Below are 57,671 nucleotides of genomic sequence, written 5' to 3'. Positions count from 1 at the left end.
TCTTTCTTTTTACCGTCTTTCACATAAAACTTAACGTTAACATCTTGATCTTTTACGCGCATTAACTCTTCTAGCTTCGAAGACTTAAGATATTTCTTTACGGTTGATGTCATATCTGCCGTTACCGAAGCATCTTCTGTCATAAAAACTTTTACATTTCTTAGTCCGCTAGCGATATCCATAAACTCCTTAGCCTCTGCGTCGTCGCTCATACCGCCTAATTTAGAAACTAGGTCGATCATACCTTTGTTTACTATTACAGACCCTACATTATCCATATTTTCATATTTGTCAAATACAGATTGTGAAAAACCCAATACGGGTAAAATTGCCATTAAAATTACTACTGCTACTTTTTTCATGATTGTTGTTTTTAGTGCCGCTACCCTATTTAGGTTTTGGCGATTGATGAATTGATGAATATTTGTTTTCAAAAAAGTACTGAAATTATGGGGTCAACACTTTTGAATACTATTTAGTTCCCCTTCTTTGCTGCTTTGCCTAATTGGTCACCACCAGGTAAATCCATTTTATCGGTCAATTTCGACACTGAACGTAAGTTTATATCTCCGGTCAAGGACAAAAGAACAGTTTCTAACTTTTTACCATTGATGTCTATATCAACATCTTTTAAACCAGTTACAAACATTAAAAGTTCTTTTACATGGTCGCTATCTTTACCTTCTTTTACGTAAAACTTTACATTAGAGCTACCATCACGTACTCTCATTAGTTCTTCAAAAGAAGAACTACTTAAACGATTGGTAACCCACTTATCTACATCATTAGAAATAGCTGCATCTTCAGTAGTTATCACCTTAAAGCTGGTTATGGAATTAACCAATTCAAAAAATTCTTTTGCTTCGGGATCATCTGAACTTACGCTCATTTTACCCAACATCTGAAACATTTTTGGCTGCATGGCAACAAAGGTTACCTTATCGTTATCTTCATACTTCTCAAAAATATCTTGAGCGTTGATTATTACAGGGGCTAACACCAAAAGCGTTAATACTAGTATCTTTTTCATTTTAATTTTTTTTCGTTAAAAATTTATTTGTTGTTTTTTCAAATTCCTCTAAATAATACAGTTGCTCTGTACCTTTATTAAAATTCATTGCTAATAAGGCCAAAGCCTCTTTTGCTGATTCTATTTCCTCTGGTGTATACTCATCTGCTAAAGTAACGGGAGGTGGTGTAGGCTGATAAAAATAAAGCCCGACCATAAAGACTGCTATCGCAGCAACGGATACCCATTTCAAATAATTTCTTATAGGTTTTAATGGCACCTGCTTTGTAAAGCGTTCTTCTTTTGCTTTTGTAAAGTAATTGAACAAAGGTGCATACTGCTCTAAATGAGGAGCAACTTCATCTTCTGAAAAATACTTTCTCAGCTTTTCTTCTTCAGCAACCGTAGTGGTCGCTTCAAAATACTTTTCTATTAATTTTTCTATATTATGCAATTCCATAATTATGCTTTTCCATTAATTTTTTCCTTACGGTTTTTCGTGCTCTGGACAAAGCAACACGTATGGCTGTGGGTTTCATATCCAGTAATTTCTCTATTTCTTCATATTCATATTGTTCTACATCTCGCAATTGTAATACCATTTTTTGCTGCTCTGGTAATTCTTCCATTATACGTTCTACCCAACTAATACTATCTTTTGCCTCTAATTCGCTTTGTAACGATGTATTAGCATCTGTATAATTAGTATGTACCAATTTCAAATTACCGGCCTGCTTAGATTTTAACCTATCCAAACAAAAGTTCTTTGTCATTGTCATTGCAAAAGCTTCTACATTGTTATAGCTATCCATTTTATTCTTCTTGGACCATAACTTTATTAAAATCTCTTGCGTTGCGTCTTCAGCTTCTTCTGTAGACACCAATAATCTTTTGGCCATACGGAATAACTTATCCTTAAAGGGTAACACAATATTTAAAAACTCCGTTTGTTTCATTTTGGTTTGGCTGTTCGTAAACTTTCTTATCGGTTTACAAAAAGAAGACGATGTACAACGATTTTTGTTACAATTAATTTTTATTTTAATGAGTTGTAAGTAAATTTAACATCCTTATACTAATTATATACGTACTTACTTAAACGTTTATTATCCGTGTACTAATGAGCATTATAACACCTTAATGTTCATGAACATAAATTATAATTTAAAAAGAAGCTATGAAAAAATTTTTCTTGTCCCTCCTATGTTTCGGATTTGTTGTTACCTCTTGTAATAATGATGATGATACTGTTATTGAAGAAGAAGTTGTTGAAACACCCGAAGAAGAAGTTCCTGTTGTTGTAGATATTGAAGTCCAGAATTTTTTCTGGCAAACTCTAAACCTTTATTATTTTTGGCAAGGTGATGTTCCAGATTTAGCAGATGATCGTTTTGATACACAGACTGCCTATGAAGAATATTTAACTGAAAACTCTGAGCCAGAAGCTTTTTTAGAAAACAAATTATTATTTTCTGAAGACAGATTCACTTTTTACAACGAAGATTATACTCAATTAGTAAACAGTTCTGCTGGTGTATCTAAAAGTAACGGACTACAATTTGGTTTAGGTCGTATTTCAGGTACAGACGATTTATTTGGCTTTGTGGAATATATTGTTAAAAATTCTAATGCATCTGGTCAAGATATAAAAAGAGGCGACCTGTTTATTGGTGTTGACGGACAGACCTTAACCGTAGATAATTATATTGATTTACTTTTTGGCAGTAATGATACCTACGCTCTAAATATGGCTGAAATTGTCGATGGCGGTATTAGCGCTAGTGACAGAAAGGTTACATTAACCAAATCTGAAGGCTTAGTTGAAGACCCTGTTCACGTGAGTAATGTCGTTACTTCTGGTGACAAAAAAATTGGCTATTTAATGTACAATCAATTTGTTTCTGGTTCTGAAGATGCCATGAATGCCGTATTTGCAGATTTTATTGCTCAAGGTGTTAACGATTTAGTATTAGATTTAAGATATAACCCAGGAGGTAGAGGTTCTACAGCTGCGGTACTTGCTAGTTTAATCAAGGGTACGAATACATCAGACTTACTTTATAAAACTGTGTATAACGCAAAATTACAAGCACAATTCGGTGACTCTTCAGAAAATTATTTTGTGAGTACTACAGGTGCTTTTGACGGAAATTCTGATGCACCCTTAAATACATTAAATTTAAATAGAGTTTATATCATTGCAGCAGAAGGTTCTGCTTCTGCTAGTGAGTTAGTAATGGTCGGTTTAGCACCATATATAAATGTTGTTCATATCGGCGGAACCACTGTTGGTAAAAATCAAGGATCAGTATTATTTGTTGATGATCCAGATGGTGGTAATGTTTATGATGCTGAGAGAGTTGATAATATTAACCCAAATGTACAATGGGGATTACAGCCTATTATCAGTCAAGTTGAAAATAGCGCTGGGTTTACCGATTATGTAGATGGTCTAGTACCTGATATTGAACTTGATGAAGATGTTACCAACCTAGGTATTCTTGGTAATGCCGACGAACCTTTATTTGCTAGAGCTATTCAAGAAATTACAGGTGTCAGTGGTAAAAGAAATTTCGATGTACTAATGCCTGCAAATGTAGTTTCTAGTTCTAAACTATATAATCCTAGAAATACTGTACTATTATTAAACAACAGTATACCTGTTTCTAAAATTCCTTTAGCTGAAAAGAAATAAATCTAAAACATTTCAGTTTCCCTATTTATGAAGAAGATATTAATATTATTAGTTGCTGCAATTGCATTCTCATGTTCTAAAGATGACGATTTATCTTTACCGAACACGGTAGACCCAGATGGCTCTGCAAATGTAGAAGTCCAAGATTTTATGTGGAAAGCCATGAACTTTTGGTATTTCTGGCAGGCAAATATAGATGATTTAGCAGACGACCGTTTTGAAAGTACCGAAGACGGCAAAGCTGCATATACTGCGTTTCTTGATTCTGAAGAAAATCCTGGGGCTTTCTTTGAAAACAAATTACAGTATATAGAAGATCGCTTTAGTTTTTATAATGAAGATTATAGAGAGCTTACTAATTCGCTCGCAGGCATATCTAAAAGTAATGGTCTAGAATTCGGACTGGTTCGTTTTCAAGATAGCGAAGATATTTTCGGCTTCGTTCGTTATATTGTTCCAAACTCAAATGCGTCAACAGTTGAAATTCAACGTGGTGATCTTTTTACTGGTGTTGATGGTCAAACATTGACCACATCTAACTATATCGATTTGCTTTTTGGTGAGAACGATACCTACATCTTGAATATGGCAAATTTTGACAATGGCAATATTACACCGAACGACGCGGAAGTTTCACTTACCAAACAAGAAGGTCTAGCTGAAAACCCGGTTTTTATAGCTAAATCTTTTACAATTGCAGGTGAAAATATTGGATACATCATGTACAACCAGTTTACAAATGAATATGATGATGATTTGTATTCAGCAGTTGAAGATTTGAAATCTGCTGGAATTACCAATCTTGTAATGGATTTACGTTACAACCCTGGTGGATCTGTAAACACAACGCGCTTATTAGCCAGTATGATTTATGGTACTAATACGTCTGATTTATTTTTAAGAAAGCGTTATAATGATAAACTACAAGAGCAATTTAATGACAGCCAATTAGAAATTAATTTTGCAGATAAAGTGAATGGCAATAGTATCAATTCTTTAGGGTTGACTAAATTATATGTATTGACTTCTTCTAGTTCTGCCTCTGCAAGTGAATTGTTGATTAACAGCCTAGAACCATATATGGACGTAATTCAAATTGGTGATGTAACTAGAGGGAAAAATGAGTTCTCTACTACCCTAGTTGATGACCGCGATAATTCTTACTTGTACACTCCATCAAGGGTAAACAATATTAATCCAGATAATCAATGGGCTATTCAACCCTTAATAGGTAGAAATGAAAATGCTGATGGTTTCTTTGACTTTACAAGCGGTTTACAGCCAGATTATGAATTAAAAGAAGATTATAGCAACCTTGGTATTTTAGGCGAGGAAAATGAGCCTTTGTTAGCGAAGGCAATTGAATTGATAACGGGTGCTACGGGTAAACGAGATTTTACAGTTAAATACCCTATCAATATTATTAGCAGCTCTAAAGAGAACAGCCTTATGAGCGATAAAATGGTAGATGATACGGTTTATGATTTGGAGTTCTAAAACATAGCTAATCATAAAAGAAAAAAAAGGACAGCCAATTGGCTGTCCTTTTTTTTTGATTACAAACTTAACTTAAAACCTAAGCGAACATTTCGTCCTTTAGTGGTATACGAAACTAACTCTGTATATTCTTCATTTAAAAGATTATCGATTGCCAAAAATGCAGTTAGATTACTACAAAACTGATGCCTCAATTGTAAGTTAGCCAAACTAAAACTATCTAAAGTTACGTTAGAAAATGTAGCAAAATCAGTATCAGTTCTATCTGATACATACTGATAAGAAAGTCCAACAAATGTTTTCTCTTTAATAGCATAACCTATAGTTGCATTGATTTTGCTTTTAGGTACTCTCAATGCTAATTCTTCTTTAGAATTGGTATACGTATAGTTAGCATCAAACGTTAGTCCTTTAGCTAGTTCTGAATTTAACCCTACTTCTACCCCATCAAAATGAGCGGTTTCAGCAGCGTTTCTATACTGACTTTCAAAAGTTGTAAAATCAATTGTAACATAATTAATTCTTTCTTCTTCGGTTCTATTAAAATAGACTGCATTAATAGTAAAAGCATCTGAAATTTTAAATTCAAATCCTCCTTCTAAAGTAGTATCCTCTTCTGGATCTAAATCAGGATTCGCCCCAAACGGACCATATAACTGCGATAAGTTAGGTGCAATGTATGATGTTGCATAGCTACCCATAAACTTTAAATACCCATCATTAATGCTAATTCTGTAAGATGGATTAATGTTATATATGAAATTAGAACCATAATCACTATGGTTATTTAATCGAACACCAGCATTTACGTTAATACCCTGCTCACCAACATACACCGCATTTAAATAAGGATCAACTGTATTACTATTGTATTCCTCGCTAAATAAAGTTTGATTGTCTATATAATTCACACCAACTATGGTATGAATGTTATCTGAGAACGTGTACTTATTAAAAACATCTAATACATAAGATTGTGAATCGTAAGTTGCAGGAAAACTAGATTCGAAAGACCTCGTAATCTGATTAAATGCCGTATTTACATTAATGCTCCCGTTTTCATACCCATATTTAGAACTTAATCCAAATCTAGATTGCTCACTTGTAAAATAGAAATCTGCATCTTCAATAGGGAAACCGTTATCAAAATCACTATTCAATTTATTATAGAAGGCCGATGCGTTTAGCTCAAAGTGTTCAGAGAATTCATATCCTACTTTTAAGTTACCATCTATTCTAGAAACTTCGTCTGATTCCGTACCTATTGCAGCGGATAATCCATCTGTAAATTGATGACCTCCAGATGCTAAAACAGATAATTTTCCATGCTTAGCTGTTAAGTTTACCGTATTTGAAATATCGGAAATATTATAATTCTGATCATCTTCCGTTTGGTTAGTTCCAAAACTTGATATAATATCAAGTGCAAGACCTTCTTTCTTCGCTTTCTTTGTAGTAATATTTATGACTGCCGTTGCTGCTGAATTTCCATAAAGTGTACTCGCTGCGCCTTTTAAAATTTCGATACTTTCAATTTGAGCAGCATTCAATAATCTTAAATCATACTCTGCACTTGTACCCGATGGATCTGATACTTGAATACCATCAATTATAACCAAAACTTGGCGGTTATTACCACCTCTAACAAAGGTAGAAAGGTTCTGACCAGCATAACTTCTGGTACCGTTAATTTCAATTCCGCTTTTTGTGTTGATAATCTCAGCAACCGAACGTCCCTGATTTTGTGCCAATTCTTTTTGAGAAATAGTAATTATGGTCTTACCCGAATTTTCACGCTTTAATTCAAAACGCGAATCACTAACGACAACCTCATCTAATTGTACCGTTTTTGTAGAATCTTGCTCTTGCTGTGCTCCTACCTTTACACATAATAATACAGTGACCGCAGGCCACAATAAATAATTTTTCATTCGTTTAAATTCATAAACGGGAGCGTAGTATGTCTGTACCCATACGCAAACCTTTATCCCGAAAGTTTAACAATGTTCGTTTGAATAAGGCAGGTCTCCTGACTTGTTTAATACTATTCTGCCTTCCCATGTTTTCCAAACCGGTTTGGATTCCAAAGTGACTTTGAAGAAAATAGTACCTCCTTAAAAAGAAGTATCAAACAAAATCTATTTGCCAATAGATAAGTTTGAAATAAACTTACAGTTGCGGGAACAGCTCTAGATTTTCACTAGATTCCCTTTTAATTTCATCACAAAAGCAATGAAAACCAAAATTCACGGCGAAAGTAAACATTTAGTTTAATCTTTCTAAGTAAACTTTTATAATACTACTTTTGAAAAATAGACGAACTACCACCATGTTTAAACGCTTACTTTTTATAAGTTACCTTCTTTTGTTATGCGGATGCAAGCAAGAGAAAAAAGATCCATTTTCGAATCAAACCTCTATTAGCAGTACATCCATCCGATATGCCAATGGTTTTGAAATTGAAACTCAGAGTAGTGGTATTACTATCATCAAGGTCTTAAAACCTTGGGCAAATGCCGAAACTACGCACACCTATGCTTTAGTCCCCAAAGAAATACAAGCAAGCGTAACCCTAAACAAAAATGAATATGATGCCATCATCTCAACACCTGTTGAAAATATCGTGGTAACCTCAACTACTCATATTCCTGCTTTGGAAGAGTTGGGAGTTTTAAATAATATTATTGGCTTTCCAGACACCAAATACATTTCATCTAAAGCTGCGCGAGAGAGAATCGATTCTGGAAAAATAAAAGAATTGGGCATCAATGAAAGTCTAAATACCGAAGCTGTTCTTGCACTGCAACCAGATCTTATTTTCGGCTTTGCCATTAACGATGGTAATAGTACCTACGAAACCATACAACGTGCTAATATATCTGTAGTTTATAATGGCGATTGGGTAGAAGAAACTCCTTTAGGTAAAGCCGAATGGATTAAGTTCTTCGCTCCTTTTTTCAATAAAACCAAAGAAGCTGATGCTGTTTTTAATAAAATTGAAGCATCTTACCTAGAAGCCAAAAAACTAGCTTCTGAGGCTAAAAACAAACCTACCGTTCTTAGTGGAGCCATGTTTAAAGATGTATGGTATTTACCTGGCGGAAAAAGCTGGGCAGCGAATTTTCTTGAAGATGCCAATGCTGATTACCTTTGGAGTGCTACGGATGAAAACGGAAGTCTTTCTTTAAGCTGGGAAAGCGTTCTTGATGTTGGGCAACATGCCGAGTATTGGATCGGACCTGCACAATTAGCTACTTACCAAGAAATGGAATCATCAAGTCTGCATTATACACAGTTTGATGCCTTTAAAAACAGAAAAATATTTACAACCGCAAATACAAAAGGTGAAACCGGGGGAACTTTATACTATGAACTGGGGCCGCAAAGACCAGACCTTGTTCTAAAAGATTTAATTCATATTTTGCACCCAGGGCTACTGCCTAACTACGAACCCTTCTTTTTTAAGCCATTACTTTAATTGTCAAAAAAATCAACATACAATTTACATTTCATAGCCTTACTGGTAGTATTGCTATTATGTTTTATTATAAATATTTGCTTAGGCTCTGTAAACATTTCATTTGTAGATACTCTAAAAGCGTTATTTGGAACAGCAACTAAAGACTCTTCTAGCTACTATATCATTTGGGAATATAGATTACCAAAAGCGATAACAGCTATATTGGTGGGTGGCGGACTCTCACTGAGCGGATTGTTGATGCAGACCTTATTTAGAAACCCCTTGGCAGGCCCATATGTACTTGGTATTAGTTCTGGTGCCAGTTTAGGTGCTGCTTTATTAATTATGGGAACTTCGCTATTTTCTGGCGCATTTACCTTTTCTACTTTCAATGACATTACACTTGCTATTGCATCTAGTCTTGGTAGTTTTCTAGTATTATCACTAGTTCTTGTAGTTGCAGCTAAAGTAAAAGATACAATGGCGCTATTAATTATCGGACTCATGTTTGGCAGTATAACAGCTGCTATTGTAAGCGTACTTTCATATTTCTCTAAAGCTGAAAAATTACAACAGTATATTTTTTGGTCTTTTGGTAGTTTAGGTAATTTATCTTGGGTGCAATTACTAATAGTCGGGCTATGTACTATAATAGGAATTTTTCTAAGCATCATCTCCATTAAACCTTTAAATGCTTTTTTGCTCGGCGAGAATTACGCTAAGAGCTTGGGTATTGGTTTACAAAAATCGCGGTACATTATCATAATAGCCACAGGGCTACTTGCTGGATCCATTACTGCCTTTGCTGGACCTATTGCCTTTGTAGGATTGGCCGTACCACACATCACCAAACAACTTTTACTCACTAGTGATCATAAAATTCAAATACCCGCTGTACTTTGTTGTGGTGCGATTTTAATGCTAGTATGCGATACCATTGCCCAATTACCAGGCTCAGTTAGTGTTTTACCGATTAATGCCATTACCAGTATATTAGGAGCACCAGTGGTAATATGGTTATTGGTACGAAAAAGAAAAATGATATTTTAATTGTAAAACAAGAGACATCGATTCTAATAATCTAAATAGCGTTTTAAAGATAGAAGACCTTTCCATTGGCTATGATAAAATGGTTATCGCTTCTGCTATATCATTTCAACTACAGAAAGGAGAACTTGCTGCTATTGTAGGCATCAATGGAATTGGTAAATCAACACTACTAAGAACCTTAGGTAGATTTCAACCCATAATTTCTGGATCAATAAAAATTGAAGGAAAAGAGTTATCAACTTATGACGATTTACAAATGGCTTCAAAAGTAAGTGTGGTACTTACAGAATCTATTGCTTCTAAAAATCTATCGGTTTATGAACTTTTAGCTTTGGGTAGACAACCTTATACAAATTGGTTAGGAAAATTAGCAAATCAAGATATTGCAATTATTAATAAAAGTATTGCTCTTTTAGAATTAGAACCTTTCTTAAATAAAAAATGTTATCAGCTTAGTGATGGTCAATTACAACGCGTACTTATTGCTCGTGCCCTAATTCAAGATACCGATATTATTCTACTTGATGAACCTACTACTCACTTGGATCTATATCACAAAGTTCAGATTTTAAAACTACTAAAATCTATAGCTCATGAAACGAACAAATCTATATTGTTTACAAGCCATGAAATCGAACTCGCTATTCAATTATGCGATAAAATGTTGATTTTAGATGGAACTAACAATGCTTTTGATCAACCTTGTAATCTGATAGCGAATAATAGTTTCGATACCCTATTCCCTGCTGATACTATTTCTTTTGACTCAAATACCGGCTCTTTTAGAATTAAGAAATAGCTATTTCGACATAAATAAGAATTTAGATATGGTATGTTAATTAAAATAGACCAGCTCTTTTAAACTTTACTATGCAATCAAGTATCTTTACCCGATTACGTTAGCACACCGATGAACGAAATTTATATTTATTTACTAATAGGAATCCTTTGTCTTGCCTTAGGATATTTTCTTGGTAACTATATTCAGCTTCTAAAGACAAAATCTCGTCAAAGCACTTTAGAAGAACGTGAACAGCAAATGCTAAATAACCTTTCCGTTTTTCAGGATAGATTAAAAGAAAGTGATAAATATAAACTACAACTACAATCTGAAAAAGAGCAACTAGGTAATCAAATCGTTAGATATCAAGCAGACCTAGAAAACTTGCAGCAAAAGAACAGTGAACAAAAAGAAGAAGTTGAAAAGCTTCAAGAAAAATTTACTAAAGAATTTGAGAACCTTGCCAATAAAATTCTTGAGGAAAAAAGTTTAAAATTTACTGAGCGCAACGAGAAGAACATCAAAAACATTCTTACTCCCTTAAATGAGAAAATATTACTTTTTGAAAAGAAGGTCGAAGAAAGTCAGAAAGAAAACATCAGTATACATTCTGCATTAAGAGAACAGTTACTAAATCTACAGACCCAGAATATAAAAATTACCCAAGAAGCAGAAAACTTGACCAAGGCTTTAAAAGGCGATAGTAAAATGCAAGGTAATTGGGGCGAACTTGTATTGGAACGTGTATTAGAAAAATCAGGATTAGAAAAAGATCGAGAATATACTGTTCAGCAGAGTTTTACACGTACAGATGGTAGCCGAGTATTACCAGATGTAATTATCAATCTACCCGATGGTAAAAAAATGATAGTTGATTCTAAGGTTTCATTAACCGATTATGAGCGTTATGTAAATGCTGAAGATGAATTCAGAGACAAATACTTAAAGGACCATATTAACTCCCTTAGAAGGCATGTAGACCAACTGTCTGCAAAGAAATATGAAGATCTGTATGAAATGGAGAGTCCGGATTTTGTATTGATGTTCGTTCCCATAGAACCGGCATTTGCCATAGCTATCAATCAAGACAATTCTTTATACAATAAAGCTTTTGAGCAAAACATAATAATTGTCACTCCTTCTACGCTTCTTGCTACCTTGCGTACTATTGATAGCATGTGGAATAATGAGAAGCAGCAACGAAATGCTATTGAAATTGCAAGGCAAGCGGGTGCTCTTTATGATAAATTTGAAGGTTTTGTTAGCGACCTAACGAAGGTTGGCAAAAAGATGGACGAAGCTAAAGGTGAATACCGTGGTGCGATGAACAAATTAGTCGATGGTCGTGGTAATATTATCACTAGCATTGAAAAGCTAAAAAAGATGGGTGCGAAAGCTAAAAAATCAATTCCCGAATCGCTTTTAAACAGAGCCATTGAAGATGATGATTTTGAAGAGGAACCGAAATTAAAACTATAATAAACAACCATTAATTTAATATTTAAACTAAACACATGAAAAAGATAGTATCATTATTTTTATTAGGAGTCCTAATTATTGGCGGACTATATTATGCCTTTATATACTTCGTGACTTTTAGCGAAGGAACTCGTTCAGGAGAACTTATAAAAATTAGCCATAAGGGCGTTATCGCCAAAACATGGGAAGGTGAAATTAGCCAAGGTATTTCTGGAGCTCAAATATTCTCTTTTTCTGTATTGGACAAAGACAAAGAGGTTATCGAAAAATTACAAGAGTATCAAGGTCAATATGTAAAAATAAGTTATGTTGAACGCTATACTACTTTCTTCTGGCTAGGTGATTCTAAATACTTTGTCACTAAAGTTCAAGCAGAAAAATCACCACATGTCAGAAACTAAGAAAGAAATTATCAAGTCTATGGAAAAGTTCAAAAGCGTACGAGAGTCTAGAGTTTCTATCACCCAATTAATGCTTCCTTCCCATTCTAATTTTGGAGGAAAAGTACATGGTGGACATATTCTGAACCTAATGGATCAAATTGCATTTGCATGCGCCTCTAAACATTCGCAACAGTACTGTGTAACAGCATCTGTTAATCGAGTAAATTTCTTGAACCCGATCGAAGTGGGTGAATTGGTTACTTTAAAAGCAAGTATTAATTATACAGGGCGTACCTCTATGGTAGTAGGTGTTCGTGTGGAGTCTGAGAATATTACATCAGGCACAAAGAAACATTGTAACTCATCTTACCTTACCATGGTAGCAAAGGGAACAGATGGTGAAAATGTTCCCATACCAGGATTAATAATTTCTGACGACCAAGGTGTTAGAAGATTTGCACGTAGCAAATACCGTAAACTAGAAGCTCAAGAAAGAGACACTAAATTTGAATCTAAATCTTTTAATTCTGAAGATTATTTAAAAGAGCTGAAATCTGAAAATATTAAGATTGAGATGAAGTAAGAAGCTTTGCCGCGCCAGCATCTAAAAACCAGACCAAGTCTTTTGTTTTAGGTGCTACGTGACTAGCCGGGTATTCTAAATACCCTTCTTCTCTCTCTATAATAATTTTGACCTTTTCTGCCTTGCTATCACCTGTTACCAAAAAAGCAACAGTTTTCGCGTTATTAATTATTCTACCCGTCAACGAAACTCGTCTTTGACCAGATTCTGGATGAATAGCAACTTCGCAATTATCCGGTGAAACCCAAAGATTAATTTCATGAGGAAAAATAGATGCAGTATGACCGTCATCGCCCATACCAAGAATTACTAAATCGAATTGAGGTAATCCTAATGCTTTTGGTAATTCTTTATCCAACAAATTGCCATAACGTTTGGCTTCTTCCTTAGGATCGTTTTCTCCTTTTATTCTATGAATGTTCTCCTCAGGTATAGCAACCTTAGAAATCAGGTGCTCAACAGTCATTTTATAGTTACTCTCATCATCCGTGGGTACTACACATCTTTCATCACCCCAATACAAATGAATGTTTTTCCAATCAACATCAGTAGAAAACTGTTCTGCTAATACATCAAATACAATTTTAGGCGTACTACCACCAGACAAGGCAATATGAAAAGCCTTCTGAGTATCTGATTTTTCAATCAAATATTTAGAAAACTCTTCAGCAACCTTTACTTTATTTTGATAAACTTTTACTTCCATCTTCTCTCAACACTTAAATTAATCTTCTACCCTACTAGCAAATTACACAGTAACCAGATTCGTCTGCTAAATTCTCGCTAGGGTTTCTCCATTCTCCAACACCTTCAATAAGCTCATTAGCATTCTCAGGTCCCCAAACTCCGGCTGCATAGCCATACATCTTTACATCCTTACCGTTTTTCCAGTAATCTAAAATAGGATCTACAAATGCCCAAGCTGCCTCAACCTCATCTGCTCTTGCATATAACGTCGCATCACCTTGCATCGCATCTAATAATAGACGCTCGTAAGCTTCCATTACGTGAGTTTCGGTTAAGCTAGAATAGTAGAAATCCATATTTGCTCGTTCTACTTCAAAACCTTGCCCAGGTACTTTTACTCCGAATTTTATCAAAATTCCTTCATCTGGCTGAATACGAATAACTAATTTATTATCCTTATTACTTATACCAGATTCTTTAAAAATTTGATGGTGCGGAGTTTTAAAATGTATAACTACCTCAGTAACTTTTGTAGGCATACGTTTTGCTGTTCTTACATAAAAAGGAACATCTGCCCAACGCCAGTTATCTACAAAGAATTTAACCGCCGCAAAGGTTTCGGTAGTTGAATTTTTATCAACGCCTTCCTCTTCACGATATCCTTTTACTTCTTGTCCGTCAATTTTAGAAGACACATATTGTGCTCTAATGGTATTTTCAAAAAGTGTCTTCTCATCATTCATAACCCGAAGTGACTTCAATGCTTTCAGTTTTTCATTACGAATTTCTTCTGCATCGGCACTCAACGGTGGCTCCATAACAATAAGAGCAACTATCTGTAATAAATGACTCTGAAACATATCTCTTAATGCGCCAGATTTATCATAATATCCACCTCTTTTTTCAACACCAACGCTTTCAGCGTTGGTAATTTCTACATGGTGAATATAATTTCTGTTCCAAAGTGGTTCAAAAATACTATTGGCAAAACGTGTTACTAATAAATTCTGTACGGTTTCTTTACCTAAATAATGATCTATTCTAAATATCTGATTTTCCTTGAAATAGGTATGTAAACCATCATTTAATTCTTTGGCAGACTCTAAACTGTATCCGAATGGCTTTTCAACAATAATTCTTCTCCAACCCGTAGATTCCTCATTCAAACCTTGATCAGATAAATTCTTTGCTATTGGCTCATATAAACTTGGCGGCGTAGATAAGTAAAACATATGATTACCTTCAGTACCATATTTTTGATCTAAATCTGAAATACGTTTTTCTAAACGTTCGTATGAAGTATCATAATCTGAACCTAAATCTTCGTAAAAAAGCTTATCTGCAAATTTTTGAATATAATCTGCATCAAATTCTTTACGCTCCTTTTCTAAATAAGGACTTTCTAAAACTACCTTACTTCTAAATTTTAAATCGCCCAAGTCACTTCTACTAACACCAAGAACTACAAAATTATCTGGGAGATCATTCCCTTTATATAAATTGAATATTGCTGGTATCAATTTTCTTGCCGTTAAATCTCCAGATGCCCCAAAGATTACGAGCATTTGATTTTCTGTCTTCTTCATTATAGGTTGATATTCTTAATTATTCAAATATCTTAAAAAGTAAGCCATTAACGGTCTTCTTTAAGAGGGAATTTAGAATTAAAGTCAATATTTTAAATTATTTTTGATAGACATTATGTTATCGCATTTTTTATTGTGCAGTATCATTCAGTGTAGTGTAATTTTAAAACATTCAATTTATGTATGATTTTGGTTTAGTAGGTCTTGGAGTAATGGGACAAAATTTTATCCTCAATGTAGCTGATAACGGATTTTCTGCCTTCGGATATGATTTAGATGATGAAAAGGTTGATGCTCTTAAAACTTTAGGTGGAGATGAAGAAAAAGTAAGCGCTTCGAGCAACATAAAAACCTTCGTTAAAAACTTAAAGCAACCACGCAAAATAATGCTTTTGGTACCTGCAGGTAAAATTGTAGATGGTGTTATAGAATCGCTTTTGCCACATATTGATAAAGGTGATATTATAATTGATGGAGGAAATTCTTTCTTTACAGATACCGACAGAAGAGAAGCCTATTTACAAGAGAAAGGTATTAACTTTTTCGGAGCAGGAGTTTCTGGTGGTGCTAAAGGTGCTCGTAAAGGTCCGAGTATTATGCCTGGTGGTTCAAAATCTGCATACGAACATATTAAACCAATTTTTGAAGCAGTATCTGCCAAATATAACGGCGAACCATGTGTTGCATATTTAGGACCTAAATCTGCCGGTAACTATGTAAAAATGGTTCACAATGGTATTGAATACGGTTTGATGCAGCTGACTTCTGAAATTTATGATGTTCTTAAAAAAGGTGGTGACTACAATAATGATGAATTGCACAGCACCTTCGCAAAATGGAACGATGGTAGATTGCAATCGTTCTTAGTTCAAATTACATCTGAAATATTCGAGCAAGAAGATGACTTAGTTAAAGGACGCCTGGTTGATCAAATTTTAGATAAAGCAAAACAAAAAGGAACCGGTAAATGGACAAGCCAAAATGCAATGGATTTAGGCATACCTGTACCTTCAATTGATGTTGCCGTTAGCATGCGCGAACTTTCTGCTTTAAAAGATGAAAGAATTAAAGCCGATGCTTTATACGACAGACCATCTGTAGCACATATGGATAAAGAAAAGTTGGAAGCCCTTACAGAAAAAGCTTTATACTTTTCATTTATAATTACATACTCTCAAGGGTTACATCAATTAGCCGATGCTTCTAGAGAATACGGATACGATTTAGATATTTCTGAAATCGCCAAAATATGGAGAGCTGGTTGTATTATACGGGCAGGTTTGTTGGCTGACATTACTGAAGCTTTTAAAGCTGAACCTAATTTACCTAACCTTTTACTTTCTCCGAATTTTGTAAGCAAAGTAAAAGAAACAGTTGATGCTGCTAGAGAATTGGTTGCTTTTGGTGCACAAAACGGAATTCCGTTACCTGGTCTATCAAATTCGCTTACATATTTTGACGCCTACACTTCTAGCAAATTACCTTTGAACTTAATTCAAGCGCAACGTGATTACTTTGGTTCTCACACTTACGAGCGTTTAGACCGTGAAGGTATTTTTCACACAGAATGGGAAGATTAAAAATCAACATTTGAAAAAATATAAAACTGTTTTAAATAGTATTTGCCTTTCACTGATTATGGCTACGACTATTATGTCGTGTAAAGAGGTTTCGAAAGAAGAAGTTCCGGTTGAAATTCTAGACAACCATACTCTTGACAGAAAGGCAAATGCTATTTTAATAGACTCTCTTGTTAGGCAAGTTTACGTACCAATATATTCTGATATTTATAACCAGACCAGAGATACTAGAACATTGCTTACCGCTACTTTAAGTATAAGAAACACCAGCTTAAAGGATAGTTTATTTGTAAGTAAAATTGATTACTACAATACACAAGGCGATTTAGTTAGAAGTTATATCGACACCCCTATTTATCTTACTCCAATGGAGTCTATTGATTATGTCATTGAACAACAAGATACTTCTGGTGGTAGTGGCGCTAATTTTTTGATTGATTGGTACTCGCAGAAACAACTGAATCCGTTGTTTCAAGCGGTTATGGTTGGCGGTTTAGGTGCACAAGCGTTTTCTTTTACTACAGAGGGTATTGAGATAATTGAGTAACTGTCTTATTTTCTTTAAATTACCAATAGCTAATTATAGTCTATAATTCATACTGCCTTTATGTATTCTATTTACGTTATCGAATTATCTAAAAAAGTGTTCACGGAGAATAGAAAATTTAGAGAAGCGAATCCGCAATTTAATGGCGTGTTAGAATGTCTTTATGTTGGCATGACAAGTAAAACTCCTAAAGAGCGCTTTGACCAACATAAAAACGGAACCTTGAGCAAAAAAGGACATAATATATCCTCAAAAATTGTACAGAAATACGGCTTATATCTACGCGGCAGTCTTTTTAATCATATTGATAAAATAAAATCAAGAACTGAAGCTTTAAAAATGGAAGAGCAATTAGCTCTTGAGCTTCGACGCAAAAAGTATGCGGTATGGTTTAACTGATACTCTTACTTAGGCAATGGCGTTACAGCATCTAAAAGTTTATCTTCCATTCCGTAATATTTCAAGGCAAAACCGAATGCGACAACAGATAGAATTATACCAATAAGAAAAACGGTATATGTCCACCTTAATAGTCTATACTTTTGTTGCAATACCTTACCCAAGTAATACAAATCCATACTCAACGAATCGTAAATTGATTCTTTACTCTTAATAATATCTCTCAATTTGGATTTAAAGTCATCCAATTCCATAGTATGAAAATTTCCGAAGAACAAAAAATTAGTATCCTTCTTCTTAATTTCTTCTTCTACTACATCGGTATTACTCACTTTTGGTCGTGTAGCTAAAACGGACATAATCATAGAAGCGATACTAAAAAGCACAAAAATTACTGTCGGATATATTAGATAAGAATTTGATGGAGAGTCTAGCTTAGGTATCAAATTAGCCAAAAGAAGCGATATTATAATCGCATTTACAGAAAGTAGAATATTAGCTTTAGTATCTGCAATATCACTTAGTTTAATATGATTTCTAAGTTCTATACGATATAAGGATTGAATAGCCCGTTGCGGACTCTCATCTTTTAATTTGGCTTTTAATATTTCTTTCTTTTCGGTTTTTTCTGCCTTTTGTAATCTAGAAATTAAAGCAAGGATGTTTTCTTCTTTTTGTTCCTGCCAATTTTCTTTCGCAAAATCTGTATAATACTTGTGCTGTATACGAAGTTTCTCCAAATAACTTAATCGCCATGTATCTAAATCAAGAATAGATTCGTTAAAATTTTCTAACTCCATTCTTAATAATTGAAGCATCTCTTCAAAATCTTCAGATGCATAAAACCATGTACCTACATCTTTTAAAATTTTTTCAGAATCATTTTTAGGTTCGTCATCTTGCCAAGTACTTTCTATTAGTTCAGCTATAGCCTTTATATCATGTGAAGAACAACTGTTGTCTTTTAAAAAGTCGGAAGCCAATCGAACGCTTTCATTAACATGGCTACTATAATCTACGGCAAAACCGGCATGAATAAACCAAACAGCAATTAGTACTTTATCGACGTTAACATCTAAATCGCTTGAAGCTTCAAGTATCTTTTTCGCCTTATCAATTGTTTTATTAGAATACCCCTGACTATGAAAAAGAAAGTTCTTGCTCATTTGATCTGCCATCAAATTTTTAATATATTTTTCAGCTTTTGCTGTTATAGACTCATTCATAATTTTGGGTTTAATTCTTAATATTTATCATTGCGCATTTTATTTATTACCACAATTAAAACACGCCATCTGCGCTTTGGTCATTTCGACATCTTCAGACCCTTTTAATTCTTCGGTCAATTCTTCACTTTTAATCAACTCTTGATGAAATAAAATTGCATAATCCTCTAGGTCATTTCGCCTAGTTTTAATTTTCGCAATTAGCTCTTTTCCATCTAACTCAAAAATTTCATTTGTCCATACTCTAAAAGATGACTCTATAGCTTCATCTGTTAACAATAACTGTAATTGTTTCGCTTCTTGTTCAAAAACTGATAGCGGAATATCTCTCATAAAATACACATCGAACGGAGATATTAAACCCGGTAAAAAATCAATTTCAGATTCAAAACTTTGCACCTCTGGAAGAAAAGCATTATTTGATATTAAAGTCGGCAACACACCCTCTAGATTAAAAAATGCATTATCTCTATCGCACGGTAAAGGAACAGCAATAATTGAGTCTCCGTTATTTTCAATAGCCCAGCCCCATTGTTTCGCATGACGATCCCAATCACCTATCAACAAATCAAATAGACGTGCCCTAACCAATGCATTTACATTTAAACTAACCTTGTTTGTGTTTTTAACTTTAAGCTCTTGTAAATCATCTGTATCTATTAACGAATCTACATTCTTAAGACCTAACCACGCTGCGTTTCCTTCTGTTTCATATTCTAAAAGAAATAACCGATTTCCATATTTATCATTATAATCTGAAAGTTGTTCTTGTTTTGGTAAGAACACCAACTCAGGCATGGTATTTAGAATATTTCCTTTTTTTGAAAGTTCAGAAACTACTAATGCAGCATAAGGATGTTGTGCAGAAATACCATCGACCACTATATTTTCTATCCCTAAAGTATGGGCTATTTTCGGTACTAATGGTGAAGGGTCTTTAGAAACACTACGCAACGTCATCAAGCTACCGTCATCTTTCTGTAGTTTTAGTGAATGCGTTTGTTTGCCTCCACCTTCTTCTAAAATATGTACATTATCATTTAAATATAAGATTGGAACTTTTACAGGTGTAGACCACGCTTTTCTATACTGCTCGCCCTGCATTACATTTTTAATTCTATTAGCTTCATACAAAGTGCTTGCTGCAACTAAAACAGAGTCATACTTTTTAAAATCTATATTATCGACATCAGAAAGCCCTACAATCTCACAAGTATCGAATGTTTTATCGGTACTAGATAATGACCAATATGTAAATGATGTAAATAGTACCACTAAAAAAATCACTATAAGTACAACTTTTTTCAACCTCAATCATTTTGCGTTAACGAAACAAGATTAGCAATAAAGGGCAAAATTGAATTATCTAATAAAATAATTTTTTAACCTTAAAAAGGGATGATGCAGATTATGAGGTATCTACGTTTATTCACATCAGCATATGTTAAAATTGTGATGATATCTCAATATAAATTGATTAAATTTAAGGGTCAAGCAATTATTTGAATTTAAAGTATGTTTTTATGAACGGATTAATAATGGATTACCCACTTACCACAAACACCATCTTAAAATATGCGAATAGTGCTTTTCCAGACAAAAAATTGATTTCATACTTACCTGATGGAAGCAGACATGAATATACCTACGGGAAATTATATAAGCGTTGTTGTCAGCTTGCTAATGCCTTAAAAAATAAATTAGGAATTACTAAAGGTGATATGGTCGGTACATTTGCTTGGAACCATTATCAACATGTAGAATTATATTACGGCATACCTGGTATAGGTGCTGTTTGCCATACCATCAATATAAGATTATCATCTCAGCAAACAGAATTCATTATCAATCATTCTGAAGACAAAGTAATCTTTGTTGATGCGACCTTAGTTCCTTTATTAGAAAAAATAGCCCCTAAACTAGAGACTGTAGAAAAATATATAATTATTAATGCCCCAAAAGGCTTTACCACTACCCTACCTAATACGATACATTACGAAGATTTAATAGGAGAACAATTAGATGCTATTGAATGGCCGACGATAAATGAAAATGATGCAAGCGGCATGTGCTACACAAGTGGCACTACAGGTATGCCAAAAGGAGTTTTATATAGCCACAGATCAACATACCTACACGCGATGACTATTCTATCACCAAATGCCGGTAATTACAGTAATAATGATATAATTTTATTAGTTGTGCCTCAATTTCATGTAATGGCATGGGGTTTTCCATATATGTGCTTGTTAACCGGTTCAGACATGGTTATGCCCTCATTACACCTGCGACCAGATGCCATTATTAGAATTCTTGAAAGTGAAAATATCAACAAAGCTAACGGAGTACCATCTATATGGAGAGGTGTGTATGAAGAAATGAAAAAGAATCCACCGAAAACAAAACTAGCCTTAGAAGAGTATTTAGTTGGCGGCTCGGCTTTATCTGGAAGTCTTATAGAAAATTTTGAAAAAGATTTCGGAATTAAAGGAGTTCAAGCATGGGGTATGACAGAAACCTCACCACTTGGTACCGCCAGCAGACTTCAAAGAAAACATGATAGCCTTAGCTATAAAGAGCAAATTAAAGTACGTGCAAAACAAGGAATTGAATTTCCAGGCATAGAAATGCGAATAATTGGTGATGACGGAAAAGTAGCTCCTCGTGATGGAAAAACAATGGGAGAATTACAAGTTAAAGGAGTCTGGGTTATTAAGTCTTATTTTAAGACTAATAGCCGCGATAACTTTACAGAAGATGGATGGTTTAGAACAGGCGATGTAAGCACAATCGATGCTAATGGGTACATGGAAATTACCGATCGCACCAAAGATTTAATAAAAAGTGGTGGTGAATGGATATCTAGCGTCGCACTAGAACTAGCGCTGATGTCGCATGCGAATATTAGAGAAGCTGCTGTAATTGCAATACCTGATGAAAAATGGTCTGAAAGACCTTTAGCAACATTAGTTTTAGCAGACCAAAATAAACATGTATCAACCGAAGAATTGAAAGAATTTTTATCAAAAGAATTTGCTAGTTATCAAATACCCGACAATTATGTTATCATCGATGAAGTACCAAAAACAAGCGTTGGTAAATTTGACAAGAAAGAGATTAGAAGATTATATGCAGAAGGGAAACTTTAAAATAAATCTAAGTTCCCCTTCTACTATATTATAAGTCTAATAATAAGACTATTTACTTAAGTACATTTTACGTCTAGCGTAAAGGTTGTAAAATTCATCGTCTTTTAGACTATCGATGAATAAGATGCTTTCACCTGTACTCTTCATCTCAGGACCCAAATTCTTATTTACATTCGGGAATTTGTTGAAAGAGAATACTGGTTGCTTAATTGCAAAGCCTTCTAATTGCGGATTGAATTTAAAATCTTTCACTTTCTTCTCGCCTAACATGACTTTAGTAGCATAATTTACATAAGGCTCCTTATAAGCTTTCGCTATAAAAGGCACTGTACGAGATGCTCTAGGGTTAGCTTCGATGATATAAACTACCTCGTCCTTAATTGCAAATTGAATATTTATAAGACCCACTGTATTTAATGCTAGCGCAATTTTTTTAGTGTGATCCTTAATTTGCTGCATTACCAATTCACCAAGATTAAATGGTGGTAGTGTTGCATTAGAATCTCCCGAGTGAATCCCACAAGGCTCTATATGTTCCATGATACCAATGATATACACATCTTCACCATCGCAAATAGCATCTGCTTCTGCCTCTATAGCACCATCTAAGTAATGATCTAATAGTAATTTGTTGTTTGGTATTTTTCTAAGAAGATTAACAACATGTTCTTCTAGTTCTTCTTTATTAATTACAATTTTCATTCCTTGCCCACCCAAAACATATGAAGGTCTAACTAGTAATGGAAAATCTAAAGTATCTGCTAACTCAGAAGCTTCATCTGCAGTTTCTGCAATACCATATTTTGGAAAAGGAATATTATTCTCTAATAGCATTTCTGAGAACCTACCTCTATCTTCTGCTAAATCTAAAGCATCAAAACTTGTTCCTATAATCTTTATACCATATTTAGATAACTTCTCGGCTAATTTTAAGGCTGTTTGCCCACCTAATTGAACTATTACTCCTTCAGGCTTTTCATGACGTATAATGTCATATATATGTTCCCAAAAAACTGGTTCAAAATAAAGTTTATCTGCTGTATCAAAATCTGTTGAAACCGTCTCAGGATTACAATTGATCATTATAGTTTCATAACCACATTCAGCTGCAGCTAAAACTCCGTGAACACAACAATAGTCAAATTCAATACCCTGCCCTATTCTATTAGGTCCGGATCCAAGAACTACAATCTTCTTCTTATCAGTAACTATACTATCATTTTCAACATAACGTGTACCGTCTGGCTTTTCTATTTCTGCTTCGAAAGTTGAATAGTAATATGGCGTCATCGCCTTAAACTCTGCCGCACAAGTATCAACAAGTTTATAAACTCTATTAATATTTAGCTCTGTACGCTTGGTATACACTTCACTTTCATAACAATCTAACATGTGTGCTATCTGTCTGTCTGCAAATCCTTTTTGTTTCGCTTCTAACAGTAAATCTTTTGACAGGGTAGCAATCGTATATTTTGTAATTTCTTTTTCTAAAGAATACAATTCCTCATACTGCTTTAAGAACCACATATCGATTTTAGTAATCTCATGAATACGACTTAGCGGAATGCCCAATTGTATTGCATCATAAATTACAAAAACTCGATCCCAACTAGGTATGGTCAGTTTACTTATTATTTGATCATAATCTTTATACCCTTTACCATCAGCACCTAAGCCATTTCGTTTAATCTCTAAAGACTGAGTTGCTTTATGCAATGCTTCTTGAAAAGAGCGACCAATACCCATAACTTCTCCTACAGACTTCATCTGCAGACCTAAAGTACGATCCGATCCTTCAAATTTATCAAAGTTCCATCGTGGTATTTTTACTATCACATAATCTAATGTTGGCTCAAATAAAGCCGATGTTGATTTAGTAATCTGATTATCTAATTCGTCTAAAGTGTAACCTATTGCCAATTTAGTTGCCACTTTTGCAATAGGATACCCGGTTGCTTTTGAAGCTAAAGCAGATGATCTTGATACTCTTGGATTGATTTCAATTGCTATAATATCTTCCTTTTCATCAGGACTAACAGCGAATTGCACATTACATCCACCTTCAAAATCTCCTATACTACGCATCATATGTATAGCCATATCACGCATTTTCTGATATGTTCTATCAGATAATGTCATTGCAGGTGCTACAGTTATAGAATCTCCGGTATGAATACCCATGGGATCCATATTCTCTATAGCACAGATAATAACAACATTATCGTTTTTATCTCTTAGAAGCTCTAATTCATATTCTTTCCACCCAATCAGGGCTTTATCGATCATTACCTCATGAATTGGAGAAATCTCTAAACCGTAACTTAATTGCTCGTCAAAATCTTCTGGCTTATAAACTATCGATGCTCCTGCACCACCAAGTGTATAAGAAGCTCGTATTACTAAAGGAAAACCAAACTCTTGAGCAATTTCTTTACCTTTTAAGAAAGAAGTTGCTGTAGCCTGTGGCGCCATACCAACACCTATCTTCAACATTAATTCTCTAAACTGTTCTCTATCTTCGGTAATATTAATAGCATCGATATCAACACCTATTAATTCTACACCGAAATCTTCCCAAATTCCTTTTTTATCAGCTTCTATACAAAGATTCAACGCCGTCTGACCTCCCATGGTTGGTAAAACTGCATCTATTTGAGGATGTGCTTTTAAAATCTCTACAATAGATTTCGTTGTTAATGGTTTTAAATAAACATGATCCGCCATTGTAGGATCTGTCATTATAGTTGCAGGGTTACTATTTATCAAAATAGTTTCAATACCATCTTCACGTAACGAACGTAAAGATTGACTACCTGCATAATCAAATTCACATGCTTGACCGATAACAATAGGACCTGATCCTATTAGTAAAATTGAGTTTAAATCTTTTCTTTTTGGCATTTTTGAGTTGAGTATTTTGGGAATTGGACAAAAAAAAGGTGCTACTTTCGGAAAAGTAACACCTATATATTATAAAAACTATACAATCATTATTTCTTATGTCTAGTTTCAGAGGAAACAGTCAATTTCTTTCTTCCTTTTGCTCTTCTTCTTGCAAGAACCTTTCTACCGTTTACGGAAGCCATACGCTCACGAAAACCATGTTTGTTCTTTCTCTTTCTTTTTGACGGCTGATATGTTCTTTTTTGTCCGGGCATCTCTTAAACCTTTTCTATTTAAATTGAATTATTCAGATTTCTCTGTGAAACTGGGCGCAAATATACAAAGAGTTTTTTCTTTAACAAGTGATATGAAAAAAATATTTTTATAAATCCGTACGTCACAAAACGAAGCTTTTGATTAATTTTGCCCGAATCGAAATTTAGCGCCGAAATCGCTTTATTTTAATAGGGTTACGATTAATTTCAAAATTACAATCAAACAATCATCAAGAAATAAAAACTTAAAATATGTTCAATAAAAATTTAAAATTAATCATTGCAGGACTCATAATTGCTTTTTCTGTCTACCAATTTATAGAAGGTAACATCGGAAATGGCATATTTTTAATCCTACTATCCTTAATTTTCATCTTTCTTTATTTTAGAAATGAAATTATTCTTTTGGCTTTTTTAAGAATGCGTAAGCAAGATTTAACCGGAACAAAGAATTGGTTAGATAAAATTAAAAATCCTGAAGGGGCACTAACCCTTAAACAACAAGGCTACTATAATTACCTACATGGTATTATATTTTCTCAAACCAATTTAACCCAAGCTGAGAAATACTTTAAAAAAGCACTAAAGCTTGGCTTAACAATGGATTATGATGTTGCTATGGCAAAATTAAGCCTAGCAGGTATTTCCATGCAAAAACGTCGCAAGAGAGAAGCTACCATGTTACTTAACGAAGCCAAGAAATTAGACAAAAACAATATGTTGACGGATCAAATTAAAATGATGCAACAACAAATGAAGAAAATCTAATCTTATTTAGTTTCTCTATAATATCCTTTATTAGGAATTTCTACAGTATACTTTTTACGAGAATTATTATTTAAATGCGCCTCTCTCAACCAAGGATTGTGGCGCTTTAATATTTTGTAGTTGATTTCATATTCTTGTGCAAAATCAGCGAAGTCGCTTACTGGTTTATCTATTTCTACCGTAAAGGTCGGTACCGCTTCGTACATATCTTCTTTCTCGATATGAAAACCATACTTTTCTGGATTAGAAAGGATTTCTTTAATCGCCATAATTCTAAATACATACCTACCTGTTTCACTACCAAGTAACAAATCCCAGTAATTATCGACTTGCTGAATACCCATATACTTATTGATTGCACCTGGTCCTGCGTTATAAGCAGCAGCAGTTAATGCCCAACTACCATATTTGTCTTTCCATCTGTTTAAGTACTTACAAGCAACCTCTGTAGACTTTTCTAAATGGTAACGCTCATCTACGTTTGAATTTACCTCTAAGCCATATTCTCTACCCGTTTCTCTCATTATCTGCCAAAAACCAGTTGCTCCTGCTGGCGAAACCACATTCGTCAATCCGCTTTCTGCTACAGCTAAATATTTAAAATCATCAGGAATTCCGTTTTTAGCCAAAATTGGCTCAATTACAGGAAAATACTTATTAGCTCTTTTAATAAGTAATACTGCGTTTGATTGCCAATACGTATTCACCAAAAATTCACGATCTATACGCTCCATAATTTCTGGATCTGCCTGAGGAACTACCTCTCCTGCAAAATTCAAATCAGCAGGTATATCTATAGATGAAATTTTATATGATTTAGATACATTTTTCTGAACGCTATCATTTGCAACTAACCTATCATTATTTATAATACCATCAGTATTTCCCACAGCAAATATCAATGTACCTGCTACAAATACCACACCCAACAACATCAATATATTCTTAATAGTTTTCATGAATTTTATATTTTAAATTATTTCTATCAACACTTTACTCTACCAAAGGTATATATAGAACTATCTTATTCCAAAATAATTGTTGGCAAGTTCTCGTTAAACCACTTTGCCCTATGTATTATCATGGTATGGGTTCCATTGGGCACATGTATACAATTACCACAATTTTCAATTGGGAACACAGGATCCTTCTCACCTTGTATATGCACCAATTTTTCACACGGCTCCTCTTGCTTCCAATTTACCAGCTCATTTATACTCCAATCTATATAGCTTTTATCTCTAACAGATAAATACTTTTCATATAACGAAAGGCGTTTCGTTACACTTTCGCCAAATGCATATTTAGCTAATAATTCTACATTGTTAACCAAACCAGTAGGTAGCAGTTTATGCACACTGGTATACCTCGCAAAAATCATACGTTTTGGCAACTCATATCTAGTTTTTACACTCGACACAATTATTACTTTTCTTACCTCAATATACTTAGACATTTCTTGAACTAGGAGTCCGCCTAACGAAACCCCCAACAATACCACATTTTCATGTTGTATTTTACTACACATGTTTTTTGCATAATCAACAAATGAAATGCCCCTTACGGGAATACTCCATTCTAAAAAATGAAGTTCGAAGCTTTCTTTGGGTAATTTTATATACTCAAAAATAGCAGGACTTGCTGCCATACCAGGCATACAATACACATGAATTACATTATCTGTCATAGTCACGAAGCGTAGTAAAAACTAGGAAATTAAGTATTTTTTAACTACTTTTGTAAGAGAATGTGAAAAACATATACAATTTGATATGTTATATTTTATACAGCATTCACTAATGATAAATTACGATATGAGAACATCGTAATTTTTTTGTCTAACAACAAAACTAAAATTTTCTATATGAACGATGTTATCATTAATGACAATTCTTTTCTGCGACAATTTGAAACTACTGTAGATGGTCATCTTGCCAGAATTGAATATTCTTCTCAAGAAAGAAAGATATTTCTTACCAAGCTAGTTGTTCCTGAGGAAATTACAGATGAAGATTTTAGAGAAAACTTCATAAAAGCTGTTTTAAGTATTATTCAAGATAGAAATCTTAGAGTCGTTCCAACTAGTCCTCATATCGCAGGATTTCTTCGAAAGAACAGAAGACAATACAAAGAAATGTTACCTATCGGTATTCGTATCTAATAAATTAAAAAGCCTTTCAAATGAAAGGCTTTTTTTATGCTTCTACTTTTTCGTTTACAAAATTAAACCGAACCAGACCGTCCTTATCAATTTCGGTCAACTTCACTTGATGCAAAGTATTTACCAATTCGGGATTCCAAGGTGATTTTACTTTAACGTAATTCTCAGTAAACCCATGAATATACCCTTCTTTATTCTCACCCTCGAACAACACAGTTAAATCATTACCCAACTGACTCTCATAGAACGCTCGTCTCTTCTTTACAGACAACCCGCGTAACATTTTACTCCTTTTACTTCTTACTTTATTAGGCACAACACCATCCATTGTAGCTGCAGGAGTATTATCTCTTTCCGAATACGTAAAAACATGCAAATAAGAAATATCTAAATCATTTAAAAAGTGATACGTTTCTAAAAAATGTTCTTCAGTCTCACCAGGAAAACCAACAATAACATCAACTCCAATACAGCAATTAGGCATTACCTCTCTAATCTTCGCTACACGTTCTTTATAAAGATTCGTCATATAACGACGCTTCATTAACTTAAGAAGATCATCACTACCACTCTGTAAGGGAATATGAAAATGAGGCACAAAAGTTTTACTTTGAGAAACAAACTCAATGGTTTCGTTCTTTAAAAGATTAGGTTCTATTGATGAAATTCGTAAACGATGAATACCATCAACATCATCTAAAGCCGTAACAAGATCTAAAAAAGTATGCTCATGCTTTTTATTACCAAACTCCCCTTTACCGTAATCCCCAATATTTACTCCCGTTAAAACAATCTCTTTAATGCCTTGCTCAGATATATCAGCCGCATTCTTTAAAACATTTTCCAAAGTATCGCTTCGAGAAATACCACGTGCTAAAGGAATTGTACAGTAGGTACATTTATAATCACAACCATCTTGAACTTTCAAGAAAGCTCTTGTTCTATCACCAATAGCATAACTACCTACATAAAAATCGGCATCTGCTATTTCACAAGAATGGACCTTACCATGATCATTTTTGGTTAAATCATTTATATAGTCGGTAATCTTGAATTTTTCTGTAGCTCCTAAAACCAAATCTACCCCATCAACATCAGCAAGTTCTTCTGGTTTTAATTGAGCATAGCAACCTACAGCGGCAACAAAAGCATCGGGATTTATCTTCTGTGCTTTTTTAACTATGGTCTTAAATTTTTTATCAGCGTTATCGGTTACAGAACATGTATTTATAACATACATATCTGCTTTCTCTGAAAAATCTACCCTATCGAATCCCTCGTCAGCAAAACTTCGGGCTATGGTAGATGTTTCTGAAAAGTTCAACTTACATCCTAAAGTGTAAAAAGCCACTTTCTTCTTCATCTAATAATCTCTTTGAGCGTGTAAAAATACCTAAACTTCAATTAGCTGTAACAAGCTAAGTAGTTGAATTTCAATTCTAAATACTTAGTACTTTCTCCATTTTTTTGTTACTTCAAATACATGGGTTAAAATATTGGCTTCAACTTCATCAAACTCTACCCCTCTTCTAGCCATCATTACTTTAGCCGCATCAAATGCTTTTGCAGGCTGATATGCCGTAAACCCAGATGCTCCACCCCAACTAAAACTGGGAACAAAATTTCTAGGAAAACCTGGAACATATATATTGGAATTTACCCCAATTACAGTACCCGTATTAAACATGGTATTAATAGCGGTCTTACTATGATCACCCATCATTAAGCCACAAAATTGTAATCCGGTTTGTTCGAAACTCTCCGTGGCATAATTCCACAAACGAACTTTCGCGTAATTATTTTTAAGGTTCGAGTTATTTGAATCTGCACCTATATTACACCATTCTCCTAACACGGCATTACCCAAATACCCTTCATGACCTTTACTTGAATATCCAAAAATAACCGAGTTACTAACTTCACCACACACTTTACTATAAGGACCAATAGTAGTTGCCCCATAGAGCTTACCGCCCATTTTTATTATAGCATTATTGCAAAGTGCCAAGCCACCACGTATTAAACTTCCTTCCCAAATTTCAGAATTCTTACCTAAATAAATAGGTCCGTCAGTAGCATTTAAAATACTAAACTCAACCTTTGCTCCTTCTTCAAGAAATATACGCTCTGGGTGAATTAGTTGGTTAGTACTTGATATGGGTTGACTTTTTCGACCCTTTGTAATGAAATCAAAATCGAACTGTAAGATATCTGCGTTTTTATCGAAAATATCCCAAGTATTATTGATTTGAACTATATCACCTTTATATTCAACTACATCTAAATTACTTAATTCATCTGCACTTTTAGAATTTGCAGCTAAATAAGCGATTATCAATGCGCCTGACATTAACCTTTCGCCCGACCGCAAAGCTTTAACCGCTTTTAGCAACTCGTTCGATGGCAATACCGAAGCGTCTATAAAAACATTAGAATCTTCTAAATTAACAGGGTATTTTACACTTAAATAGTCTTCAGTCAAAGATGTTACCGAAACTTTTAAAAATGCTTCCCAACGCTCTTTTAAGGTCATGATACCTACTCGAATTTCTGAAACAGGACGCGTAAAAGTGAAGGGTAAAAGATGATTCCTACGAGGACCATCAAAAAGAATAAAGTTCATACAAGATGATTTTTTTTCAAAATTAACAAATATCCGTAGAGCATCTATATTTAATAGACAACTTCCTTTATTTAAAAGTTAAATGCAAAAGAAACGCCTTCGAAAATTTCGAAGGCGTTATATTTAATAGAAAGAATAAAAATACTATTCTTCTTCTTTTTTCTCTTCTTTTGAAAATTTCTTGTACTTGTTCTTGAACTTATCGATACGACCAGCTGTATCCAATAATTTTGCTTTACCAGTGTAAAACGGGTGAGAAGTTCTTGAAATCTCCAATTTTACTAATGGATACTCAACACCTTCAACCTCTAAAGTCTCTTTAGTATCAGCTGTTGATTTTGTTAAAAATACTTCTTCGTTAGACATGTCCTTAAAGGCCACTATCCTATAATTTTCTGGGTGTAAATTTTTTTTCATTATAAAAACTTTAACGCACCCATTCCGACGGGCACTCATTTTAAGGCTGCAAAAATAGTGAAATTATACAAACGGACAACTTAGAAATCAAAAAAAATATTAAAATTAAATTTTATCACTTTTGTAACATTATATCTCGACAACGTACTAATATACAAAACAACCTATAATCACTATTTATCATGGAAGAAAATCAACCTAAAACAGGAAAATTTGCAAGAACGTACGGTATAGTACTAGGCACCCTTACTATCATTTTTGCCGTAATGCTTTATATTGCAGGTCTTCAATACGAACAAAGTCTTGCTTTATTTGCTGTGAACATAAGTATAATGGCAGGTGTTATTGTATTTGGAATTTATAAATTTCGAGAGGCTAATAACCATTTGTTAACTATAAGCGAGGCTATAAAGGTCGGCATTGGTATTGCCTTAATCGCTGCAATTATGGGTATCTTATATAAAATGATTTTTATCAATATAATTGAACCCGATTTTATGGCAAATTATATGGATGCTCAAAAAGCAGAAATGATTTCTCAAAATCCAGATATGACCCAAGACGAAATAGATACTGCCGTTAAAATGATGGAGAACTTTTCTGGACCATTTTTAAGCGCTGCACTTGCTCTTATTAGTGCATTATTTTTTGGATTAATAATTTCACTTATTGGTGGATTAATTCTGAAAAAAGAAGAAGCTGCTTATTAATACTAAGTAATTGTAGTATTTTTGGAGACAATACCAGAAGTAGCGCATGCAATTATCAATAGTAATTCCTTTACTTAACGAAGAAGAGTCACTTAAAGAACTTCATGATTGGATTGTATCTGTGATGCAAGCCAATCATTTTTCTTATGAAATACTATTTGTTGATGATGGCAGCACTGATGCCTCATGGAATATTATCACATCATTATCTGAGGAAAACCCTGCTGTTAAGGGAATTCATTTTTTACGCAACTTCGGTAAATCTCAAGCACTACATGCCGGTTTTAAAGCCGTAAGCGGCGATGTTATCATCACTATGGATGCCGATCTACAAGATAACCCAGAAGAAATTCCGGAGTTATATAATATGATAACCAATGAAGGCTACGAATTAGTATCTGGCTGGAAAAAGAAACGCTACGATTCTATCGTCTTTAAAAATACCCCTTCAAAATTATTTAACTGGGCAGCTAGAAGAACATCTGGTGTTTATTTACATGATTTCAACTGCGGGTTAAAAGCATACGCTAAAGAGGTTGTAAAGAACATTGAAGTATCGGGCGAAATGCACCGATATATTCCTGTACTTGCAAAAAATGCCGGTTTTTCTAAAATTGGAGAAAAGGTGGTTCAACACCAAGCTCGCAAATACGGTAAAACAAAATTCGGAATGGAACGTTTCATAAATGGCTTTCTAGATTTACTGACCATTTGGTTCGTATCTAGATTCGGTAAACGACCTATGCACTTATTCGGCGCATTGGGCGTTTTAATGTTTTTAATCGGATTCGGATTTGCTATCTATTTAGGTATAGATAAATTATTCATAAACAAGTTTGGAAGATTAATTACAGACCGACCACAATTTTATATTTCACTGATAGCCATGGTTATAGGAACACAGCTGTTCTTAGCAGGCTTTCTTGGCGAAATATTAATACGTTCTAAGAAAGAAGAAAAAAGATATATTGTCTCTGAAGAAATAAACACCGCACTTTTAGAATAGTAAAATTCTTACTAACTTAATTGCACATAAAACTATAAACCAAAATGGATAACATACTAGATACTGCTAAAACCTGGCTTACCGATTTTTTCGACCCAGCTGTAAAAAAAGAAATTGAACACCTTATCGCCAACGATAAAGAAGAACTGAATGACCGTTTCTATAAAAATATGGAATTCGGTACCGGTGGTATGAGAGGCGTTATGGGCGTGGGCACCAACCGTATTAACAAATATACATTGGGTAAAAGCACACAGGGACTTAGCAATTACCTTAATAAAGTATATAAAGACGAAGAAATTAAAGTAGTTATTGCTTTTGATTGCCGTCATAATAGTGATACACTAGCTAGAATTGTAGCTGAAGTATTTTCTGCAAACAATATTAAAGTATACCTTTTTTCAGATTTGCGTACTACTCCAGAACTTTCATTTGCAGTTAGACATTTAAATTGTCATGCAGGTATTGTTTTGACAGCATCTCATAACCCACCAGAATATAATGGGTATAAAGTATATTGGACAGATGGCGGACAAATTGTACCACCACAAGACGGAGCTATAGTTTCTGAAATTAATTCTCTTGCTTTTGAAGATATAAAGTTTGAAGCAAATGATAGCCTAATTCAAGTAATTGATAAGGAAGTCGATGAAGCTTTTATCTCACAGTCAGTAGCTGCAGGAAATTTCAATGCTGCCGGTAAAGATGATTTCAAAATTGTTTTCACATCACTACACGGTACTTCAATAACTGCTATACCAGAAGTATTGAAACGAGGCGGATATGAAAATGTGACTATTATTGAAGAACAAGCTAAACCTGACGGAAACTTCCCAACGGTGAAATCTCCGAATCCTGAAGAACCTGAAGCGCTTTCTATGGCTGTTAAAAAGGCTGAAGAAATTGGTGCTGATATGGTTGTAGGTACGGATCCTGATAGTGACCGTTTAGGTATTGCCGTTCGTAACCTTGATGGAGAAATGGAAATTGTCAACGGAAACCAAGCAATGGTTTTAATGACAAAATTTCTTCTTGAAAAGAGAAAAGAAAAAGGATTTAAAGGAAATGAGTTTATCGCTACCACAATTGTTTCTACACCTATGATGGAAGCTATGGCGAAAGCATATGGCGTTGAATTCAAAACTTCGCTTACCGGTTTTAAATGGATTGGTAAAATGATCAAAGACTTCCCAGAATCAGATTTTATTGGTGGTGGTGAAGAAAGCTTTGGTTATATGGTAGGTGATTTTGTTCGTGATAAAGATGCGGTTACCTCTACCCTATTGGCTTGTGAAATTGCTAGCCAGGCGAAAGCCAATGGCAGTTCTTTCTACAAAGACTTAATTCAATGTTATGTTGATTATGGCTTCTATAAAGAGCATTTAGTATCTATTACCAAAAAAGGTATTAGCGGTGCTGAAGAAATTAAGCAGATGTTGAAAGATTTCAAGGAAAATCCGGTAGAATCTGTCGCTGGTTCTAAAGTAAAGTGGATTGAAGATTACAACACTTCAATTGCTAAAAATGTATTGACTGGCGAAGAGAAAACTATTGATATTCCAAAATCTAACGTTTTAATTTACGAAACTGAAGATGGTACAAGAATAGCAGCAAGACCAAGTGGAACGGAACCTAAGGTGAAATTCTACATCAGTACAAATACGAAATTAGAAAAAACTGAAGATTATAAAAAAGTAGCAGCAGAACTTGACAATAAGGTCAAGAGTATTCTTGCTGAGCTTAATTTAGCTTAATGAATTATTTCAAAAAGATTCTTCGCTTTGCGAAGCCTTACAAGATATATGCTATTCTAAACATTATATCTAACATCTTTTATGCACTGTTTTCAACATTGGCGATGATTTCATTGTTTCCAATGTTGAATGTGCTATTTAATCAAACAGAAAAAATATACACCAAACCAAAATGGAAGGGTATTTCTGATTTAAGAGATTTTGTTACCGACTCTTTAAACTTTTATGTTACCGAACGAAGCGAGCATAGCGATCCAGGCGAAGTGCTTATGATAATGGTAGGATTAATAATTACTATGTTTCTTCTAAAGAATCTTTTTAATTACCTAGCAATGTACTTCATTACATTTCTTCGTAATGGTGTACTTAAAGATTTACGTAATGAGCTCTATGATAAAACTATAGAACTACCCATATCGTATTATTCTGAAAAAAGGAAAGGTGACACTATTGCCCGCATAACATCTGATGTATTAGAAATACAACATTCCTTTTTATCTATTTTAGAACTAATTGTAAGAGAACCACTTACAATCATTTTTACGATTATAGCCATGTTAGCTATTAGTCCGAAATTAACCTTATTTGTTTTTCTATTTCTTCCAGTTTCAGGATTTTTAATTTCGTTAATCGGTAAATCTTTAAAACGAAAATCTGACAAGGTTCAAAATGAACAAGGTTATTTCTTATCTATTTTAGAAGAAACTTTAGGCGGATTACGAGTAATCAAAGCATTCAATGCCGAATCCGTATTTGCTAAGAAATTTCAAGCTTCCACTAAAAGATTTTTTAATTTCTCAAATAGCTTACTCAACAGACAAAATTTAGCTTCACCAACAAGTGAATTTTTTGGTATTGCTGCTATCGGAGTCATTCTTTGGTATGGAGGTCAAATGGTACTTGTAGATAAAACACTTGAAGCTGAACTCTTTATAACTTATATGGCATTGTCATATCAAATATTAACGCCCGCTAAATCTATAAGCAAAGCCTCCTATAGCGTTAAAAAAGGTAATGCGGCAGCCGAACGTGTTATGGAGATTCTGGAAACCAAGAATCCGATTTCTGAAATTAAAAATCCTATTCAACAAGAAACTTTTAGCACAGCTGTTAACATCAACAATATTTCATTCAAATATGAAGATAATTATGTGTTGAAGAATTTCAATTTAACCGTTGAAAAAGGTAAAACAGTTGCCTTAGTCGGGCAATCTGGTAGTGGAAAAAGTACCATAGCCAATCTTGTTACTCGCTTTTACGACGTTAATGAAGGAGACATCAGTATTGACGGAAATAACATTAAAAACCTTAGTAAAAAATCGCTTCGTGGTTTATTAGGTTTGGTTACTCAAGATTCTATTTTATTTAACGACACTGTTAAAAACAACATCGGATTAGGAAAAGAAAATGCTACCCACGAAGAAATTATTGCAGCCGCTAAAATTGCAAATGCACATGATTTTATAATGGATTTACCTAAAGGCTACGAAACTAACATTGGTGATAGCGGTAATAAATTAAGTGGCGGACAAAAGCAACGCTTGTCTATTTCAAGAGCGGTTTTAAAGAATCCGCCGATAATGATATTAGACGAAGCTACATCTGCTTTAGATACTGAAAGCGAACGTCTGGTTCAAGATGCGCTTGAAAAAATGATGAAGAACAGAACGTCTATTGTCATTGCACACCGTCTTTCTACCATTCAGAATGCAGATACGATTGTAGTACTTCTAAAAGGCGAAATTGTTGAACAAGGTACTCATGCTGAACTTTTAGAGCTCAATGGTACTTATAAAAAATTAGTACAAATGCAATCGTTGGCATAAATTTATATTCCAAGTTATTCTTAAAGTTTACAAATTAAAAAAGCCATCTTTTCAGATGGCTTTCATTTTTTATAGATAATACGTTACTATCGAGCTACTTTAATATCTACAATCATGATTTGACCGTTGTTACTCTTCATTTTAATAGCTCCTTTATGTCCCGCTGCATTCTCAAATAAAACAATTGTCGGATAATCTTGTGGTCCCATTGCCTCATCTTCATTTTCAATTACTAAATCTATAAGCGAACTTTCATCAGCAATTGCATCAAATTCTTCAACAGTCATCTGATCAGCTGTATTTTCCATTTTAGTCGTTGTACCACCTTCTATTTGCTCATCTTGGAACAAATCATCAGGACTCATCCAAAATAAGAATCCGCGATTTGACGGACTCATATCATACCATGCTAAATCAATAGTTGGCGCTATTTCAGCATCAATTTCATCATAAGAATACAAATCGCCTGTGGTTGTAGAAAAAAAGCGTTTAGTATCTAATCCGTCTGTATCTACTTCAAATTCAACATTTTCATAAAGCATAAAACTAGCAAGTTCTGCAGTTTCCTCTTCGTTTTGCTCCATTACATCTTCATCGTCATCACTACATGAGATTACAGAAAATGTAGTTATAAAAAGGCACATCAATAAAAAGCTCTTCTTTAAAATCATAAAATTAAGTTTTGGTTTATTTTACAACGGATAGAATATATAATTATTAGGATACCTATTAAAAAATATCAAATACCTTAAGTAATGATTAAACCTTTCCCTAACTTAATGGTCTAAGTATAAACAAACCTCATTTCTAGGTGATTGAAGAGGAAACATTAGTATTAGATTTAAAAACTAAAAGCAAGCAAGCACAAGCTTTTGAGGTATTAGTAAATACCTACAAAGAACGTTTGTATTGGCAGATACGAAATATTGTATTAAGCCATGCCGATGCTGATGATGTTTTACAGAATACTTTTATAAAAATCTATAAAAATATAGACGGATTTAAAGGAGATAGCAAACTCTTTTCTTGGATGTACCGTATTGCAACTAACGAGGCGTTGAATTTCATAAAAAAACGAGCTAAACTGCAAGGGGTTTCCGATACGGATTATCAAGACAAATTGGTATCTAATTTAGAAGCAGATGTATATTTTGATGGAGATGAAATTCAACTGCAACTTCAAAAAGCTATTGCAACACTCCCTGAAAAACAAAAATTGGTTTTCAACATGAAGTACTTTCAGGAATTGAAATATGAAGAGATTTCAGAAATATTGAATACTTCGGTAGGCGGATTAAAAGCTTCTTATCATTTAGCAGTAAAAAAATTAGAACAGTATTTAAAAGAAGATTAAACCTTTTATACAATTGATTGTCAAACTAGTATCATGAACAAAAACAAAAATAATCCGTTTAAAACTCCAGAAGGCTATTTCGATAGCTTTCAAGATAAACTAATGGATAAATTATCTAAACCAGAAAGCCTACTCCCAAAAGATAGCGCGTTCAATGTACCCGATAATTATTTTGAATCGTTCAATGAGACCTTGAAAAAACAGTTAAATACTGAATCTAAGGTTATACCTCTTTTTTCTATAAAGAAAGTTTTTGCCGTAGCCGCATCTATTGCTGCAATAGCAGTAGTAGCTTTAAATTACGATTGGAATTCTTCTAACGAATTAAGTTTTGAAGACCTTGCAAATACTGATATCGAAGCTTATTTTGAAAATAATGATTTTGGTTTATCTCCGTATGAAATTGCGGAAGTATTACCAGTAACGAATACTGAATATTCAGATTTTTTAAGCTCACCTATTGAGAGCGATAACCTACTAGATTACTTAAATGAAAACGTAAGTGATTTTGATGAATTTAATATTGAAGACAATGAATAAACTTATAATAAGCATATTCTTATTTGTAACAACCCTTTCTTTCGGACAAAAAAATCATGATTGGGAAAAGATAAACACGTTAAAAGTAGCTTTCATTACTGAAAAACTTTCTCTAAGCACCAAAGAAGCTCAAGAATTCTGGCCTGTTTATAATGAGTATCAAGAAAAAAGAAATGTTTTACGCAAAAAAAGTCATAACAAGATCAGAGGTAAAATGAAAGATGCCGATGCGCTAACCGAAAAAGAGGCTGAAAACCTATTAGCCTTACATATACAAATTGAAGAAGAGGAAGAAGTATTGGATACTAACTTTCTCAAAAATGTAAGCAAAGTTATTTCAGCCAAAAAAACGCTTTTGCTATTACGTTCAGAAGATGAATTTAAACGACAGTTAATGAAACAATATCGCCAGAATAAAGGCGGCAAATAATTATTTGAAGGTTAGTTTAGAAATACGATTTTTACCAGCAGCATAAGCAACAGAATCGTTCTGAAAGCGTATGGTAAAAAAAGGCTCCTTTGATAGTTTTTTCCAAGTTTCACCCATATCTGATGAATACGAAATTCCTGTAAAACCAATAGCTACAAGTCCTGTTCCATTTGAACCAGGCACAAATTGTACACAACTTTTATAACCGGGTTCACTACCATCAGCTACCAAGCTCCAAGTTTTTCCACCATCTTTTGTTATTGCTTTGTTGGCTTTTGAAGTATCCGGATTGGTGTAGTCTCCGCCAATGGCAAAACCTAAATTTTCATCATAGAAATCAATGGAATAAATACCCTCAGTTGCCTCGGCATTTTTAATGGGAGTCTGATAAGTTTCCCAGGAATTCCCTTTATCCGAAGAAAACAGAATTCTTCCAGATGTGGTTGCCATCCAAATGTTATCACCTAATGTCTTGATATTTGTATTACTAGCCGCAAAAGCCCCCTCACCTTCTATACCTTCTGGTAATTGTGAACATGGTAGTTTAGACCACGTGTTTCCACCATCCGAAGTCATTATAACACTTAAGCATCCGTTGACAGAATCTCCTATTGCAATTCCGTCTTTATCATTCAAAAAGGTCATAGCATCATAAAACACGCCTTCTCCCTCCTCCTTATACACCAACTCCATTCGACCGTTATCTCCTGTTTTATATAACAGCGCTGGCGATTCTATAGAAAGCATAAAAAAATCGGTAGATGTATGTGCCACTGCTCTAAACGCCGGTACGCTCGTATGGTATTTTTCAATATTCGCACGCACTTTACCAGAAGTTAAATCTATAGTACCAAAAGTGCCTTTATTAGCAGCGAATGCTAAACTATTACCCATTAGCTCTATAGCTCGAATGCTTAAAGAATCTGAATACACTGTTTCTATATCCACCGTATTAAAAGTAGCTGGCGGCACACTTTCTGAACATGAAACCATTAAAACAATCAAAAGAAAAGTATAACGCATAGGATTATGGTATAAAGTTGATCAAAAATAAATGGAATCGCTTCTAAAACAATACCTTTGCAGCCATAATTTTTTGGAGGACTAAAGCCTATCTAATCGATAATCAATACAATGACGGCTTCAAATCTTCTGACCATGTAAAATAATATCACTTCTAATGAAATTACACAGAAATTTGGTGTTTGCCGTAATCGACGCATTAAACCTAATATTTAACGAAAATGAATACGCCGATAAGGTGGTTCAAAAAGTATTACGATACGACAAACGTTGGGGCGCTCGCGACCGTGGCTTTATTGCCGAGATTACCTATGAAATGGTACGTTACAAGCGTTTATATACTGAAATAGCAGAAGTTAAAGCTCCTTTTAGCAGACCAGACCTGTTTCGTATGTGGGCAGTTTGGGCTGTTTTAAAAGGTATTAGTTTACCTGATTGGAAACAGATAGAACCAACACCAGAAAGAAGAATTAAAGGTAAATTCGACGAGCTTTCTCAAATAAGAAAATATAGAGAAGCTGTGCCAGATTGGATCGATGAGCTTTGCGAAAAAGCTTTGGGTGAAAAATTATGGACCGAAGAGTTAGCTAAACTTAATGTACCTGCAGATGTTATTTTGCGTACAAACACATTAAAAACGAACAAAGAAGAATTACGTAAAGCACTTTTAGACGAGAATATAGTTGCTGAGCCTGTAAAAGGTCATCCTTCTGCTTTGAAATTGGTTGAGAGAGCAAATGTATTTGTTACTCAAGCTTTTAAAAACGGAATGTTCGAAGTTCAAGATGCTTCTTCTCAGTTAGTTGCCGAGTTTTTAGATGTTGAACCTGGGCAGCGCGTTGTTGATACATGTGCTGGTGCTGGTGGTAAATCTTTGCACTTAGCCGCTTTAATGGAAAACAAAGGTCAATTGATTTCTATGGATATTTACGGAAGTAAATTGAAAGAACTTAAAAGACGTGCTAGACGTAACGGTGCTCATAATATTGAAGTACGTGAAATAGATTCTTCTAAAGTTTATAAAAAACTTTATGGTAGCGCCGATAGAGTTCTTATCGATGCCCCTTGTACAGGATTGGGAGTTCTTAGAAGAAACCCTGATTCTAAATGGAAAATGCAACCAGAGTTTCTAGACAAGATTGTAAAAACACAACACGATATTATTAGAAGCTACAGTAAAATTGTGAAACCAGGCGGTAAAATGGTTTACGCTACCTGTTCTATCCTACCTCAAGAAAATAGCCATCAGGTTCAATCTTTCTTAAAATCTGAAGAAGGTAAAGACTTCACCTTGGTGAAAGACAAAAAAATATACGCTTCTAAAAGTGGATTTGACGGATTCTATATGGCTTTGCTAGAGAAGAAAATCTAATTCCTCTTTTTATATAACCTAAAAAGCCTTCCATTTCAATTGAACTGAAAGGCTTTTTTAATGGATAGTATTCAACAACCTAATCTTTCAATGTAGGGTACTCGATACCTAATTGCTCTAAATATGTATCGTATTTGGTTTCATCGTAATAGAACTTTTCTAATTCGGGTCTAAACTGATCTTGCTTGTCTTTATTTAAATAAATTGGCGGCATATCACTTTCAGAAATCATTGGTTGGTATTTGGTATCTTTTTGCTGCTCATTATTAAAATAGTCCCACGCGCCTTTCATTAAATCAGGCTTTAATAAAAAGTCTATTATCGTCATAGCTTCTACCTTTGCTCCTGCTACGACACCTTTATGTGCTATTGGCGTTGCCATTGCTATCGCATTACTCCAATGATGGCCTTGTAGACCAGGTATGTTACTTGGGTACCTCAACGTTACTGTAGGTACTTTCCAAGATACGTCACCAATATCGTCAGAACCACCACTAATTGGCTCAAGAACCGGGAGTCCTAATTCATCTAATTTTACAGGTAAACCTTCAATTTTTTCTGAATTTACTTCTGTTTGTACAGCTTTAGCTAATTTTTGATCAGCTTCTGACCATTCTGGCAGTCCAACCTCTTTTATATTAGCATACATGGTTTCTGCAATTACCTTATTATAATGTCTTGGCCATGCTGTACCCAAAACTTTAGAGGTCATGGTTGTACCTGTCATTAACGCTGCACCCTTAGCCATATCGTTTGCTATGGCGTACATCTCCATGATTCCCTCATATTTTATATCTCTAAAATAAAACCAGATAGCTGCTTTAGAAGGTACTACATTTGGCTGATCACCAGCATCGGTAAATATAGAATGTGAACGTTTTAGTGGATGTAGATGCTCTCTCTTATAATTCCAAGCGATATTCATCAACTCTGCAGCATCTAAAGCACTTTTTCCTCTCCATGGTGAACCGGCAGAATGTGCAGCTTCGCCGTCAAAAGAATATTCTACCGATATTAAACCCGTACCTCTTGTTGGTCCGTACGAGACTCCAAGATTATTACCCACATGGGTAAAAATGCACATATCAATATCGTCAAAACGACCATCTCTTACATACCATGCTTTTGCAGCCACAAGCTCTTCGGCTATACCTGGCCAAACTAGAAGTGTACCTCCAATATTCTCACGCTCCATAATTTTTTTAACTGCTAAGGCGGATGAAATATTCATTGGAATACCAGAATTATGTCCTTCGCCATGCCCCGGAGCTCCTTCTACTATTGGCTTGTGATATGCCACACCCGGATATTGGGATGCTTTTGGAATGCAATCTACATCACTACCCAAAGCAATTGTAGGTCCTTCCCCATTGCTCCAAGTTGCAAACCAAGCGGTGGGAATTCCTGAAATGGAGTTTTCGATTTCGAATCCGTTTTCAGCTAAAATTCCTGTCAGATATTTTGAAGATTCTACTTCTTGAAAACCCAATTCTGAAAAACTAAAAATCTTATCGACCATTACCTGAGATTGCTTTTTATTCTCCTCGACAATAGCGGCAACCTCCGTTTTTAGCTTTTCAATTTGCTTGTTTGATCTTTTCTTTTGTGCGTACACGCCACTAAAGGCGAGTAAACAACATGCGAATGCACATAGTGTAGTTCTTTGTTTCATGGTGGTTATTTGAATTAGTTGCTAGAAGTTACATAAATTGATTGTTACGCGTGCGCAACAAACCAATTTTTATCTAATTCAAAACCTAAGCAATCAATTTTGCTGTAATAGGATTTTACATGGCATTAAAATCCACATTTGAAAACTTATTAGATTATTCTAAGGGGGAATTAAAAAAGTGGCAACTGCTGATTTTGTGGAACTTCTGGAGTTTCTTTAACTTTGGGTAATTCTTGAATTTCAGGTACTTCTTTCACTTCTAGAACCTCTTTAACTTCAGGAATTGTCACAGTCGCAGCTATTTGTTTTTGCCCCCAGCCAGTCATCGCCTTCACAACCGGAAGTAATGATTTACCTAATGGCGTCAATGTATATTCTACTCGTGGCGGAATTTCACCATATAAGGTACGATCAAGAATACCCGACCGTTCTAAAGACTTTAATTGCTTGCTTAACATTTGGCGATTTATACCTTCAATTTCTGCAAAAAGCTTATTAAATCGATTGGTACCTTTATTTATATGATACAGAATTATAGGCTTCCATTTACTATCTATCATATTCATACAATAATCAAGTGCCTGTGCATCATTATTTTGCTTCGCCATGCTTTTCTAATTTTTTAAACAACTATAATTTGTCGTTTCTATCAGTAATTATTTTAAGTCTAACAAACATACTAATATTATAATTATAGTAAAAATCTAATTTTCATACTATAAAGAAAAACTTTAAGTCATTAATAATTGTGATTGATAAAGGTAAAACAAATTCTCACTAATTTCATTAACAATTACTGTTTAAAAGTGTTTCAGATTCCCGTAAATAGTTACCAGTAAAGCCTTAATTTTGTATTTCAAAAATCAATACCAGACACACTACAATGATTCACTTTTTTGGGGAACCTAGCAAAAAGGTTTTTGCGGTACAGACCGCTAAAGAACTTTCATCTGAAGATATAAGTAAACTTATATGGTTGTTCGGCAACCAACCTAAAATAAATGCGGCGTCTCTTGACGCCTTTTTTGTTGGTCCTAGAGCCGCAATGATTACTCCGTGGAGTACGAATGCTACAGAAATTACTCAGAACATGGGTGTTTCTGGAATTATTCGGATTGAGGAATTTAACGCTGTAGAAGAAAAATTTACAGGATTCGATCCTATGATTTCTCAGAAATATAGCACTCTAAATCAAGAGATTTTTGATGTTCATGTAGCACCAAAACCTATTCTAAATATTGAAGATATTGCTGCTTTCAACAAACAAGAAGGCTTAGCACTGAACGATGAAGAAGTAGATTATTTAGAGAACCTCAGCAAAAAACTTGGTAGAAAACTAACCGATTCTGAAGTGTTTGGTTTTAGTCAAGTAAATTCTGAGCATTGTAGACATAAAATATTTAATGGCACTTTCGTTATTGACGGTGAAGAAATGCCTTCTTCGCTATTTAAATTGATTAAGAAAACTTCTCAAAAGTTTCCGAACGAAATAGTATCTGCCTATAAAGACAATGTTGCCTTTGTAAAAGGACCTAGAGTGATGCAATTTGCTCCTAAAACGGCAGACAAGCCAGATTTTTACCAAGAGAAAGAATTTGACTCCGTAATTTCAATAAAAGCAGAAACACATAACTTCCCTACCACTGTAGAGCCTTTTAATGGTGCTGCTACTGGTGCAGGCGGAGAAATAAGAGATCGATTAGCTGGAGGTAAAGGTTCTTTACCTCTTGCTGGTACTGCAGTTTACATGACTGCCTACTCTCGTCTAGAAAAAGAGAGACCTTGGGAACAAGGAATGAAAGAGAGAGATTGGCTATACCAAACTCCTATGGATATTCTTATTAAAGCCTCTAATGGTGCTTCTGATTTTGGAAACAAATTCGGACAACCATTAATTACGGGTTCTGTTCTTACGTTTGAATATGACGAAGCTTCTACTCCGTTCGAATCATCAGAAGATGAGACCTCGGCTGCAGATAAGAAACGTCGTTTAGGGTATGATAAAGTAATCATGCAAGCTGGTGGTATTGGCTATGGTAAAATTGAACAAGCAATAAAAGACAAACCTGAAATTGGTAATAAAATAGTAATATTAGGTGGTGACAATTACCGAATTGGTATGGGTGGCGCTGCAGTTTCTAGTGCAGATACTGGTGAATTTAGCTCTGCTATTGAACTAAACGCTGTACAACGTTCTAATCCTGAAATGCAAAAAAGAGCTGCCAATGCTATTCGTGGTATGGTTGAGAGTGATGTAAACACCATTGTTTCTATTCATGATCATGGTGCTGGCGGACACTTAAATTGTTTATCTGAATTAGTAGAAGAAACTGGCGGTAAAATAGATTTGGACAAGTTGCCTGTTGGTGACCCTACCCTATCTGCCAAAGAAATTATTGGCAACGAATCTCAAGAACGTATGGGGCTTGTCATCGGTAAAAAAGATATTGAACATCTAAAGCGCATTGCTGACCGTGAGCGTTCGCCAATGTACGAGGTTGGTGATGTTACTGGTGACGACCGTTTTACTTTTGAATCTAAAACCAACGGTGCTAAGCCGATGGATTTAGCTTTGTCTGATATGTTCGGTAGTTCTCCTAAAACGATAATGACAGATAAAACGGTTATTCGTGATTATAAGAATGCAGAATATTCATTAGAATTCTTTCATGATTACTTAGATGCAGTTCTTCAACTTGAAGCTGTTGCTAGTAAAGATTGGCTTACAAATAAAGTGGACCGTTGTGTCGGTGGTCGTGTAGCAAAACAACAATGTGTTGGTCCGTTACAGATTCCTCTAAACAACTGCGGAGTAATGGCATTGGATTTTAAAGGAAAAGAAGGAATTGCCACTAGTATTGGGCACTCCCCTATTTCTGCTTTGATTGATCCTGCTGCCGGTAGTAAAAATAGTATTGCAGAATCATTGACCAATTTAGTATGGGCGCCGTTAAAAGACGGATTGGCTTCTGTGTCTCTTTCCGCTAACTGGATGTGGCCTTGTAAAAACGAAGGTGAAGATGCTCGTCTATATAAAGCTGTACAGGCAGTTTCTGAATTTGCTATTGATTTAGGCATCAACGTACCTACAGGAAAGGATTCTCTTTCCATGAAACAAAAATATAAAGATGGTGATGTTATCTCTCCTGGTACCGTAGTAATTTCTGCTGCTGGTAACTGTAGTGATATTACAAAGGTTGTTGAACCTGTTTTACAGAAAAATGGTGGTTCTATTTATTACATCAATCTATCTAAAGACAATTATAAATTAGGAGGTTCTTCTTTTGCACAGACTAGAAATAGTATTGGGAACGAAACACCTACTATTACAGATTCTGCTTACTTCAAAACTGTTTTTAATACCATTCAATCTTTAATAAAAGAGGATAAGATAGTAGCCGGACATGATGTTGCTTCTGGCGGATTAATCACTACCCTTTTAGAGTTATGTTTTGCAGACACTAATTTAGGTGCCAATCTTGATCTAACAGGTTTAAATGAAGCTGATACGATTAAAGTATTGTTCTCTGAAAACGCTGGTATTGTTTTTCAAGCAAAAGATGATAGCATTGAAGCTATATTGAAGTCTAAAAATATCGATGCCAAGAAAATAGGAACCGTTACTAATGAAGCTACTCTTACCGTTAAAAACAATGGTATGGAAATGGGACTTAACATTGAAGCCCTTCGTGATACTTGGTTTAAAACATCATATTTACTAGACAATCAGCAAACAGCAAATGGTTTAGCTAAAGATAGATTTGATAATTATAAGGTTCAGCCTTTAGCATATAAGTTCCCTTCTACAACACCGCTACAACTTCCAAGTCGAAGTTTAAGTGGAGCAGAAATGAGACCAAAAGCAGCAATTCTACGTGAAAAAGGAAGTAATTCTGAGCGTGAAATGGCAAATGCTATGTATTTAGCGGGATTTGATGTAAAAGACGTTCACATGACCGATTTAATTTCTGGTCGTGAGAATTTAGAGGATATTCAATTCTTGGGTGCTGTAGGTGGTTTCTCAAATTCTGATGTGCTAGGTAGTGCAAAAGGATGGGCAGGTGCTATTAAATACAACGAGAAAGCAAATACGGTTATTAAAAACTTCTTTGCTAGACCAGATACATTATCTGTAGGTATTTGTAATGGTTGCCAATTATTTATGGAGTTAGATTTAATTAATCCGGAACATGAATCTCACGGTAAAATGACGTACAATGATTCTCATAAGCACGAGAGTAATTTTACCTCTGTAGAAATTCAGAAAAACAACTCTGTAATGCTTTCTTCTTTAGAGGGTAGTAAACTTGGTGTTTGGATTTCTCATGGTGAAGGAAAATTCGATTTACCACAGTCTGAAGAGAGTTATGATATTGTTGCCAAATATGGTTACGAAGGTTATCCAGCAAATCCGAATGGTAGTGATTTTAACACTGCTATGCTTTGCGATAAAACTGGTCGTCACTTAGTAACGATGCCACATATTGAACGTTCTATCTTTCCATGGAACTGGGCACATTATCCAACGGATAGAACTGATGAAGTTTCTCCATGGATAGAGGCTTTTACTAATGCGAAAGAGTGGGTTATTAATCAGAAATAATCCCATAAAACTATATAAATATAAAAGCTGTGCACTCCCATGTCTGGGGTACACAGCTTTTTTTACAACCAAAACGTATTATCTAACCAACAATCTACCGCTCCATGTTTTCTCATTGGAGTTTTGTAGTTTGTATAGGTATAACCCTGGGGATAGGTCTTTTCTTTCTATTGTTATTTCATTCTGCCCTGCTATACTTTCACCTTCCATATGATGGTTACCAATTAATTTACCGCTCAAAGAGTAAATATCTAATTGATAGGTATCTGCGTTTTCTTCGTAAAAATACAAGCTGGTACTTTCTATCATTGGGTTCGGATATACAATTGACTTATTCAAATCTGAATCTACAAACTCTTGACCCAGTTCACGGTTATGAAAATCTATACTCTGTAGTTCCATCGACTTCTCTTCTGCATACCCATTCTCCGCAACTAGATTAAAAGAAAGCACTTTTAAATCAGAGAAATCAGTACTAGCATCCGAATCGTTTTTAAAATCGGTTGCAGATAATGTGTATTCATCCATTTCACTTTCTAAACTGATAGTAGTTTTATAAATTGAACCATCACCTTTTATCAACTGCACATCTAAACTACCTGTTCCTTTTGCTTCAAAACTTACTTTTGTATATTCACTTAAATCGACAGCTGCAAACCTCGGACTCAAAGCGCGGTACACGCCTAAATAGTAACTAGTATTACCTTCTAATTTTATATTTCTTTCAATAGGATACCCTTCTCCAACATACGGTCCATCCGCTGGTAACACTTCATAAGTAGTTACAGTAGTTTCTTCAGCAGAATCATCTAAACCCCATGGTGCGTCAGCTACAAAAAGATCATCTGGCGTCATACCTAAACCTGCACTTATTCTAAAACCTAAATCGAACAAAGTCCCTGTTTTTAATGCTACAGAATCTAAATATCCATCGATATCTGCAGTTACTCCTAATACTTCAGTATCGCTAGTTTCAGTAAGTTTTAAACCTCCCTCTAGATTAATACTTTGAGAATTGTTATTGTTCACTAAGTTCAATAAAACTTCACCATTTTTATAGCTAGCAGACTTTACGAAAACTGGCGGCGGTGTCGACCCATTGTACTGAGTTATAGCTGCATTAACTTCTAATAGATTTAAAATTTCATCGGCTAGTAATAATAAATCATCTACCGAATTAGACCATATCTGAAAATTATAATACGCTGTATCACTGGCATATGCATCAATATTCCAATGTGATTCTATGGTAAAATTATCGTCAGCATTTACCCTAGCTGAGAAAGTCAAAGCAAATTCAAGACTACCATCTGGTTGTTTAATAATGGACTTGATAAAATCTTTTTCGCGTAACTGAATATTCGAAACAGATAATAATTGCGCTCCCAGAAAACGATCACAGATAAACTTACTATGCTCATAAACCTTGTTATCTGTTTTAATGACCATCAAAGATCCTAAATTTTTAGAACCATTTAAATAATCTACCGAGTAGATATCTGATGCATTCGTTAAGTCTAATAAATCGCTAGGTGATGATTCTATTGTACTTGTCTCACCTACTACACCCAATGGCACTAAGCTATTTAAAGGTATCTCATCAATCGCTGTTTTAGAGGTTAGTCCGTAGAAAGCATTTTTAACAAGTTTCTTCGCATTCAACTTATCAAATACATAATTGGTTTTTGCTCTATTAAAATTTCTTTTACTAATCAAATTCGCTAGCCTATCGTTACTTTCTAATCCGCCTTTATTAGCACTAGAAGTAGTTACAATTACCGGACAAGCAGCAACACCAGAACAAGAAGGGTCATCGCAATCAACTAATCCGTCGCCATCATCATCTACACCATTCATACAATCTTCTTGCGGTACAGGTGCTGTGGGGCAACGTGCACCGTCATTACTAGATGCAGCCGGACCGAATGCAAAAATATTTGAATTCATATTTCCGTCCGATATATTTTGGACTTGCTCTATTTTATAAACCGAACCTGTTTGGTTAGCAGAGATATAAAAGTTACCATCTACATCAAAATAAACAGCTCCAAAAGTGTATTTTAAACCATCAAGAATAGGTACTTCGCCTAAGTTGTACACCTTACCAGTCTCGGGGTCAATTTTATACAAAACCCTACTTCTACCTTCTACAGTATATAAATTACCGTCGGCAGCATTAAAAGCCCAATCAGCAATAGCTAAACTCTGACTTAATTCAAATGCGCCTAAATACTCAAGATACGTTGGTGAATCAGGATTGATATCTACTTTATAATAAGAAGAGCCACCTGCTTTAAAATAATAAACACCATCTGGCGATATATCACCAACATATTTATTACCCGTTGGTAATTCTGGTATAGTATACTGATCTACAATGTAGTTTTTCCCTATTCTAACTATGGTACGAGATGGGGTCGATAAATAGCCCCATAAATAACCATCTGTTGGATTGTAACCTACACCGTTTACATTACCCGGAGTTATATTTTCGGCTACTAAATACGAACTACCTGATGCAAGGTCTAATGCATATATATCATTGTATTGAAACAGGTATGCGTTAAAATCACAGTTGAAAGGTTCTGCCTGAGCATTTATATTACTACTTAAAAAAGTAAATATGATTACCGCTATTACCTGAGTATATAGTTTAAAAATGTAGTTTTTTTCCATATTCGAATAATTTTTAAATAAAATTTTCTACTCAAATCTAGTTTAACTTTTTAAAGAATTTTCCTACATTAGCTTGAGATGTATACATAACACGCTCAAATACAATTTATTGTAGATAAATGGTAATTTTCGATACTTTGCACTGTAAAAGTCTACAATTAAGAATATTGTAATAAGATGCTAGTTTATTTAGCAATACAATTTTAAAATATCGAGTTCTTTCACTATTTTGCATATTCTATTAGAAATAAAGTATGCAAAAAGTAACCCGTCTTTTCGACTTTCCATATTATCAGCTTGAAAAGCATGCCTTAAAAGAGGCATTGGTGTCAAAAAAAAATGGAGAGTGGATAAAAACATCTACTCAAGAATATATAGATAAAGCAAACACCATTAGTCGTGGTCTTTTGCGCCTAGGGGTAAAACCTAATGACAAGATTGCCGTAATATCACTCACCAACAGAACGGAGTGGAATATTATGGACATCGGTATTCTTCAACTTGGTGCTCAGAACGTACCAATTTACCCAACGATATCTGAAGAAGATTACGCCTATGTGCTTAATCACTCAGAAGCAAAATTCTGTTTTGTTTCTTGCAATGAAGTATATGAAAAAGTGCTTTCAATTAAAGATCAAGTCAAAAGCTTAGAAAATGTCTATTCTTTTGAAGAGGTCTCTAATTGCGATAGCTGGGAAAAGGTTTTAGAATTAGGTACAGATACATCTAATCAAGATGAAGTTGAAAAATTAATGAATGCCGTTACACCAAACCATTTGGCAACATTAATTTATACTTCAGGTACAACAGGTAGACCTAAAGGTGTTATGCTATCGCATAATAATTTGGTAACTAATGCCATTGAAAGTTCTAAGCGCTTCCCGATAGAAGACGGAAAAACAAAAGCATTAAGTTTCTTACCTCTATGCCATGTATATGAGCGAATGTTAATTTACTTATATCAATTTAGAGGTGTTTCTATTTACTATGCTGAATCTTTAGATAAAATAAGCGATAATTTAAAAGAAACTAGTCCGCATGTAATGACAGCGGTACCAAGACTTTTAGAAAAGGTGTATGATAAAATCTACGCCAAAGGAACAGAGCTAACCGGTATTAAAAAGAAACTATTCTTTTGGGCTGTAGACTTGGGTCTTAGATATGAACCATACGGTCAAAACGGATGGTGGTACGAAACACAACTCTCTATTGCCAGAAAATTAATTTTCAGTAAGTGGAAAGAAGGTTTAGGTGGTAACCTAGGTTTAATTGCCTCTGGTAGCGCAGCTTTACAACCAAGATTATCTAGAATTTTTAATGCCGCAGAATTCGGACTCATGGAAGGGTACGGATTATCTGAAACTTCACCCGTAATTTCGGTTAATGATATGCGTGAAGGCGGATTCAGAATTGGTAGTGTTGGTAAACCTATAGACCACACTGAAGTTAAGATTGCTGCAGATGGTGAAATATGCATTAAGGGACCACAAGTTATGCTAGGCTATTATAAAGACGAAGCAAAAACTAAAGAGGTTATCGTTGATGGTTATTTCTTAACTGGTGATATTGGTGAATTAGATAGTGACGGATTCTTAAAGATTACAGATCGTAAAAAAGAAATGTTTAAAACCTCTGGTGGTAAATATGTCGCTCCTCAACTTTTAGAAAATCGCTTTAAACAGTCGCAATTCATAGAGCAAATTATGGTAGTCGGTGAAAGCGAGAAAATGCCTGCTGCATTAATACAGCCAAATTTTGAGTATATTAAAGAATGGGCTAAAAGGAAGAATATTTCTATTAGCGATAATACTGATATCGCAACTAACGAAAAAGTTATTGCCAGAATTAATGAAGAAGTAGCTCTAGCAAATGAAAATTTTGCCAAATGGGAGAAAATCAAACAATTTAGACTAACCCCTGATGTTTGGAGCATGGAAGAAGGACACCTTACACCTACTATGAAAATGAAAAGAAAGATTATTAAGCAAAAATATATCAATCTATATAATGATATTTATGAGCATTGATTCTTAAATATCATCAAATAATTTAATAGTAATAAATTATGAAGCCCAACTAAACCTTGAAAAAGGTATTTAGTTGGGCTTTTGTTTTTAATATAAGTATTTCAAAAAAAAAGTGATAACGTACCTAATATCAAAAAAAATACTTTTCATCTATCTAGCTAATAAACAAACCTCTATACAATAAATAGATCATAAAAACATTACATATATGATTACGCCTTAAGTTATGCTAGTAACATTTGATTAACTAAAATATAAGAAAATTTATTATGCATGCATAATAAATTTTCTTATATTTGGGAACCAACTAAAGGAGTATGAAAGAAGCAACGATAGATTATGCGTTGAGAGCTACATGGCAAGCAGTAGCTAGAATGTATAATGAAGAAGCAAAGAATTTTGATTCTACTATGGCTGTTGGTTTCACATTACTGAGTATTGATCCAAAAACGGGCACACCATCTACTTCCCTAGGTCCAAAAATGGGAATGGAAGCGACTAGCCTTTCTAGGATCTTAAAAAGTATGGAACAAAAAGGTCTTATTTTAAGAAAACCTAACCCTAAAGACGGCAGAGGAGTTCTTATTTATTTAACAGACTTCGGACTAGAGAAAAGGAACGATTCTAAAAGTACCGTTCTTAGATTTAATGAGGCAGTAAAAAATGAAGTGACAGATGAAAAACTAGATAGTTTTTTTGAAGTGACAGATGCCATCAATAAACTTATAGCAGACAAAAAATTATTTTAATACAACTTATCAAATTAATACAGCATAAAGTACATGAACAAGCACATTAAAAAAGTAGCGGTCATTGGCTCAGGAATAATGGGTAGCGGTATAGCCTGTCATTTTGCAAATATTGGCGTAGAGGTTTTATTGTTAGATATTGTTCCTAGAGAACTAAATGACAAAGAGAAAGCGAAAGGTTTAACCTTAGAAGACAAGGTAGTTCGCAACAGAATGGTAAATGATTCTTTAACGGCAGCGTTAAAGTCAAAACCATCACCTATTTATCATCAAAATTTTGCCAATCGTATTACTACGGGTAACATGGAAGATGATATTTCAAAAATATCTAAAGTCGATTGGATTATTGAAGTTGTTGTTGAACGATTAGATATTAAAAAACAAGTATTTGAAAATATCGAAAAGTATCGTACTCCAGGTACTTTAATTACTTCTAACACTTCTGGTATTCCTATCAAATTTATGTCTGAAGGAAGAAGTGATGACTTTCAAAAGCATTTCTGTGGAACGCACTTTTTCAACCCTGCACGTTACTTAAAACTTTTTGAAATCATTCCTGGTCCAAAAACAGATGATGATGTATTGAGCTTTTTGAATGGATACGGAGAACAATTTTTAGGCAAGACATCTGTAGTTGCCAAAGATACTCCTGCGTTTATAGGTAATAGAATTGGAATCTTTAGTATTCAAAGCCTTTTCCATATGGTAAAAGATTTGGATATGACTGTTGAAGAAGTTGATAAGCTTACTGGTCCTGTAATCGGTAGACCAAAATCTGCTACATTCAGAACTGTTGATGTTGTTGGTTTAGATACGTTGGTACATGTTGCCAATGGTATTTATGATAACTGTAAAGATGATGAGCGTCACGATTTATTTAAACTACCAGGTTTCATCAATACCATGATGGAGAACAAATGGTTGGGTAGTAAAACAGGACAAGGTTTCTATAAGAAATCGAAAGATGCAAAAGGTAAAACTGAAATATTAACACTTGATTTAGGTACGATGGATTATCGTTCTAAAAAAAGTGCAAAATTTGCCACGTTAGAATTAACAAAAACGGTTGATAAAGTAGTTGATCGCTTTGCAGTACTTTGTGGTGGAAAAGATAAAGCAGGTGAATTCTACCGTAAGAGTTTCGGACAGTTGTTCGCTTACGTTTCTCATAGAATACCTGAAATTACAGATGAGCTTTACAAAATTGACGATGCCATGAAAGCTGGTTTTGGCTGGGAACATGGTCCATTTCAAATTTGGGATGCCGTAGGTTTAGAAAAAGGTCTTGAATTTATTAAAGCTGAAGGCTTAGAAGCTGCTGCTTGGATTCAAGAAATGAAATCTGCTGGCAAAGATTCTTTTTACTCAGTAAAAGAAGGAAGCACTTATTTTTATGATATTCCGAAAAAATCCATGGAAAAAATTCCTGGACAAGATTCATTTATCATATTAGATAATATTAGAAAATCAAAAGAAGTATTTAAAAATGCTGGCGTTGTTGTAGAAGATATAGGTGATGGAATTTTGAATGTAGAATTCCAATCGAAAATGAATACCATTGGTGGTGATGTTCTAACTGGCTTGAATAAAGCAATAGACATAGCCGAAAAAGATTTTCAAGGTCTGGTTGTTGGTAACCAAGCTCCGAATTTCTCTGTAGGTGCAAATATTGGTATGATTTTTATGATGGCTGTCGAGCAAGAATATGATGAGCTTAACATGGCTATAAAATTCTTTCAAGATTCTATGATGCGTATGCGTTATTCTTCTATTCCAACAATATCTGCCCCACATGGTATGGCATTAGGTGGTGGTTGTGAAATTTCATTACACGCAGATAAGGTTGTTGCAGCAGCTGAGACTTATATGGGACTTGTAGAATTTGGAGTTGGTGTTCTTCCTGGTGGAGGTGGCTCTAAAGAGATGGCATTACGTGCTCAAGACACTTTTAAGAAAGGTGATGTTGAATTAAACGTTTTGCAAGAATACTTTTTGACCATTGGTATGGCAAAAGTATCTACTTCAGCCTACGAAGCTTTTGATTTAGGATTGCTTCAAAAAGGTAAAGATGTTGTAGTGGTTAATAAAGACCGTCAAATTGCAACTGCAAAAGCACATGCAATTTTAATGGCAGAATCTGGATACACGCAGCCAGCAGCTCGCAATGATATTAAAGTACTAGGTAAACAAGCATTAGGTATGTTCGTTGTAGGTACAGATGCTATGGAAGCTAGCCATTATATTAGCGAACACGACAAGAAAATTGCTAACAAACTTGCTTATGTAATGGCAGGTGGTGATTTATCAGAGCCTACTTTAGTATCTGAGCAATATCTATTAGATATAGAGCGTGAAGCTTTCTTATCGCTATGTACAGAGAGAAAAACTCTAGAACGTATTCAGCATATGTTGAAAACGGGTAAGCCATTACGTAACTAAAATTACGTAACTGTTAGCCTGTAGCAATTAGCTATCGGTCTATTATAAAACAACAATTAAATGCTAATAGCTAAAAGCTAATAGCCAAAAGCATAAAAAATGAAAACTGCATATATAGTAAAAGGATATAGAACTGCTGTTGGAAAAGCTCCGAAGGGTGTTTTCCGTTTCAAGCGAACAGATGAATTGGCTGCCGAAACCATCGAGTATATGATGAAGGAATTGCCACAATTCGACAAAAAACGTATTGATGATGTAATTGTAGGTAATGCGATGCCAGAAGGTTCTCAAGGTTTGAACATGGCAAGACTAATTTCTTTAATGGGATTAGATATTGTTGATGTACCAGGTGTAACGGTAAATAGATTCTGTGCATCAGGTCTAGAGACGATTGGTATTGCTGCTGCTAAAATTCAAGCTGGCATGGCTGATTGTATCATTGCTGGTGGTGCAGAAAGTATGAGCTCTGTTCCAATGACAGGTAATAAACCAGAATTGAACTATGATTTAGCAAATTCTGGTCATGAAGATTACTACTGGGGAATGGGTAATACTGCTGAAGCTGTAGCAAATGAGTACAAAGTATCTCGTGAAGATCAAGATAATTTTGCTTACAACTCTCATATTAAAGCTTTAAAAGCACAAGCAGAAGACCGTTTTCAAAGTCAGATAGCACCTATTGAAGTAGAAGAAACATATTTGGATGCTAACGGAAAAAAAGCACATCGTAAGTATACAGTAACCAAAGATGAAGGACCTAGAAAAGGAACTTCTGTAGAGGTATTAAATAAACTTCGCCCAGTATTTGCAGCAGGCGGAAGTGTAACTGCTGGTAACTCATCTCAAATGAGTGATGGTGCCGCATTCGTTTTAATAATGAGTGAAGAAATGGTAAAAGAATTAAATCTTGAACCAATTGCTCGTTTGGTAAATTATGCTGCTGCTGGTGTACCACCTAGAATAATGGGTATTGGTCCTATTGCTGCTATTCCGAAGGCATTAAAACAAGCAGGTTTAAAGCTTAATGACATTGATTTAATAGAATTGAACGAAGCCTTCGCTTCACAATCTTTGGCAGTAATGCGTGAATTGAAAATAAATCAAGACATCGTAAATGTAAATGGTGGTGCAATTGCACTTGGTCACCCACTAGGATGCACCGGAGCAAAATTATCTGTACAATTGTTTGACGAAATGCGTAAAAGAGATATGCAAGGAAAATACGGTATGGTTACCATGTGCGTAGGTACAGGTCAAGGCGCAGCCGGAATATTTGAATTTTTAAATTAACAACTTTCACTAATTAATATTATAGTATTTACTTAATACTTAATACTAATTACTTTATACTAAATACTATTAACAACATGAGTACAGATACAGTAAAAAAAGATATTCTTAGAGGAGGACAGTTCCTTGTCAAAGAAACCAATTGTGAAGATGTTTTCACATTAGAAGATTTGAATGAAGAGCAACGCATGATGCGTGAGAGCACCAAAGAATTTGTTGACAGGGAACTTTGGGCACATTGGGAGCGTTTTGAGAATAAAGACTACGCTTTTACAGAAGAAACCATGCGTAAAGCTGGTGAATTAGGACTGTTAAGTGTGGCTGTACCAGAATCATATGGTGGTATGGGTATGGGATTTGTTTCTACCATGTTAGTATGTGATTACATTTCAGGAGCAACTGGATCTTTCAGTACTGCTTTTGGAGCACATACAGGAATTGGAACTATGCCAATTACGCTTTATGGATCTGAAGAGCAAAAACAAAAATATGTACCAAGATTAGCTTCTGGAGAATGGTTTGGCGCTTATTGCCTTACTGAGCCAGGTGCCGGTTCTGATGCTAACTCAGGAAAAACTAAAGCTGTTCTTTCTGATGACGGAAAATCATACAGTATTACAGGTCAGAAAATGTGGATTTCAAACGCAGGCTTCTGTAACATGTTTATCGTATTTGCTCGTATTGAAGATGATAAGAATATTACTGGTTTCATTGTAGAAAATGACCCAAGTAACGGTATTACTTTAGGTGATGAAGAAAAGAAATTAGGTATTCACTCTTCTTCTACGCGTCAGGTATTCTTTAACGAAACTAAAGTTTCTGTCGAGAATATGTTATCTACAAGAGGTAACGGATTCAAAATTGCAATGAATGCATTGAACGTAGGTCGTATTAAATTGGCGGCTGCTTGTTTAGATGCACAAAGAAGAGTTATCGGTGAAGCTACTAAATATGCTAACGAG

At 34.6% G+C, this 57,671-nt stretch carries 49 protein-coding genes and 1 riboswitch (2 of these 50 cut by a window edge); of the genes, 28 read left to right on the top strand and 21 right to left on the bottom strand.

The annotated features are described in order from the left end of the window. The 4 genes from QSV08_RS03750 to QSV08_RS03735 all read right to left on the bottom strand — a co-directional run. Positions 1-362 carry the 5' portion of a DUF4252 domain-containing protein gene (locus QSV08_RS03750; RefSeq protein WP_324026703.1) on the bottom strand. 181 nt of this gene lie to the left of the window's left edge, so only the first 362 of its 543 coding nucleotides appear in the window; it begins with the start codon at positions 360-362; its stop codon lies off the left edge, out of view. A 113-nt stretch (positions 363-475) separates the two neighbouring features. Then, positions 476-1,030 (bottom strand): DUF4252 domain-containing protein, encoded by a 555-nt coding sequence (locus QSV08_RS03745; RefSeq protein ID WP_324026701.1) that lies wholly within the window; start codon positions 1,028-1,030, stop codon positions 476-478. A 1-nt stretch (position 1,031) separates the two neighbouring features. Continuing rightward, entirely contained in the window at positions 1,032-1,469 is a 438-nt protein-coding gene (locus QSV08_RS03740; RefSeq protein ID WP_324026700.1) for a hypothetical protein, read from the bottom strand. Further along, positions 1,456-1,965: an RNA polymerase sigma factor gene (locus tag QSV08_RS03735; RefSeq protein ID WP_324026698.1), complete on the bottom strand. Its 510-nt coding sequence runs from the start codon at positions 1,963-1,965 to the stop codon at positions 1,456-1,458. Before QSV08_RS03735 ends, QSV08_RS03740 begins: the two co-directional genes overlap by 14 nt. Before the next feature lie 221 nt (positions 1,966-2,186). Between QSV08_RS03735 and QSV08_RS03730 the strand changes: the two genes are divergently transcribed. Together QSV08_RS03730 and QSV08_RS03725 are read left to right on the top strand one after the other, a co-directional pair. Beyond that, entirely contained in the window at positions 2,187-3,704 is a 1,518-nt protein-coding gene (locus QSV08_RS03730) for a S41 family peptidase (RefSeq protein WP_324026696.1), read from the top strand. Positions 3,705-3,731: 27 nt separating this feature from the next. After that, the gene (locus QSV08_RS03725; RefSeq protein ID WP_324026695.1) at positions 3,732-5,201 is read left to right on the top strand and encodes a S41 family peptidase; all 1,470 of its coding nucleotides are present in this window, start codon (positions 3,732-3,734) and stop codon (positions 5,199-5,201) included. 59 nt (positions 5,202-5,260) lie between these two features. Here QSV08_RS03725 and QSV08_RS03720 read toward each other — a convergent pair whose 3' ends face one another. Then, entirely contained in the window at positions 5,261-7,132 is a 1,872-nt protein-coding gene (locus QSV08_RS03720; RefSeq protein WP_324026694.1) for a TonB-dependent receptor plug domain-containing protein, read from the bottom strand. Positions 7,133-7,202: 70 nt separating this feature from the next. Next, positions 7,203-7,460: riboswitch (cobalamin riboswitch) on the bottom strand. Between the two features lie 46 nt (positions 7,461-7,506). On the opposite strand from QSV08_RS03720, the gene QSV08_RS03715 reads away from it, so the two are divergent. The 6 genes from QSV08_RS03715 to QSV08_RS03690 all read left to right on the top strand — a co-directional run bounded on the left by QSV08_RS03715 (position 7,507) and on the right by QSV08_RS03690 (position 12,937). Then, positions 7,507-8,679, top strand: coding sequence for an ABC transporter substrate-binding protein (locus tag QSV08_RS03715; protein ID WP_324026693.1), 1,173 nt, complete (start codon positions 7,507-7,509; stop codon positions 8,677-8,679). Then, positions 8,680-9,711 carry a FecCD family ABC transporter permease gene (locus QSV08_RS03710; RefSeq protein WP_324026691.1) on the top strand — a complete coding sequence of 344 codons (1,032 nt, stop codon included), beginning with the start codon at positions 8,680-8,682 and terminating at the stop codon, positions 9,709-9,711. A gap of 79 nt (positions 9,712-9,790) precedes the next feature. After that, positions 9,791-10,510, top strand: a complete 720-nt coding sequence (locus QSV08_RS03705; RefSeq protein ID WP_324026689.1) for an ABC transporter ATP-binding protein — start codon at positions 9,791-9,793, stop codon at positions 10,508-10,510. Between the two features lie 111 nt (positions 10,511-10,621). Beyond that, positions 10,622-11,971 carry a DNA recombination protein RmuC gene (gene rmuC / locus QSV08_RS03700; RefSeq protein ID WP_324026687.1) on the top strand — a complete coding sequence of 450 codons (1,350 nt, stop codon included), beginning with the start codon at positions 10,622-10,624 and terminating at the stop codon, positions 11,969-11,971. Positions 11,972-12,006: 35 nt separating this feature from the next. Continuing rightward, positions 12,007-12,372 carry a 6-phosphogluconate dehydrogenase gene (locus QSV08_RS03695; RefSeq protein WP_324026686.1) on the top strand — a complete coding sequence of 122 codons (366 nt, stop codon included), beginning with the start codon at positions 12,007-12,009 and terminating at the stop codon, positions 12,370-12,372. Between the two features lie 19 nt (positions 12,373-12,391). Further along, positions 12,392-12,937 carry an acyl-CoA thioesterase gene (locus tag QSV08_RS03690; protein WP_324028346.1) on the top strand — a complete coding sequence of 182 codons (546 nt, stop codon included), beginning with the start codon at positions 12,392-12,394 and terminating at the stop codon, positions 12,935-12,937. On the opposite strand, the gene pgl is transcribed toward QSV08_RS03690, so the two are convergent. Continuing rightward, a complete protein-coding gene (pgl, locus tag QSV08_RS03685; protein WP_324026684.1) occupies positions 12,918-13,643 on the bottom strand; it encodes a 6-phosphogluconolactonase in 726 nt (241 codons plus the stop codon). The genes QSV08_RS03690 and pgl overlap by 20 nt on opposite strands. A gap of 34 nt (positions 13,644-13,677) precedes the next feature. Next, positions 13,678-15,210: a glucose-6-phosphate dehydrogenase gene (gene zwf, locus QSV08_RS03680; protein ID WP_324026683.1), complete on the bottom strand. Its 1,533-nt coding sequence runs from the start codon at positions 15,208-15,210 to the stop codon at positions 13,678-13,680. Between the two features lie 179 nt (positions 15,211-15,389). Between zwf and gndA the strand changes: the two genes are divergently transcribed. Genes gndA through QSV08_RS03665 form a run of 3 tightly spaced genes read left to right on the top strand, consistent with a single transcriptional unit; the run spans position 15,390 to position 17,736 of the window. Beyond that, positions 15,390-16,790: an NADP-dependent phosphogluconate dehydrogenase gene (gene gndA, locus QSV08_RS03675; RefSeq protein WP_324026682.1), complete on the top strand. Its 1,401-nt coding sequence runs from the start codon at positions 15,390-15,392 to the stop codon at positions 16,788-16,790. 10 nt (positions 16,791-16,800) lie between these two features. Next, positions 16,801-17,337, top strand: a complete 537-nt coding sequence (locus QSV08_RS03670; protein WP_324026680.1) for a DUF3124 domain-containing protein — start codon at positions 16,801-16,803, stop codon at positions 17,335-17,337. Positions 17,338-17,397: 60 nt separating this feature from the next. After that, a complete protein-coding gene (locus QSV08_RS03665) occupies positions 17,398-17,736 on the top strand; it encodes a GIY-YIG nuclease family protein (RefSeq protein ID WP_282050087.1) in 339 nt (112 codons plus the stop codon). Positions 17,737-17,741: 5 nt separating this feature from the next. On the opposite strand, the gene QSV08_RS03660 is transcribed toward QSV08_RS03665, so the two are convergent. Next, positions 17,742-18,962, bottom strand: coding sequence for a Pycsar system effector family protein (locus QSV08_RS03660; protein ID WP_324026678.1), 1,221 nt, complete (start codon positions 18,960-18,962; stop codon positions 17,742-17,744). A 39-nt stretch (positions 18,963-19,001) separates the two neighbouring features. Further along, positions 19,002-20,270, bottom strand: a complete 1,269-nt coding sequence (locus tag QSV08_RS03655; RefSeq protein ID WP_324026677.1) for a hypothetical protein — start codon at positions 20,268-20,270, stop codon at positions 19,002-19,004. 215 nt (positions 20,271-20,485) lie between these two features. Here QSV08_RS03655 and QSV08_RS03650 point away from each other — a divergent pair, with 215 nt between their 5' ends. After that, positions 20,486-22,111, top strand: coding sequence for a long-chain fatty acid--CoA ligase (locus QSV08_RS03650; protein ID WP_324026676.1), 1,626 nt, complete (start codon positions 20,486-20,488; stop codon positions 22,109-22,111). 48 nt (positions 22,112-22,159) lie between these two features. On the opposite strand, the gene carB is transcribed toward QSV08_RS03650, so the two are convergent. Together carB and rpmH are read right to left on the bottom strand one after the other, a co-directional pair. Further along, positions 22,160-25,012: a carbamoyl-phosphate synthase large subunit gene (carB, locus tag QSV08_RS03645; protein WP_324026674.1), complete on the bottom strand. Its 2,853-nt coding sequence runs from the start codon at positions 25,010-25,012 to the stop codon at positions 22,160-22,162. An 89-nt stretch (positions 25,013-25,101) separates the two neighbouring features. Then, positions 25,102-25,269, bottom strand: coding sequence for a 50S ribosomal protein L34 (gene rpmH, locus QSV08_RS03640; RefSeq protein WP_027067351.1), 168 nt, complete (start codon positions 25,267-25,269; stop codon positions 25,102-25,104). Positions 25,270-25,521: 252 nt separating this feature from the next. Here rpmH and QSV08_RS03635 point away from each other — a divergent pair, with 252 nt between their 5' ends. Next, complete coding sequence (locus QSV08_RS03635; RefSeq protein WP_299317760.1) at positions 25,522-26,037, top strand: DUF2892 domain-containing protein; 516 nt, start codon at positions 25,522-25,524, stop codon at positions 26,035-26,037. Positions 26,038-26,039: 2 nt separating this feature from the next. Here QSV08_RS03635 and QSV08_RS03630 read toward each other — a convergent pair whose 3' ends face one another. Both QSV08_RS03630 and QSV08_RS03625 read right to left on the bottom strand, forming a co-directional pair. After that, positions 26,040-26,996, bottom strand: coding sequence for a lytic transglycosylase domain-containing protein (locus QSV08_RS03630; protein ID WP_324026671.1), 957 nt, complete (start codon positions 26,994-26,996; stop codon positions 26,040-26,042). Positions 26,997-27,061: 65 nt separating this feature from the next. Beyond that, the gene (locus QSV08_RS03625; RefSeq protein WP_324026669.1) at positions 27,062-27,724 is read right to left on the bottom strand and encodes an alpha/beta hydrolase; all 663 of its coding nucleotides are present in this window, start codon (positions 27,722-27,724) and stop codon (positions 27,062-27,064) included. A 177-nt stretch (positions 27,725-27,901) separates the two neighbouring features. Here QSV08_RS03625 and QSV08_RS03620 point away from each other — a divergent pair, with 177 nt between their 5' ends. Further along, the gene (locus QSV08_RS03620; RefSeq protein WP_073244921.1) at positions 27,902-28,198 is read left to right on the top strand and encodes a GNAT family N-acetyltransferase; all 297 of its coding nucleotides are present in this window, start codon (positions 27,902-27,904) and stop codon (positions 28,196-28,198) included. Between the two features lie 34 nt (positions 28,199-28,232). Here the strand turns inward: QSV08_RS03620 and mtaB are convergent, their stop codons facing one another. The 3 genes from mtaB to QSV08_RS03605 form a co-directional block, all read right to left on the bottom strand. Beyond that, positions 28,233-29,561, bottom strand: a complete 1,329-nt coding sequence (gene mtaB / locus QSV08_RS03615) for a tRNA (N(6)-L-threonylcarbamoyladenosine(37)-C(2))-methylthiotransferase MtaB (protein WP_324026667.1) — start codon at positions 29,559-29,561, stop codon at positions 28,233-28,235. An 84-nt stretch (positions 29,562-29,645) separates the two neighbouring features. Further along, positions 29,646-30,821, bottom strand: coding sequence for a GlmU family protein (locus tag QSV08_RS03610; protein ID WP_324026665.1), 1,176 nt, complete (start codon positions 30,819-30,821; stop codon positions 29,646-29,648). Positions 30,822-30,965: 144 nt separating this feature from the next. Beyond that, positions 30,966-31,238, bottom strand: a complete 273-nt coding sequence (locus QSV08_RS03605) for a type B 50S ribosomal protein L31 (RefSeq protein WP_324026663.1) — start codon at positions 31,236-31,238, stop codon at positions 30,966-30,968. A gap of 182 nt (positions 31,239-31,420) precedes the next feature. On the opposite strand from QSV08_RS03605, the gene QSV08_RS03600 reads away from it, so the two are divergent. The 4 genes from QSV08_RS03600 to QSV08_RS03585 are packed head-to-tail and all read left to right on the top strand — an operon-like array spanning position 31,421 to position 36,534. Continuing rightward, positions 31,421-31,948: a DUF4199 domain-containing protein gene (locus tag QSV08_RS03600; protein WP_324026661.1), complete on the top strand. Its 528-nt coding sequence runs from the start codon at positions 31,421-31,423 to the stop codon at positions 31,946-31,948. A gap of 46 nt (positions 31,949-31,994) precedes the next feature. Next, a complete protein-coding gene (locus QSV08_RS03595) occupies positions 31,995-32,954 on the top strand; it encodes a glycosyltransferase family 2 protein (RefSeq protein WP_324026659.1) in 960 nt (319 codons plus the stop codon). A gap of 44 nt (positions 32,955-32,998) precedes the next feature. Next, positions 32,999-34,708: a phospho-sugar mutase gene (locus tag QSV08_RS03590; protein ID WP_324026657.1), complete on the top strand. Its 1,710-nt coding sequence runs from the start codon at positions 32,999-33,001 to the stop codon at positions 34,706-34,708. Then, a complete protein-coding gene (locus tag QSV08_RS03585) occupies positions 34,708-36,534 on the top strand; it encodes an ABC transporter ATP-binding protein (protein WP_324026655.1) in 1,827 nt (608 codons plus the stop codon). Before QSV08_RS03590 ends, QSV08_RS03585 begins: the two co-directional genes overlap by 1 nt. 86 nt (positions 36,535-36,620) lie before the next feature. Here the strand turns inward: QSV08_RS03585 and QSV08_RS03580 are convergent, their stop codons facing one another. Beyond that, positions 36,621-37,205, bottom strand: coding sequence for a hypothetical protein (locus QSV08_RS03580; protein WP_324026653.1), 585 nt, complete (start codon positions 37,203-37,205; stop codon positions 36,621-36,623). A gap of 140 nt (positions 37,206-37,345) precedes the next feature. On the opposite strand from QSV08_RS03580, the gene QSV08_RS03575 reads away from it, so the two are divergent. From QSV08_RS03575 to QSV08_RS03565, 3 genes are read left to right on the top strand one after another with little or no spacing between them, the layout of a single operon-like run. Further along, positions 37,346-37,888, top strand: a complete 543-nt coding sequence (locus QSV08_RS03575) for an RNA polymerase sigma factor (RefSeq protein ID WP_324026651.1) — start codon at positions 37,346-37,348, stop codon at positions 37,886-37,888. Between the two features lie 33 nt (positions 37,889-37,921). Beyond that, the gene (locus tag QSV08_RS03570; protein ID WP_324026649.1) at positions 37,922-38,428 is read left to right on the top strand and encodes a hypothetical protein; all 507 of its coding nucleotides are present in this window, start codon (positions 37,922-37,924) and stop codon (positions 38,426-38,428) included. Then, entirely contained in the window at positions 38,421-38,858 is a 438-nt protein-coding gene (locus QSV08_RS03565) for a hypothetical protein (protein WP_324026647.1), read from the top strand. Before QSV08_RS03570 ends, QSV08_RS03565 begins: the two co-directional genes overlap by 8 nt. Here QSV08_RS03565 and QSV08_RS03560 read toward each other — a convergent pair whose 3' ends face one another. Next, positions 38,859-39,881 carry a WD40/YVTN/BNR-like repeat-containing protein gene (locus QSV08_RS03560; RefSeq protein ID WP_324026645.1) on the bottom strand — a complete coding sequence of 341 codons (1,023 nt, stop codon included), beginning with the start codon at positions 39,879-39,881 and terminating at the stop codon, positions 38,859-38,861. A gap of 157 nt (positions 39,882-40,038) precedes the next feature. Between QSV08_RS03560 and QSV08_RS03555 the strand changes: the two genes are divergently transcribed. Beyond that, on the top strand, positions 40,039-41,253 hold the full coding sequence (locus QSV08_RS03555; RefSeq protein WP_324026643.1) for an RsmB/NOP family class I SAM-dependent RNA methyltransferase: 1,215 nt from the start codon (positions 40,039-40,041) through the stop codon (positions 41,251-41,253). A 79-nt stretch (positions 41,254-41,332) separates the two neighbouring features. Here the strand turns inward: QSV08_RS03555 and QSV08_RS03550 are convergent, their stop codons facing one another. Together QSV08_RS03550 and QSV08_RS03545 are read right to left on the bottom strand one after the other, a co-directional pair. Next, positions 41,333-42,925 carry an amidohydrolase gene (locus QSV08_RS03550; RefSeq protein ID WP_324026641.1) on the bottom strand — a complete coding sequence of 531 codons (1,593 nt, stop codon included), beginning with the start codon at positions 42,923-42,925 and terminating at the stop codon, positions 41,333-41,335. Between the two features lie 170 nt (positions 42,926-43,095). Then, on the bottom strand, positions 43,096-43,533 hold the full coding sequence (locus QSV08_RS03545; RefSeq protein ID WP_324026639.1) for a winged helix-turn-helix transcriptional regulator: 438 nt from the start codon (positions 43,531-43,533) through the stop codon (positions 43,096-43,098). 275 nt (positions 43,534-43,808) lie between these two features. On the opposite strand from QSV08_RS03545, the gene purL reads away from it, so the two are divergent. Further along, positions 43,809-47,528, top strand: a complete 3,720-nt coding sequence (gene purL, locus QSV08_RS03540) for a phosphoribosylformylglycinamidine synthase (RefSeq protein ID WP_324026637.1) — start codon at positions 43,809-43,811, stop codon at positions 47,526-47,528. Positions 47,529-47,606: 78 nt separating this feature from the next. Here purL and QSV08_RS03535 read toward each other — a convergent pair whose 3' ends face one another. Continuing rightward, positions 47,607-50,204, bottom strand: a complete 2,598-nt coding sequence (locus QSV08_RS03535) for a DUF6923 family protein (RefSeq protein ID WP_324026635.1) — start codon at positions 50,202-50,204, stop codon at positions 47,607-47,609. A gap of 254 nt (positions 50,205-50,458) precedes the next feature. On the opposite strand from QSV08_RS03535, the gene QSV08_RS03530 reads away from it, so the two are divergent. The 5 genes from QSV08_RS03530 to QSV08_RS03510 all read left to right on the top strand — a co-directional run. Then, on the top strand, positions 50,459-52,231 hold the full coding sequence (locus tag QSV08_RS03530; RefSeq protein WP_324026633.1) for an AMP-dependent synthetase/ligase: 1,773 nt from the start codon (positions 50,459-50,461) through the stop codon (positions 52,229-52,231). 317 nt (positions 52,232-52,548) lie between these two features. Further along, a complete protein-coding gene (locus QSV08_RS03525; protein WP_073244959.1) occupies positions 52,549-52,980 on the top strand; it encodes a MarR family winged helix-turn-helix transcriptional regulator in 432 nt (143 codons plus the stop codon). Between the two features lie 33 nt (positions 52,981-53,013). Continuing rightward, positions 53,014-55,419, top strand: coding sequence for a 3-hydroxyacyl-CoA dehydrogenase/enoyl-CoA hydratase family protein (locus QSV08_RS03520; RefSeq protein WP_324026631.1), 2,406 nt, complete (start codon positions 53,014-53,016; stop codon positions 55,417-55,419). A gap of 99 nt (positions 55,420-55,518) precedes the next feature. Beyond that, positions 55,519-56,709, top strand: a complete 1,191-nt coding sequence (locus QSV08_RS03515) for an acetyl-CoA C-acyltransferase (protein WP_324026629.1) — start codon at positions 55,519-55,521, stop codon at positions 56,707-56,709. 77 nt (positions 56,710-56,786) lie between these two features. Beyond that, on the top strand, positions 56,787-57,671 hold the start of the coding sequence (locus tag QSV08_RS03510) for an acyl-CoA dehydrogenase family protein (protein WP_324026627.1). Its footprint extends 927 nt past the window's final position; only the first 885 of its 1,812 coding nucleotides appear in the window; the start codon lies at positions 56,787-56,789; the stop codon falls past the right edge of the window.

Origin of the sequence: Maribacter sp. BPC-D8 (genome assembly GCF_035207705.1) — a bacterium.
Classification (GTDB): Bacteria; Bacteroidota; Bacteroidia; order Flavobacteriales; family Flavobacteriaceae; genus Maribacter.
This window is presented reverse-complemented; position numbering and strand designations above follow the sequence as displayed.

Coding starts and splice junctions, on each gene's coding strand:
- QSV08_RS03745 (WP_324026701.1), bottom strand. CDS start 1,030: ATGAAAAAGATACTAGTATTAACGCTTTTGGTGTTAGCCCCTGTAATA.
- QSV08_RS03740 (WP_324026700.1), bottom strand. CDS start 1,469: ATGGAATTGCATAATATAGAAAAATTAATAGAAAAGTATTTTGAAGCG.
- QSV08_RS03735 (WP_324026698.1), bottom strand. CDS start 1,965: ATGAAACAAACGGAGTTTTTAAATATTGTGTTACCCTTTAAGGATAAG.
- QSV08_RS03730 (WP_324026696.1), top strand. CDS start 2,187: ATGAAAAAATTTTTCTTGTCCCTCCTATGTTTCGGATTTGTTGTTACC.
- QSV08_RS03725 (WP_324026695.1), top strand. CDS start 3,732: ATGAAGAAGATATTAATATTATTAGTTGCTGCAATTGCATTCTCATGT.
- QSV08_RS03720 (WP_324026694.1), bottom strand. CDS start 7,132: ATGAAAAATTATTTATTGTGGCCTGCGGTCACTGTATTATTATGTGTA.
- QSV08_RS03705 (WP_324026689.1), top strand. CDS start 9,791: ATGGTTATCGCTTCTGCTATATCATTTCAACTACAGAAAGGAGAACTT.
- rmuC (WP_324026687.1), top strand. CDS start 10,622: ATGAACGAAATTTATATTTATTTACTAATAGGAATCCTTTGTCTTGCC.
- QSV08_RS03695 (WP_324026686.1), top strand. CDS start 12,007: ATGAAAAAGATAGTATCATTATTTTTATTAGGAGTCCTAATTATTGGC.
- QSV08_RS03690 (WP_324028346.1), top strand. CDS start 12,392: ATGGAAAAGTTCAAAAGCGTACGAGAGTCTAGAGTTTCTATCACCCAA.
- pgl (WP_324026684.1), bottom strand. CDS start 13,643: ATGGAAGTAAAAGTTTATCAAAATAAAGTAAAGGTTGCTGAAGAGTTT.
- zwf (WP_324026683.1), bottom strand. CDS start 15,210: ATGAAGAAGACAGAAAATCAAATGCTCGTAATCTTTGGGGCATCTGGA.
- gndA (WP_324026682.1), top strand. CDS start 15,390: ATGTATGATTTTGGTTTAGTAGGTCTTGGAGTAATGGGACAAAATTTT.
- QSV08_RS03665 (WP_282050087.1), top strand. CDS start 17,398: ATGTATTCTATTTACGTTATCGAATTATCTAAAAAAGTGTTCACGGAG.
- QSV08_RS03660 (WP_324026678.1), bottom strand. CDS start 18,962: ATGAATGAGTCTATAACAGCAAAAGCTGAAAAATATATTAAAAATTTG.
- QSV08_RS03650 (WP_324026676.1), top strand. CDS start 20,486: ATGAACGGATTAATAATGGATTACCCACTTACCACAAACACCATCTTA.
- carB (WP_324026674.1), bottom strand. CDS start 25,012: ATGCCAAAAAGAAAAGATTTAAACTCAATTTTACTAATAGGATCAGGT.
- rpmH (WP_027067351.1), bottom strand. CDS start 25,269: ATGCCCGGACAAAAAAGAACATATCAGCCGTCAAAAAGAAAGAGAAAG.
- QSV08_RS03635 (WP_299317760.1), top strand. CDS start 25,522: ATGTTCAATAAAAATTTAAAATTAATCATTGCAGGACTCATAATTGCT.
- QSV08_RS03630 (WP_324026671.1), bottom strand. CDS start 26,996: ATGAAAACTATTAAGAATATATTGATGTTGTTGGGTGTGGTATTTGTA.
- QSV08_RS03625 (WP_324026669.1), bottom strand. CDS start 27,724: ATGACAGATAATGTAATTCATGTGTATTGTATGCCTGGTATGGCAGCA.
- QSV08_RS03620 (WP_073244921.1), top strand. CDS start 27,902: ATGAACGATGTTATCATTAATGACAATTCTTTTCTGCGACAATTTGAA.
- mtaB (WP_324026667.1), bottom strand. CDS start 29,561: ATGAAGAAGAAAGTGGCTTTTTACACTTTAGGATGTAAGTTGAACTTT.
- QSV08_RS03610 (WP_324026665.1), bottom strand. CDS start 30,821: ATGAACTTTATTCTTTTTGATGGTCCTCGTAGGAATCATCTTTTACCC.
- QSV08_RS03605 (WP_324026663.1), bottom strand. CDS start 31,238: ATGAAAAAAAATTTACACCCAGAAAATTATAGGATAGTGGCCTTTAAG.
- QSV08_RS03600 (WP_324026661.1), top strand. CDS start 31,421: ATGGAAGAAAATCAACCTAAAACAGGAAAATTTGCAAGAACGTACGGT.
- QSV08_RS03595 (WP_324026659.1), top strand. CDS start 31,995: ATGCAATTATCAATAGTAATTCCTTTACTTAACGAAGAAGAGTCACTT.
- QSV08_RS03590 (WP_324026657.1), top strand. CDS start 32,999: ATGGATAACATACTAGATACTGCTAAAACCTGGCTTACCGATTTTTTC.
- QSV08_RS03585 (WP_324026655.1), top strand. CDS start 34,708: ATGAATTATTTCAAAAAGATTCTTCGCTTTGCGAAGCCTTACAAGATA.
- QSV08_RS03580 (WP_324026653.1), bottom strand. CDS start 37,205: ATGATTTTAAAGAAGAGCTTTTTATTGATGTGCCTTTTTATAACTACA.
- QSV08_RS03570 (WP_324026649.1), top strand. CDS start 37,922: ATGAACAAAAACAAAAATAATCCGTTTAAAACTCCAGAAGGCTATTTC.
- QSV08_RS03565 (WP_324026647.1), top strand. CDS start 38,421: ATGAATAAACTTATAATAAGCATATTCTTATTTGTAACAACCCTTTCT.
- QSV08_RS03560 (WP_324026645.1), bottom strand. CDS start 39,881: ATGCGTTATACTTTTCTTTTGATTGTTTTAATGGTTTCATGTTCAGAA.
- QSV08_RS03555 (WP_324026643.1), top strand. CDS start 40,039: ATGAAATTACACAGAAATTTGGTGTTTGCCGTAATCGACGCATTAAAC.
- QSV08_RS03550 (WP_324026641.1), bottom strand. CDS start 42,925: ATGAAACAAAGAACTACACTATGTGCATTCGCATGTTGTTTACTCGCC.
- QSV08_RS03545 (WP_324026639.1), bottom strand. CDS start 43,533: ATGGCGAAGCAAAATAATGATGCACAGGCACTTGATTATTGTATGAAT.
- purL (WP_324026637.1), top strand. CDS start 43,809: ATGATTCACTTTTTTGGGGAACCTAGCAAAAAGGTTTTTGCGGTACAG.
- QSV08_RS03535 (WP_324026635.1), bottom strand. CDS start 50,204: ATGGAAAAAAACTACATTTTTAAACTATATACTCAGGTAATAGCGGTA.
- QSV08_RS03530 (WP_324026633.1), top strand. CDS start 50,459: ATGCAAAAAGTAACCCGTCTTTTCGACTTTCCATATTATCAGCTTGAA.
- QSV08_RS03525 (WP_073244959.1), top strand. CDS start 52,549: ATGAAAGAAGCAACGATAGATTATGCGTTGAGAGCTACATGGCAAGCA.
- QSV08_RS03520 (WP_324026631.1), top strand. CDS start 53,014: ATGAACAAGCACATTAAAAAAGTAGCGGTCATTGGCTCAGGAATAATG.
- QSV08_RS03515 (WP_324026629.1), top strand. CDS start 55,519: ATGAAAACTGCATATATAGTAAAAGGATATAGAACTGCTGTTGGAAAA.